Source organism: Kitasatospora sp. NBC_00039 (assembly GCF_045160625.1).
Classification (GTDB): Bacteria; Actinomycetota; Actinomycetes; order Streptomycetales; family Streptomycetaceae; genus Kitasatospora.
Genome location: NZ_CP108289.1, coordinates 56,333 through 110,042, shown reverse-complemented (window position 1 = coordinate 110,042; position 53,710 = coordinate 56,333). Strand labels below are relative to the sequence as shown.

Here is a 53,710-nt window from a genome sequence, read left to right as displayed (position 1 = left end):
CTGGACGGGCCCGCGGGTGCTGCTCGGGTGCGGGCCGTCGTCCGACCGTCGACCGCCAGGTGTCGGCGTGCCGGGCCCGCCGGAGCCGCTGGTGCTGCGCCTGCCCGGGTGGTGGGTGTCGGGGCCGGCCTTCGGCTGGTGGCGCCGGGCCGCCGCCGCGCTGGGTGGCCAGAGATAACTGGGTACCCGATCCGTCCCGACTGAGTAGTCGCGCTCGTGTGTGGTCCGGTTCGGCACGGTGGAATCGGTCCATGGACAACATCCCGGCCGGATCCGCATCGCCACCGCACGACCGCGACGCGTGGAAGTTTCCGCTCGTCGCGACGGTTCTGCTCCCGCTCTGCCAGATCCTCTACTGGTACTTCGTACTGGTTCGCGCGGTTGAGGTCGACCAGTGCATGCCGAGGGGTGCCTGTGGGCGGGACTGGGGTCTGCAGTACGACACTGCCTACGGCCTGATGGGCGCACAGTTGATGCTCGTCGCGGCTGCCTGGGTCCTGCCGCCCCGGATGCGTTGGGCCCCATGGCGCTTCGTCGCATCCGCCGTGAGCGTGATGTGTGGTCTGGCATGCAGTGTGGTGATCCAGAACTTCGACTGAGGGCGCCTTCCAGCGCCTGATCCGTCGGCCGTCGGCGTTCAGCTGAGGTGGCCTCGGGCCCGCGCTGCTCTCCTCGTTCGGGGTCCAGACCATCACGGTGCCGTGTTGCGGGTCTGACCAGGTGTTATGTGGCCGGGAGGGGGCCAGGTGGGCGTGTTGCACCTGCTGCCTGGTCCGCCGGCCTCGACTGCTGCCCGCCGCCCCGGGGCACCCGGGCCGCAGGTGCATCTGCCACTGTGACCGGGGCCGGCAGCCCGGCCGGCAGCTGGCAGGTCGCCCGGTTCGCGCGGGGGCCGTACGCCTTGTCGGCGCGGACCGGCCCCGGAGAGCATGCGGGTACTCTGGGGCGAACCGCTACACGGGCGGATCGACGCTCATCACCCAACCGGGGGGGACCATGGCAGGCCAGGCCACGTGGAGGGCGATCGGACACCAGCGCGGCGCGGCTGGCCTCGCGACCGGGGCGCTCGCGCTGCTGCTCGCGGTCGCCGGCTGTTCGAGCACCGGGACGGGCGCGGCGCCGTCCGCCTCCGCCCCGCCGGTGCGGCCCGCGGAGCCGGCCTCGCCCACGGCCACGGCCTCCCCGACGGTTCCGCTGCCGCCCGTACCGCAGCCGACGTCCCCGGAGGTCGTGCCGTCGGCATTGGCTCCCGAGCAGCCGCCGGAACCGAGCGAGGCGCCCGCCGTAATCTACGAATGCGACGGCCGGTCGCTCTCGTCGCCCCGCTCCTTCGCCCTGGCGTGCGGCAACGGCGCGGCGCAGTTGGACGGGCTGGTCTGGAAGGGCTGGGGCGGGCTGAGCCCCACCGCCACCGGGCGGTTGTGGGAGAAGAACGCGGCCGGCGGCGTTGCCGCGGTCCCCGCCACGGTGACCCTCGGCGGCCTGACCGGCGGCGACTACACGACGATGCGGATCTCCGCACCCAAGGCGGACCGGCCCAACCTGGACCTCACCCTCGGCAAGTCCGGTCCCACGCCGAAGGGCTGACGGCCGGTCGTGCCCCGCCCCGGGCGAACGGTCGCGGCCGGGGTCCTCCTCGTCCCGTAGCTCGTGGAGCTGCGGGGGCCCCTGTAGCCCACGGGCGGCCCCGGGGGCACCTCGAAGCCCCCGCCGTCGGCGCGGGGTCCGTGGTCGAAGGTACCGCCCGCCAGGCGGACCCGCTCGGCCAGGCCGGGCAGGCCGCGGCCGCCGGTGCCCGGCACAGCCGCCGGGTCGGCCGGCGGCGCGGTCGGCGGCGCGCCGTTGGCCAACCGGACGTGGGCGCCGTCCGGCGTGTACGTCACCCGAACGGTGACCGGCGGGTGCTTGGCGGCGTTGGTCAGCCCCTCCTGGACCACCCGGTACGCGGCGTGCTCGGCCGCGCGCGGCATGCCGTCCCCCCTCCCCGGTGACCGTCAGCCGCACGTCCAGGCCGACCGTGGCCGCCTCCTGCACCAGTTGCGGGATGCCGGCGTCGGCGGGGCCGGGGCGGTGCGCTCGTCGGCCTCGTCGCGCAGGATGCCGATCACCTCGCCCAGACGCTCGACCGCGCCCGCCGCGCCCGCCCGGATCTCCTGGGCCGCTTCCCGATGCGGCGGGGCCAGGTCGGGCGCCAGCTTCAGGGTGCCGGCTCGCAGGGCGATCAGGCTCAGGTCGTGGCCGAGGGCGTCGCCCACGCCGCCACCGCCACCGACGGCCGTGACCACCTCATCCAGGCCCCGGTACCCGGCGGAGTGGAAACCGCCACCGGCATGGGCCCCGATCTGTCCAACCGCGTCCACACCATCGCCCTCACCACCGGCTGGCTGCGCCCCGACGACGTCGTGCGCTACCAGATGCTGCTGGTTGACATGCCGCGCTGGGTGGCCACGACGATGGACCTCGGCCTGTACGACGACCCGGACGACCCCGAGTGGCACGGCCAGCCCATCGAGCCCTACAACGACGTCGAGACGTACAAGGCCCCACCGGGAGCGAGTCGCGCCTGGCACCCTCCTGGGGTCAGGAGACGGTCCACTGGCCAGTGCTGGGGGCGAAGCCGCTGTCCAGGGTGAACTGGATCTTCGCTACCTGGGAAGCGGTCGGGATGGCGAACGTGATGTAGCCGAGCGCGGTGTCGCCGGGGGTGATGGTGACGCTGCCGGGGAAGCCGGGACCTGCGGTGGTGTCGGTAGTGATACTGGCGGTGAACTGCTGTCCTTCGCTGTCGACGAGCCGTGCGCCGTTGCTGGGGCTGTCGTCGTAGACCGCCGTTCCCGTGTTGCGAAGCCGGAACTGGACCGCGACCAACTTCGTGCCAGCCTTGGGCGAGGAGAACGCCTCCTTGGCACTGGCGGGGTCGACGACCCTGACGACGGTGACGTCCACCTTCTATTCCTGCTTCACGCCCGAGAGCGCGAGAGTGTCCCCGACGGAGGCGGTCGTCGGGGCGGAGGCGGTGGACGCCGACGAGGTCGTTTGCCCGGGCGAGGCGGAAGGCGTCCCGGACCGCGGTGATGTCACCGAACTGCTCTGTGGCGAGGTGACGACCGACTGCCCGCTCGAACACCCCGCAGCCAGTACAACCAGCGGCAAACCCGCGAGCGCGACCGTACGACGCATCAGATCCTCCAGCCTCGGCAAACCGCTGCACTGATCACCACTATCGCCCCTAACTGCTCCACCCGCACGCCCCCGGCGTGGGCAGTCCCCCGCATCGGCTGGGCCGAGCGCGGCTTCCCGGGCCTCGGCGACCAACCGGCCGGCTGCGGGCTGGTCGCGCAAGGCCGTGCTGACGGCCGCGGCCGTGGCCGTCGCGGCGGGTGCTGCCGTGGCCGTCCCGGCCGGCACCGCCACGGCGGCCCCGCTCAAGCCCGGCCCCGCCAGCCGGCCGGACCCGTCGGGTAAGCCGAGCCTGACCCAGCGGGCCTGGGAGGGCATCCGCTTCGCGGTTGGCGAGAAGCTCGACCAGAGTGACCCCAACTACCGCGCCAAGCTGGGCCTGCAGCAAGTGATGAAGGCCGGCCTGGAGCGGATGAAGACGGACAACACCACCCCGGTCCCCAGCGACGTGCTCACCGCGCTGCGGGCGTACACCGACTACCAGGTGGAGTGGAAGTCCTCCCTGCCGGGCTCGGAGAAGGAACTCGCCGCCAGCAGGAAGAAGCCCGCGAAGGCACAGGCGAAGCTGCAGAGTCCCGAGCTGACCGGCAAGAAGCGGGAGAAGGCCGAGAAGGCCGTGGAGAAGGCCGAGACGCGGAACCGTGAGGTGGAGGCCAGGTATGACAAGGCCCTGAAGGCGAACACGCCCGAGCCGCAGGAGATGGTCCAGAACCTCGAGACGAAGAAGGCCCAGCTGGAGAAGGATCTCCAGGGGGCGACGAAGGGCACGGCCAACTACAAGAAGATCGACAAGAGCCTGACCGCCACCACGCAGCAGCTGGCCGACGCCAAGCGCGTGTTCGGCGGACCTCACGGGCCGGACGGCAAGACCGGCACGACGACCGAGCCCAAGACCCCCGTCACCACCAAACCGACCACCAGCACGGGCAAGTCCCCGACCACCACCACCGCCAAGACCCCCACCAGCACGGGCAGGACCCCCACCAGCACCGGGGTGAAGCCGCCGACCACGACGAGGGCGCCCCTTGGTGTCGGCCGGCAGCCCGCGGTGACCACCGTCGCCCCACCGGTCACCGGCAAGTTCCCGGTCGGCGCCCGGATGCCCCGGCTCGGCGGCGGGGGAATCGGCCTCGCGCCGGTACTCGCCGGCCTGGCCGAGCAGGCGACCAACGAGCACTACGACCGGGAGCACCAGGAGCTGCTGGAGAAGGCGTACAAGGACCCCGCGTTGCGCAAGCGGATCCTGGACGACTACCACCAGATGAAGGGCGCCGACCCGATCGACCACATCAAGCGCGGCTTCGACACCTCGAAGGGCTTCACCCAGGGCGCGTCGCTGGCCATTGGCCCGAAGCTGGAGGCCTATCAGAAGGCCCTGGACGCCAAGGCGAAGGCCCAGGCGAAGGCGGATGCCGCCGACCGGGAGTGGGAGCGCAAGGTCAAGCAGGAGGCCGCCCGTCGGAAGGCCCAGGACGCCGGGAAGCACGACGACGCCCGCGCCAAGGAGGGCAAGAACGACAAGGCCGAGGACACGAGCGGCAAGCACGCCGGGACCGAGGCCAAGGGCGGGAAGGACAAGGCCCCCGCCGGCACCGACAAGCATGGCGAGGCAGTCGGCAAGACCGAGAAGGGCAAGGCTGGCACCGGTTCGGACAAGCGCGCCGAGCCGGGTGGCAAGGACAGGAAGAGCCCGGACGGCGGCAAGGACAAGGCCGAGACGCCGAGGAAGGCCGGAAAGACCAAGGACGACATCGGCACGGACACCGGCACGAATGGCCGCGAGACCTCGGGCGGGGGAAAGAACGTCCACGTGATGCCCGCCGAGGACCACGCGAAGCCGGCCGGCAACCACCACAAGGACGCGGCCAACGACCATCCCCGAGGCGGCAGGAAGGACGAGCCCGGCAGCAAGGACAAGACCGCGGCCAAGAAGACGACACCCACCAAGGGCGCGCAACGCGCCGTGTGACCAGTCGGGTCGGTCGGGCTGACAACAGCACTGCCGGGTGGGGCGGGCGCCGGCGGGCGCCCGCCCCACCCGGCACTCCGACCGCCCTGCTGGGAGGCGCTGCTCGGGGGCCCGTGATGGGCGGGGATCGGGTTTGAGCACGGTGCCGGGGCGCCCGGGGCTAGAAGCAGGGGTCGCGGGCCTCCGATCCGCAGGGGTCCTCGGGGAACGTGGCGTACGGGCTGGGAGAGGAGGACGGCGTGGGGGTCGACCAGGTCGAGGTGGGGCCCGGCCCGGGCCAGGGCAGGTTCGGTCCCGGATCGGTGGTGGCCGGCGGCGTGGACCCGCGTTTCGTCGGGGACGGGGAGGGCGGCGTCGCGGCGGGTGAGGTCCGCGCCGGTGGGGGCGGCGTCGCGGCGGGCGAGGTCCGTGTCGGCGGGGGAGCCGCGGGGCCGGACGAGGCGGGGGACGACCCACCGGCGCTGCCGCTGTCGGCGGAGGCGGTGTTCGGCGGGGATGCGGATGCCGACTGGGGCGAGGAGACGGCGCCGGACGGTGCGGGCGTGGCCGGGGCGGATGGTGCCAGGCCGTCGCGGTGGCCGGGTGCGAAGGCGAGTGTGGCGGCCGCGATCACCAACCCGACCGCGACTGCTGACACCACGACGGAGCGCCGCGACCGGCCGCCCTGCCTCCGGTCATGGCCGTCTTCGGCCGCCCTCCGCCGCGGCCGAAGACCGGCGATGACGGCGGGCCGTGCTCGCCCACGGCCTGCCCGTTCCGGACCGGCCGATCTCTGATCCGAGAGGGCGGTCTCGGTCACGTCGCCCGGCGCGCCGGCATCGCCCCCGGGCCCCGAAGCTGTGACGGGACTCGGAGCCGGTGCGCTCACGGGCGGTGGTGATTCCGCCGCTGGTATGGACTCGCTCAGGTGTGGATCCGTCTCCGGGACGGTCGGCGAAGCACCGGCGGCTTCGGGCGGCGCGCCGTCGGCCGCCGCCGCAGCGACGGGATGACCCGCCTGGTCCGTCTCCGCCGCCCCGGGCAGGGCCGTCGTCGACGCGGGATTGGCGATCGATACGGTCTCCCGCGCCGGCCCGCCGGCTCGCACAGGGAGCGGTTCGGTGGCGACGGCCAGCCGACGACGGGCTTCCAGCCACGCGGCCGCGTCCTGGCCGGAGAGACCGCAGGCGTGGACGAACGCGGTGAGCAGTTCCTCGCGGGGCAGGTCCCTGCGCGCGAGCGCACCGGAGAGCGTGGCCCGGGGCAGGACGTGGCCGGCGGCATTGGCGCGCTTCTCCAGTTCCCGGTAACTCAAGTCGGCCCACTGGCGTAACCGCCGCATCACCGCGACGAATTGCTCGGGACAATCGGCCTCCTCGGGCCGTGGCCGGCCCGCAGCCGCAGGCGCCGCCTCGATCGATTGTGGACGTTGCGTCATAGCGGGCAGCGTAGAGAACACACCCCCACGCCGGGGTGGAATCCAGCCCACCTGCCGTGCCGAGGAGAGCGCCTGAAACGCCCGGGGCTCGCGCCGGTCGTCGCAGTCACACCTCGTCCTCCGCCGGCAGCGTCGGAGTATCGCCCCGCCGCCGGGTGCGGGGCGAATCCCGCAGACCTCGGCGGCTACGATCCCGGACATGGACAGCGCCCCGCCGACCGCCGCCACCGACCAGCCGGCCGACGGCGAGGATCAGGTACGGCTGTGCGCCCGCCCCGGCTGCTCCAACCCGCTGCCGCGGCCCGCACCCGGCCGCCGCTGTACTGCTCCCGCTCGTGCCGCAGCAAGGTCGACCGCGCCAAGGCCAAGCAGCAGCCGCCGTCCCCGCTGCAACCGGCCGCTGCACCGGCCGGTGCAGCGCCCGCTGCAACCGGCCCCGCTGCGACTGCGACTGTCGCACCTGGCCCGACTGCTGCACCCACCGGCCCTGCCCTGGCCGCCGAGCTGGGCGTCTCCCAGCGCACCGTGCAGCGCTGGCTCAAGGGCGAGGGAACCCCGAAGCCGGCCGCCGCGAAGGCCATCGAGGCCAAGGTCCGCACCGCCTGGCAGCCTCGGGTGAAGCAGCGGGTCCGCAAGGCGGCCGAGACGAACGGCTTCATGCTCCACATCTCCGGCACGTTCGGCTACAGCGCGGCCGGCGGCTCCACCGACGACCCGCGCCCGCGCACCATCACCCAGAAGATGCCCGGCTCCGTCGCCCAGCGCCTCTACGCCGCCCGCGACGCCGGAGCCACCCAGGCCCAGCAGGAGCAGATCCTCGCCGAAGCGCTCCGCGACGAGTACTTCAAGGACCGCGGACACCGCGCCCGCAGCCTCGATGTCGAGCTAAACGACGTCGCCTGGATGGACCTGGAGGGCCTCTAGGCTGCCTCTGGCAGCCTCCGCGTCGCCGAAAACGAAAGTCCCGGCCGCCCCGAGCGGCCGGGACTTTCCATTTGAACCACCCCGCGCGTAAATTCACCGACGAAATCCGAAAAGGATCCGGAAGCATGGGTCTACGGGGTCGCGTCCCGGCGGCGGCGGCGGCGGCGGGCTCGGGCGGCCTGCTGCATCTCGGCCTCGGCCAGGTGCTGGCGGCCGGCGGCGAGGTCTCGGCGAACCTGGTCCTCAACAGCCGTGAACACCCCGTAGTAGGTCCGGTCGTACGCCTCGATCAGCTGGTACGTCCACATGCCCGGGACGACATCCCGGCCGAGGAGCTCCCGCTCGACCAGGTCGGCCTGCTCCCCGTGCCCCGCCTCCCGCAGCATCCGCACCGCCGCATCGAGCATCCGGTCGGCGCCGCCGGTCATCTGGTGCACCGCGTACAGGTGGCCGCGGGCCCGCTCGGTGTACTCCAACGCCTTCGACAGCATCCCCAGCGCCTCGACGGTCGCGTCGTCCACACCCGGCGGCCGCCGGTGCTCCTCATCGGGTCCGCTGTCTTGCTGCACCGGCCGCTTCGCCCCGGCCCTGCTCGGCGCTGCGGCCCGCTTCTGGCGTTCGTGCTCGCCCACACCCTGGGCTTGCCCGCTGGTAGGCGCCGGAACCCGGCCTCATGCCCGATCCTGGCACCGGGCTTCGGGGCGGAATCAGCCGGCCTGGGCCTGGGCGGCGTCCGGGCGGCCAGCCTGCTTGAGCTTCATGGTGGCCTTGTGCCGGTTCTCGGTGCCGCCCCAGTACGGGTGGGAGTACAGCTCGGCGCCGACCGCGGTGAACGCGGCGCGCGTCTCCTCGGTTGGATCGGCGGCCAAGTCGGCCTCGGCGGTGTACCAGCGGCGCTGGAGTTCGAGCAGGTCAGCGGGGAAACGGTGTCGGACACCAGCTCATCGTAGGTCGCACGCCCGTGCGGCCGACGGCGCGGCACCCCGGGCGGGGCGAGCACATCTACATCGTGGAGCTGTCGCCGACGGGCCAGCACGCCGACCCCTACGGGCGCCGGTTCAAAGAGATCCACCGGCAGCGGTGTTGGTTCATCAAGGAGATCCGCAGAAACCACGGTGGCCGCGACCACTGAAAGCCCTGAGCCCCTGCTCGGGGGTTTCGTCGTTCTCCGACAGCTCACCGCCGGGGCTGGCCAAGTGATCAGCTCCCTTTGCCAGTCCTGGCGAGTGCACGAGCTGCCCCGCCAGTCTCTCGGCGCCGGCAGCAAGCCGTTAGACCAGCACGGTGGGAAGCCCGGTGGCCACCCGACGGTCTCTCCTATTTCCGGCTGACCCAGCCGGTCGAACGCGGCAGCGGGCCACATGATCAAAAATGCGGACAGGGCAGCCCGTTGCCGCGCACGGGGCGCGGGCACTGCAGGTCGCCTTCGTAACCCGCAAGGACTGTGATCGTTGGCAGGTTATGAACAACGCGAAGCGTGTACTAGCCGTTGTCGCCCTCACGAGTGCAGTCCTGTCCTTCTCCGGCGTCGCACAGGCGCAGGATGACCCGCCGTTTCATGGGCAGCCGGTTAAGGTGCGCGACTCTGTGATTGACCTTCTCGGCGAGGCCTTTGTCACTGTTCTCAATAAGCAGGCCGAGGCTCTGATCGGCGGCCTCCTGCACCAGCAGTGACGCCCAGCGCAGGCTCGCGCAGCTGCCGGGCTTCGGTGGGCCAGTCGTCCCGGGGGCGCGCCGGTCGACGGCGGGTGGCCCGGCCTGGCTGGGCACGGCGAGGGTGTCCATCGGCCTCACCAGATGTTGAAGGGGCGTCGGTCGAAGACGTAGGTCAGCGATCGCCGCCAGCGGTCGTCCGTGTCCAGGGCCTGGCAGTCGAGGTGCAGCACGATGGAGCCTGTTCCCGGGGCCTCCCGGTCCACGTCCAGGCGCAGGGTCTGCTCGCTGCCCGCCGATCTGCACGGCGTCCGGCGTGTCGGCCAGCATCGAGCCGTCCGCGGTCGCGGTGACCGCCTTCAGCGCCGGTCCGGACTTCTGCCGGAGCACGAGCACCGCCTGGAGTCCCCGGCCGGCCGTCCGCTCGATGGAGCCGGAGAGCTCGAACTCGGGACCGCGGGCATCCCGCATGAGTTCGACCTGCTGCTTGGCGGCGCGTGCCTGCCGACCGGCGAACGCGGCGGCCACCACGCTGATGGCGGCCGCCGCGATTCCGATGATCAGTTGTCCGTCCACGGCGACCTCCTTCGGCGGTCCTCGCCCGTTTGCGGACCCGCCGTCAGCTACCGGCGGGGAGGGAGTGATATCCGGGATTATCCTTCCCTTTCTGGGCTCTTGTGCTCCATCTGTGGGTCGGTCCAGAGCGCCTGACGCAACACACGCCGCCCCCCGTGCAGATCTTGAGGTGTCTGCTCGAGATCGGTCGCGCAGGGAGAACGGCGTGCGGTTCACCACGGTATTGAAGTCGCTGGTCGGATGCGAGCAGGCGGTGCCGGAGGCTGCCTGGTTCGACGAGGAAGCCCAGGTCATGGTTGTCGCGGTGCGACCGAGGTCCCGGGTGCGTCGGACACCGCCGCCCGCGAGTTCCTGGAGCTGGCCGCCGCCGTGCAGCGCGGCGCGGCCCGCTACCTGGAGCGCCTGGAACAGGCCCGCCAGGGCGGCGAGGACCCGGGCGCAGGCCGGGCGCTGGAACTGCTGGAGGCCAGCGTCACCGGCGCGACGCAGCGCCTGCTGCGCCAGGCCCACGTGCTGCGCTTCGAGATGGTCTCCGCCCGAGGCCGGGCGCAGCGCGAAGCCGCCGCCGCTGCTGCACTCGCCGACACGGCACCGGCCGCTGTCCCGGCGGCCGCCTCGGTCGAATCGTCGCGCGTCGAAACAACCGGCCCCGCTGATCCGGGTGAATCGTCGCGCGTCGAAACAACCGCGTCGGTTGCTGATGTTGTCCCCGGCCCGCAGCGGGTTGTCCCGGACCGCCGCGAGACGTCCGACACCGCCCGGCCGGCTGTTCCCGAGCCCGCTGCTGCACCGCCCGGGCTGCGGGCCATCGTTTCCCCGCGCGTCGAAACCGCCGGGCCCGCACTCGGCACCGCGCAGACGCTGCGCCCCCTCGCCGAGCCCGTGCGCAGCGCCCCGGCCGCGCCGCACTCCGCAGCGCCGGCTGCTGCCCGGCCGGTGCAGCAGCCAGCCCCGGCCGACCCGGCCCTCGACCCCGGCGACGGTGAGCAGGCTCCGGTCCTTCCCGAGCAGCTGCAGCTGGCGCTCGCCGCGGAGCGCACGTCGGTGTCGCCGCTCGCCCGGGGCCTGGGTGCCCCGAGCAACTCCTGGAGGCTGCCGGACAGCGACCTGGTGGTGGAAGGCTGGGCCGCCGATCCGGAGCTGTTCGCCGTCCGGAACCCGGACCGCCGGCTGGTGGGCTGGGTCGCCAAGGCCGGTGACGCCTGGGGCAGCTACATCGACGGCAGCCTGGTCATCGACGCGGTCGACGGTGCTCCCTGGCTTTCCCGGGACGCGACCTACGCCGTTTCCATGCTCGTGGCCGCACTTGCCCAGCAGAGCGCCTGAGCCCGCCCGCCGGGCCGCGGGGCGCCCATCAAGGTGACGCCGTAGCCCGGCCGCCGGGCCCGCTTGATCGTGATTCCGTGACGCAGGGCCGTGAGGTTGTCCCGCGTTTTCCCTGGTGACAGGGCCGTACCAAGGTTGGCGTCACGAAAGGGCGATCGGCGGCGTCACGATGTCCGCCGCCGCCCCTAGCCTTGATCGCGTGATCCCCGACCAACCGGGCCCGCCCGACGTCCCGCGCTGCCTGGCATGCGACAGAGAACTCACCCCCGCCACCGGCAGGCGCGGCCGCCAGCCGCAGTACTGCAACACCAACTGCCGCAGCGCCGCCTACCGCCGCCGACAGGCCACCGCCACCCCGGCCCCGGTGGATACCGGTCCGGCCCTGCTCCCGGTGCCACCCCAGGCCGCTCCACCGGCACTACGACCGAGCAGCTGCTGCGCCTGGCCGCCGACGTCGACGACGCCGTCCACGACTTCCTCCACACCATCCAGGCCGGCACCGCCACCGAAGCCGACCGGGCCCTCGCGCAACTCCACCAGCTGCTGCCCGACGTCCTCACCCGGATCCTCCAGCAGGCCGAGCTCCACCACCGTCACCCCGCCCCCGCCCCCGCCGCCGCCGGCCCCCAAGCCGAGACGGCCGCCACCCTCGCCACCGATCCGGCAGCCGACACTGCTCCCCGGCCCGGTATTCGTGACGCAGACCGTGACGCCGATCGTGACGCGCCGTCCGTGGTGAACCTTGATGGTCCAGGTCAAAGCATTGGTGACTGCTCCCCGGCGCTGTCAGCCGAGGATCGCTGGCGTGAGCTGATGAGCCGCCAGCGGGAGGCCGAGGTGCCCGCCCGGCCGGTGGAGCGGTACGGGCCGTGGGAGTGGGAGCGCCCGCTCACCGACGGCTGGGCTCGCACCATGTGGCGCGACCCCGACGCCGCCAGCCCGCGCGCCCGCCCCGTTCACGTCCTGCTCCACCACGGCCAGCCGGTCGGCTGGGTCGAGGCCGGCATCCACGACGTCCCCCAGTGGGCCGCGGTCCTCCACGGCGGCCCCGGCGGGCCGGACCGCTTCGTCCGCGAGCCGCGCCACGACCAGGTCGCCCTCCACCCCTCCGCGCTCCAGGCCATCGCCACCCTCCGGGCCGCCCACCGCGACCGTGACCCCAAGGCCCTGCCCGCCGCCTGGCACACGCAGCAGTCCCCGGGCCCGCGCTGACCGGCGCTCAGCTGGTTGCTCCGGAGGTTGCCCCGGAAGTTGCTCCGGAGGTTGCCTCAGAGGTTGCTCCGGAGGTTGCATCGGGATAGCCCCCAGTACACCTTGATGCCGCAGGTCAGAGCCGGGGGACAACCGTTCTCCGGAACGCCGACTACTTCTCTCTGCGGATCTTCGGCACGAGAGCGAAGCAGTACTCAGGGTGTATTGGACAGGTTGTTTGAGAGCCGGTCGGACAGCCAGAACGAGAGCCACCGGCTCGGACAGCGAGATTGAGAGCCACCTCGGTTGAGGGCTGCGACACGCCGCGTTCGGGCTAATGTCCCTGGTTGCTCCGGTTGGCCGCGCGACTCTGTGCGAGTCCTTCCGCTCACCCTGATCGAGACCGGCACCGAGTCCTACCGACTCCAGACCACGGAAGCCGAGCAACGACATGGCCGGTGACCAGCCGCCCAACGGTCGTCCTGCCGGCGCACGCACGGCGACCGACATCCACCGCGCCATCGACGAACTCTCCGCCGGAACACAATCGCCCACACAAAGCCAACAGGGCGCCCTGGCCGCCTACCAGTGGGTCCTCGGCCACGGTCGGGCCCCGGTGACCGGAGCCAACCTGATCGACGCCGTCCCTACCGAGACCCATATCCATGGAGAGGAACGGGCGGCCCTCCGACAGGCCCACGATCTGACCCGTCCCATCAGCGAACGTTCGTATGCTTTCGGTGCCACCCAAGCCCTGGCCTGGATCCTCGGATACACCGACGATCAGCCACAGCCGACGCGCCGGGAGAAGTAGGGGGCGCTCTTCTGTGAATTGCTGGCTGCGCGCGCTCCACCGTTCGAGTGACGTACCGTCACTGTGCTTGCCAACGACATAATGCGAATGGGTTACTGTACGCATCCGAACTGGTGGGTCGCTCATCCCTCTGCGGGGGAGCGGCAGTTGGCCCGCCGTCGGTTCAGGGGCGCCGTCCAGGGGGTGGGTGCCGCCCTTGGGCGCTTCCGCGGAGGGCGGGATCCATCAGCCGGTGCTGCCGCAGCAGCCCCGCTTCCATGTTCCTGGCTGACCGTGTGGCACCGTGGCCCATCAGTTCGGCTGCCATCCTGACCACTACCTCATTCGGCCTGATCGCAAGGACCGTTCGCGTCCCTCGGCGCCGGGAGCGCGAGCCCCCTTTCTCAGCCCCGTCCCCGGCTACCCGTCCACATTCGACGGCTCGGGATTCCGGGCACGGATCCCGCCTCCAGGCTCCAGAAAGAAAGAAGGTCTACAAAGAAGGTCCACGGCGGCGCGTTCGGATCGCTGATGAGTATTGGTGACGCGCCGGCCGCAGAGCAGGATCACCCCACGCGCACGCACATCAATCCTCCCGGGGGCACGTCATGCCCATCAGCCCGAACGAGGGACCCACCGGCGGGGGGACCACAGTGACGATCACCGGAACCAACCTGGCCGGCGCCACCGCCGTGAAGTTCGGCAGCAAGCCGGCCACCATCACCGCCAACACCGCCACGTCCGTCAGCTGCATCTCGCCCTCGGGCACCGGCACGGTCGACGTCACCGTGACCACCGCGGGCGGGACCAGCAACCCGCTGCCGTTCTTCTACATCGGCGCGCCGTTCAAGACTTTCCTGAGCCCCGCGTCCGGTCCCGTCACGGGCGGTAACACCATCACCATCGCCGGCACCGGGCTGTCCACCCCGACGGCCGCCAACTTCGGCGCCAACAGCGCGACGCCGACCGTGATCTCCGACAGCCAACTCAGCGTCACCGTGCCGGCCGCGGTCGCGGCCGGGGAGGTGAGCGTCAGCGTCGACACGGCCGGCGGCACCACCAACGGCTTCTACTACACCTATGTCGGGCTCCCGGTCATCACCAGTCTCACTCCCGACCAGGGGACGGCCTCCGGGGGGACCGACGTCGCGATCGCCGGCAGCAACCTCACCTACACCGACGAGGTCCGCTTCGGCAGCACCCCAGCGTCCTTCGCAGCCGTCTCCGACAACCTGGTCCTCGCCACCGCGCCGCCGGGGACACCCGGCACGACCACCGTCACCGTCCACAGCCCGGGCGGAGACAGCAACGCCCTCACCTACCAGCAGTACCAGCCGTAAACCAGGCCCGACCGGCGACCGCACCAACTCGCCCACGCGCCCCTCTCCGACGGACTGCGCCCCCCCACCGGACTGCCTGGCCTCACGCCTTCCACCCCGTTCCAACCCATCCCCGTAGTACCCAACAGAAGGAAACAGATCATGGCAACCATCACCTCCCTCAGCGCCACCCAGGGCAAGCCCGGGGACACCCTGACCATCAACGGCAGCGGTTTCGGCACCTCCGCCGTGACGGTGAACTTCGGCTCCAAGGCCGTCGCCGCCACCGGCGCCACCACCACCGTCACCACCACCGTCCCGAGCGGCTGCGCCGGCCAGACCAGCGTCAGCGTGACCGTGGGAACCAGCACCAGCAACAGCAAGCCGTTCTTCTACATCGCCACCCCGTCGTGCTCGGCCGTGGCCGCGAACACCGGGCCGCTCACTCCGGCGGCCGTCAACATCACCGGCACCGGCCTCGCGACCGCGACCGCGGTCACCTTCGGCGTCGCCGGCGCCGGCACGATCAACAGCAAGACCGGGGACACCCTGCTGAACGCGACCCCTCCCACCAACACCACGGGCTTCACCACCACCACGCAGTCGGTGGACGTCACCGTCACCAGCCCCGGCGGCACCAGCGTCCCCGCCGGAGCCGCCTCCCAGTTCACCTACTACAACCTCCCCACGGTCACCGGGATATCCCCCACCGACGGAACGGCCGGCCAGACGGGCGTCACCGTCAGCGGCACCAACCTCGTCGACGTCAGCGACGTCATCTTCACGGACACGGTCACCGCCGCCGTGTTCCACGCCACCGCCATCACCGGCCTCAGCGAAACGGACGTTCAGTTCACCACACCCGCCGGCCTCGTCACCGCTTCGAGCTACACCGTCACGGTCGCCACACCGGGCGGCACCAGCACGACGAGCGCCACCTTCGGCCCCGTGACCTGATCACCTCCACGCTGTCGGGGTGTGGCGACCGGCCGGTCGCCACACCCCGACAGTGACGTCGGCAGACGCTGTGCCCCGGCTCCGCCCGGGGCACAGCACATCGTCGACAAGCGAGGTGCCATGGCGCCAACGCTCGGCGAGCTCTCACGACCGTCCTCACAACACCCCGAATTCCGCCCGCCCGTGACGAAACATCACTCGTTGGGGGGCGACTCTGAAACTCACTGCCAATCTTGGGCTCTCAGGCCCCGCACAGCACCCACCATCGGCACAAGGTGGCTCCCGTTCTCGCTGCCCGACCGGCTCTCAATCAACCTGTCGAAAACAACTCAGGGTGTCCTGTACGCCCGGGGCCGGTGGTGTGGAGGGGCTGCGCGCCGGCGGCCAGCGGGCGCCCTGGTGCCGTGGTCGAGCCGGCCGGACGGTCCCGGCCGCCGCCCGGTTCCGTTTGGAGTGCCGTTTGAGGTCCCGTTCGGAGTCCTCTTTGAGGTCCCGTTTCAGGTCCTCTTTCAGGTCCCCTTCCCCACAAGCGGACCGGTGCCGAAGCCCCAGGTCACAGCCGCGGACAAGGGGCCCCGCCGAGCGCCGACAACTTCCCTGTGCGACCCCGGGCGGCAGCGAAGCCGTACCCCGGGAGCCCGTACGGCCCCGGTGACGACCGCGAGCAGGCCGGCCGCTACCGCGGCAGACCCAACTCGTTGAACGGGGCGTGAGCACCCCTCCGCCCGCCCGGCGCGCTCTGGGCCCCGGCGCGGCCCGCGCCCTCGGCCCACAGCGCTCCCCAGGCCGCCAGCCGCCGCCCTGGGGCCGCCCCGTGCCCGTCCCCGACCTCCCGGCCCACCCCGACACCCAGCAGCCCGCCGAACGGGCCGTGGACGCCATCGCCGCGCTGCGCATGGTCCGCGCCCCGGCCGCCGTCCTCGAAGCCGCCCTCCACCTCGCCCAGGCCCTCCTCGACCGACCCGGCGAAGACCCCCGCCTCCTGGAGGCCGCCGAAGGCCTGGCCGCCGTCATCCCCCAACACCTCGCCGCCGCCCGCACCGCACCGCCGGCCCCGCCTACCCGGCTGCGTCCGGCCCCGGTGCCTGACCCGGGTCCGGACCCGACAGTGGCCGGCACCGGCCGCCGAGGGAGGTTGTGATGGCGCAGCGCACGGGACAAAGGTCCGGTTCGGGCCCGGGGGAGAACGGCCCGGGACGGGGGCGGTTCTTGGCCGCCGGTATGGCGGCGGGTCAGGTCCCGGTACTGGACCGGAGTGTGCCGCTGGGGCGTGTGGTGGTTTCCGGTCCGCGCCCCGGCGCGGCGGGTGACGGGGCGCGAACGAGCGGCGACGGCATCGACGCGCCCGCGCCGCTTCGTACGGCGGCGGGCGAGCCGAGCCACGCCACGTCGTACCGCACCGGTGGAACGGCGGCCGAGCGGCCTCGCGGCCGGGTGCGGGGGAAGACGGTGCCCGTCGTCCTGGCACTGCTGTGTGCGGTACTGGTGGGCGCCGGCGTGCACCAGGCGGCTGGAGGCTCTGCCACCGGCCCGGTGCCGGCCGCCGCTTCCGGCGCACCGGCGCTCTCCCCGGACGAGGAGCACGACCCCGGCGACGCGCCCGGGCCGCAGACCCCGCCCGGCCCGGACGTCCCGACCGGTGACCCCGGGCCGGGCGTTGCCCCGGGCGAGCCGGCCCCGAGCACTCCGGCCCCTGCCCCGGCGACGCGAGAGGTGGTTCTGAAGTAGGGGGACACCTTGTGGGAGCTGGCTCGGGACCACCACACCACGGTGCGGGCGCTGCAGGAGCTGAATGGGCTGGGTGACTCGACCCTGATCCACGCCGGCGCCACACTGCGCCTGCCCTCAGCCGCGGCCGAGCCCTCGGCCGCAGGGACGGTTACGGACGCGTCCGGTGGGGCGGTGCCTGCCCGGTATGCCTCCGGGGGCAGCGACATCGGGTCGGCCACCGCCGGGGACACGCCCGGTCAGGCCTTCGGCACCGGGACACCGTCCGGGGCCTGGGCGACGCCCGAGGCGGAGCCCGGGGCTCTGGGCATCCGTCAGCTGCCCGAGGATGAGAAGTCCGCGAGCGCCAAGTCCGGGTCCGGGTCCGGGGCGAAGAAGAACCAGGGCCGTGACGCGAAGGGCGGCAAGGCCAAGGGCAGCGAGACCGATGCAGGCAGGGGCGCCACGGCAGCGGTGGCCTTCGCCCGGGGGCAGATCGGCAAGCCGTACGCGTGGGGCGCCACCGGGCCCGGCTCCTTCGACTGCTCGGGGCTGGTGATGCGCGCATGGCGCGCCGGCGGGGTGGCACTGCCGCGCACCACCTGGGGCATGGCCAAGGCGGGAAGGGCCACCACCCGCGGGGCCCTGGTGCCGGGCGACCTGGTCATCACCAACGGCTGCGGCCACGTCCAGCTCTACATCGGTGACGGCAAGGTCGTTCACGCCCCCGGCACCGGCAAGCACGTCACCATCGCCCCCCTGGCTATTGCCTCCGGGGTCCTCGCCTACCGCCACCTCGACGCGTAGCGCCAGCCGTCCGGCCGCCGCGGACCCCGGCACCGCACATCGGCCTCGCCCCCCCCGGACGTTCGGTGCCTGGTGGGCACTGGCCGGCGCGCGCTCCCGGCCTGGTTTACGTCCGGCTGAACGGGCGGGCGCGAGCATGGCGTAAACCGCCTGGACAGCTGGGCCGTGGTGGTCGACGGCCACTTCCTCGTCCACTCCAGCGACCCAAGCCGCCCGGTGGTCAACCGCACCGCCGAACTGGCCGCTCTGCTCGTACACGACGCCCTGGAGCTGGGTCTCGTCGACGTCGCCGGCCCCCCGCTACCCTGACAGACCATCAAGGCACCGGCGCCCGCGTGGCCTGTCTCAGCGCCGCGATCCGTGTTCGCCAGGAGCCCACCACGGCCGGCAACTTTCCTGTGGGTCAGGAGACGGTCCACTGGCCGGTGCTGGGGGCGAAGCCGCTGTCCAGGGCGAACTGGATCTTCGCGACCTGGGAAGCGGTTGGGATTGCGAACGTGATGTAGCCGAGGGCCGTGTCACCAGGGGCGATGGTGACGCTTCCGGGGAACCCGGGACCTGCGGTGGTGTCGGTGAAGGTGGCGGTGAACTGCTGCCCTTCGCTGTCGACGAGCCGCGCGCCGTTGCTGGGGCTGTCGTCGTACACCGCGGTTCCCGTGTTGCGAAGCCGGAACTGGACCGCGACCAGCTTCGTGCCGGCCTTGGGTGATGAGAACGCCTCCTTGGCAGTGGCGGGGTCGACGATTTTGACGACGGTGACGTCCACCTTCTCCTCCGGCTTCTGGCCCGAGAGCGCGAGAGTGTCCCCGACGGAGGCGGTCGTCGGAGCGGAGGCGGTGGACACCGACGAGGTCGCCTGCCCGGGCGAGGCGGAGGACGTCCCGGACATCGGTGGTGTCACCGAACTACTCTGCGGCGAGGTGACGACCGACTGCTCGCTCGAACACCCCGCAGCTAGCACCACCAGCGGCAAAGCCCACCCGAGTACGACCGTACGACGCATCAGATCCTCCATCCTCGGCAGCCGCTGCACTGACCACCACGATCGCCCCGATCCGCCCCACCCGCACGTCGCCAGCGTGGGCAGTCCCCTACAGACGACATCGCCGCGCTGCGGATGGTCCGCACTCTGGCCGCCGTCCTGGAGTCCACGCTTCACCTCGCCCAGGCGCCCTCTTGGAGCGCCGCGGCGAAGACCCGCTCTCCTGGAGGCCGCCGCCAGCCTCGCCCGGTCATCCCCCAGCAGCTCGCCGCCGCCCACACCCCAGCCGCCGGCACCGGCCCCGCCCGCCGCGCCCCCGACCCGGCTGCGCCCCCACAAGATGCCCGGCGCCGTGGCCCAGAATCTGTACGCCGCCGGGGACGCCGGAGCCGGCCAGGGCGAGCAGGAGCGGATCCTCGCCGAGGGCCTGAGGGAGCACTACTTCAAGGACAACGGCCACCGCACCCGCAACCTCGACGTCGAGCTCAACGACGTCGTCTCCTGGATGGACCTGGAGGGGCTGTAGACGCCCCCGAACACCCTGCCACACCCCTCTGTGTCGCCGAAAACGAAGTCCCGGCCGCCCCCAAGCGGCCGGGAATTTCTATTTGCGCACCGACGAAATTCGGAGAACAGAATGAGTGATCACTTCCACCGTGCCGACGATGACGGCCTGCCGTCCCTGCCGCTGCCCGTCGTCCCCGACCTGCTGAGCGGCCAGCTGATGATCCCGGCCGCCGCCGTCACCCTCCTGCTGCGCGCCATCGCCGCCGGCTGGACCGCCTGCCCCTGCGACGACACCGACTGCCGCTGGACCGCCGCGCGCGGAGTGCCCCTGGTGAAAGGCCCTGGTCATGCCGCAGATGTCGAAGGTCGAGCTGCACGCCGCGATCCGGCGTGACCATCGCGGCGACATGAAGCTGCGTCCGACGCGGAGGCATATGCCGGACCTGGCGACAATCTCGACGACACACTGCTGCATGACATGCCATCTGCACACGCATCTTAGTGCTGCCATCAGCCCTGACGGTGAAATTGTACCGATTTGGTGTCCCTGGAGATCTTCTTCGGGATCCTCAAATTTAGCTCAACTGGGGCCCTTGAGGGCACTCTCCAATTAACCTTTGGCTTATCGGGAGAGCAGTCGGCTCTTCCGAAAAGATCATCGTCTATCGGAATGGGGTATTCCGTGTTCCTCCGTTCAGCGAAGATCATATCCGCACTCGCCCTGGCGATCGGTGCCGTCAGCGCCGGTTCGGTGTCCTCGGCTTCCGCGGCGCCGGTCCCGGATGACGGCTTGTCGTTCATGCTGCAAAACGTGGCCACAGGGAAATGCCTGACTGCCACCAGCGCGGGCGCCGGCTTCGCCGAGGTGCTGATCCTCGGGTGCGACCGCAACAACTCGTCGCAGTGGTGGGGCAACAACGGCGACAAGCTGATGGAAATGAACTACCGGGGCGTCTGCCTGGTCAACCAGAACGGCCAGCCCGGCACCGGGCTCTGTAGCTCGAACAACCCGCACTGGTGGTACGGGGCAAACCCTTCCACCCTCTGGTCCACTTCGGGCAGCTATCTCACCACGGGGGGTTACACCGCCTGGCTGGGCCCCAACCAGGGTGATTTTAGCCAGTGGTACCGGGTTTACTAACCGGTCCATGCCGGGCGGCCGAAGTTCATTTCGGTCGCCCGGTCGCTATTGCTGTTGGCTCGAAACGGTAAGCCTGCGATTACAGTAATCCAGATCCGAAAGTCCGCTACGGCTCCGCAGGTCAGCGGGGAAATCGGTGTCGGGCACCGGCCCACCGTAGGTCGCACGGCCGGAGCGGGTTGCCGGGTGCTGCCCCACGGGCCGGTCCGGGGCGGCTACCGTCAGGAGCACAGGGCCCGGCCCGGCGCCGGGGATGCCGACAGGGAGAGGGGTTGGTGGGGATGAGCGCCCAGCCCGCCGAACGAGGGGGCGGCCGTCTCGGACTGCCGCCGATGGACACGGTGCAGGAACTGCGCGCCGCGCTGCGGGCCGGCCACGGCTTCCCCGGCGACGCCGAGTGCCTGGACGCCGAACTCGCCGAGCAACTGCTGCGCCGGGTGCCGGTTGACCTCCTCGACCAGGTCGAGGAGGTCGGCACGGTGGTCGACCTGGTCGCGGTCGCCGAGATCGTCGCCGCCTACCGCGGCCGCGTGCTGCTCGCCGCCGACCCGGAGACGGCCGCCGCGCTCGACGAAGCCGTTGCCGACCTGTTCGCCCGGCAGGGTGTCGAGTGACCGACCAGCACCAGCAGCCGGACGGCCCCGTGGTTGCGGTGGTCACCGACCGCGCCGCCCAGCGCGCCAAGGAACTCGGCGCCGGCGAGGCCCTGGAGACGCTGCGCGCCGAACTGGAGCAGCACCCGCGGCTCGGCCGGCTGATCCGTACGGTCACCGAGGGCGCCCAGCGGGTCGAGCTGTACTCCACCCGGATCGAGGCGACCCCGCCGAAGGCCGGCCCGCGCTCAACGTCGTGCACGCCTACGCCCCCGCCCCGCCCCGGCCGCCGACCGTACGGATCGCCGCCGTCGTCCCCGAAGACCCACCCCACCCCGCGCCGTAGACCAGTCCGGCCTGGCCGCGCCCGCTACGCTGGTGCCGGTGCCCGCCGGACCCGAGACGCACAATCCGGGCCATCACCGGCGGGCGCCGCGCTGCCGCTGGCCCGAGACAAGGCTGAGACACCCCGGTCCCAGCGCCGTCCCAGCTCGCCCGGTATGCCCGATTTGCTGGGACAGTCCCAGGCCATTTCCCAGGCAGCGACGGTGGCCGGACCTGAGACACAGAGTGGGACAGGCGCAGACTGGAAGAAGGCAGACCAGGAGGCGATTCCGGTGCGGACAGCACAGGTACGGGTAGGGAAGGCCTACCTGGTGCGCGTCCCGGCCCGGCTCCCCTACGACCGGTGCCCGCCGGACACCACCGACCTGGACAGCGTCCTGCTGCACTGGCGGCGTTGGATCCGCGCCGGCGCCGAGTTCGAGCTGACCGTCACCGACCTCCCGGAGCCGGACGGCGAGCACATGGTCGCCGGCGTTCTGGTCGCCGCGCACTCCGGGGTCCGGGTGAGGCTCACCGACGACCAGGCCGTGGAGCTCGGCCTGCCGCCCGGCGTCGGCTACGTCGTCACCGGCACCCTGGCCGACCTGACCGGCGCCCCGGTCGAGCTGATGACCTCAACCCCGATGACCGTTCCCGCCCGCTGGCTCCACCCGCTGGACCCGGACGGCTCGGCCGAGGAGAAGTAGCCGGCGGTCCTACCGCTGGCCTGCGGCGATGCCGGCCTCGGTGGAAGCCTCCATCGTGGTGGCGAGGGCGGGCAGCTCACGCCCCAAGTCGTTCAGGAGCGTGCCGGGCATCGCCGCGGCGAGCGCGCAGACGGCGACCACCGCGATCCGCTCGCCCGTCGACAGCTCCGGCATCTCGTCGGCGACCACACTGCCGGTGACGACACTGGCTCCAAGGTCGTAGCGCAGCTCCTCGTCCAGCTCGCCGTCGCCGCCCGGGACGACCTCCCGACCCGAGGCCCGCTCGACAGCATCGGCGGCCCGCTCCAGCACCACGCGGTGCCCGGCATCCGACTGCCGCCCGGCGAGCTCCCGCACCCACCCGGCCGCCCGCCGGCCCGCCTCCGCCGCCCCGGCGACCAACTCGTTCACCGCCTGCTGCCGCTCCCGCTCCATCTGCTCCCGGTCGTCGTCCTCGGGGTGCTGCGCGGTCACGGGCAGGACGATCACGTCTCTCATGACGGGTGAACTCGCCATCGCCGCCAAGGTCACGCACCTCGGTGGTTTTCGCCCCGCAAGACCGGTGAGTCTCTCCCCCCGCCAACCTCCCCGCCGCAGGCCGGAGCCCGCACGGCTGCGCACCGCACCTGCCGGTTGGTCAGGGGGCGGGGTAGGGCCTGGGGTGGCCCGCGCTCACGCACTGCCGGTTCTGCTGGTCGATCCGGTCCAGCGCGCCGGTGCGGCCCAGAGCCTCCTGCAGCATGACGACGGTGGACACCGCGATCGCGTGCACCTGCTCCTCGAGGGCGAGGTCGGCGACCGCGGCGCCCAGGCCGCTCTCGCCCGAGGCGACGCGGTGTACCGCCGCGGTGACCGCGAACTCCACCTCCAGCGGCGCCAGGGCCGCCACCGCTTCGAGGTTCCCGACCCGCATCGACGGCTCCCCCAGCTCGGTGAACAGCGCGTCGTGGTCGAGGACCAGCCAGGCCAGCACCCACTCCAGCCGGTCGGCGCCCAGGCCCGCGAGACAGCTCTCGACCGCGGCCCGGTCCCGCACGAGGTAGGCCCGCGTCAGATCGGAGGCCCGCCATGTCGCATCAACCAGTTGGTCGTCCACAGTCGTCATACCCCCGGTCTATCCGAGGGGCAGGCGCCGTGACCACCGGCATCAGCCGATTCACACCAACGAGCGGGAAGGGCGCAGCCGCGGTGCGGCGGCCATGACGACACTCGGCGACCGGCCCGCGCAACCGGCGGCTCCGCACGGTGCGCACGGACTGCTGCGCACCGCGTACGGCGGGGCCGGTCCGGCGGTGCGGCTACGATCCCGATCATGGAGACGGGAAACGACGCGCGGGGAATTGAAGTCGCCCCCGGAATCGACGCGCGAGGAATTGACGTTCCGCGCTGCCCGGTGTGCGACACCGAACTGCGCACCGGCGGCCCCGGCCGGCGCCCCGTCTACTGTGGCCGAGCCTGCTCCTCCAAGGCCTACCGCAGTCGGAAGACGGAGTACCAGCAGGACGCCGTCGCCGACGCCCTTGTTTCCTCGCGCGTCGAAACCACCGCCGTCGGCGAGGCCGGCCGCCACGAGCTCCTCGAACTCGCCACCGCCGTCCAGCGCGCCACCGCCCGCTTCCTCGACCGCCTCGACGAAGCCCGCCGCAGCGAGGGCGACGACCCACGCTGCAACGAGGCCCTCGCCCTCCTGGAGACCACCCTCACCGCCGCCACCGGCCGCATCGTGCGCAAGGCCCACGTGCTGCGCTACGAGATGGTCGTCGCCCGCCGCGAAGCCGAACAGGACACTCCCGGCGCGCCCGCATCCAGCCGTGATGATGCCCCGGAAGAAACGACGCGCCTCGAATCAAGCTCCGCCGTGGCTGCGGTTGTCCCATCTCCCGGGAGGGCCGTCCCGGCCCGGCTGGCACCGGCCCCCTCCACCGTGCCTACGGCCAACCTTGACGGCCCTGCAGAGGAAACGACGCGCGTCGAAACAAGAAGTGCGACCGCCGCCCTTGATGGCACGGGCCTTGAATCGACGCGTCGGAACAATGGGCGGCACCGTCCCGCACCAGGCCACCGCGCGGCCGGACACGGCCGCCGTTCCGCACGAGCAGCGCCTGGCCCTCGCCGCCGAGCGCACCTCCACCCCACCGTTCCAGCGCGGCCTCGGAGCCCCGACAACGACCTGAAACGCTCACGAGGGCGCGTTCCTGATCGAGGGCTGGCAGGACCACACCGTGTTCACGGTGCGCCGGCCCGACCGGCGCCTGGCCGGCTGGGTGGAGGCGACCGGCACCGGCGGCTGGACGGCGTTCATCGACGGCCGGGCCGTCGTCGACCCCACCGACGACCTGCCCTGGCTCTCCGGCGACGAGCAGCACGCGGTCACCCTCCTCGCCACAGCGCTGGACCAGCAGCCCGCCTGACCGCAGCCCGCGGTGCGCCGCCGTGCCCCGCACCCGGCCGGCGGCCAGCCCATAACAGCCGGCCTGGCCGCCGCGTGAGCGCCCGTGCGGCGGCCAGGCCGGTGCCGTCAGCGGCGCCCCGGACCGGCAATGGAATCGCCCGGGGCGCTGCCCGCCGATCCTTCCACGGCCCTGCCCGACCGACCAGGGCCGACCGGCAATCAGCTCACCGGCAAGGCCGCCCGGCTGGCGCCGGGCCGCAACCCTGTCCCACATACGGGGCTTACGCGGCATCACCGTGGGTACCGTTCCCGCCGATTGCTCGATCACACGGGAGGGGACCGGATGGGCATCCGGCTGCCGTGTAGGCAGACGGTCTTCCACCCCACAGGTCGCTCTGCCACTATTCCGGGGGAACTGCCGCGAGCCGCCCCGTGCGGTTTCACTGACCGAGGGAGTGCGGGTGCGCAGCATCCAATGCAAGGGGCGCCGACGGGTATGACGGAGCGACGAGCAGCCCGGCCCGACCAGTCGCAGGTCAAGGGCTGGGCGCTGCTCGCTATCGGGATGCTGCTTAGCCTGGTCAGTGCCTGCTGCGGAGTGATGGGCATGTGGCGCTGGCAGTTGATCAAGGACTCCGATCCCGCGCTGGCATACGACCTCTCACCTCTCTGGTGGGACGCTGTCGTGGCCGTCAGCGCACTCGTCGGAGCAAGTGCTGTCGTCCGCACCGGCTACCTGATCGACCAACGCAGACCGCTGCCTTGGCTAACTAGCCGTTGCTCTATCGATCTTGGTGATCGTGAGTTCGAGTCTGCCGACTCGGTCGGGTGATCTTCTGGTCGGCGGGGCATGAAAGTGGGGCCTCCCGCACAGCTCGTGGGTGTCGAATCCAGCCGAGCAACAGGAGGCCCCTGGTGCCGCAGTCTTCCGTCTCCGTGACGTTGCCGTCCAACTCCGCACCCCTGTCGTGTGATTGCCTCGCTCACCGGTTCGGGAATGCCGGGGACCGGCCGCACAGACGTCCGAGGTACCCCTCGGACATGACCGACGCGGAGTGGGCAGTCGTGCGCGACGCGATGCCCGTGCCCGCCTGGCTGGAGGGAAGGGGCGGGCAGCCGGAGGGCTACTGCCACCGGCAACTGGTCGACGCGGTGCGCTACCTGGTTGCGGGCGGCATCGCCTGGAGGGCGGTGCCCGCGGACTTCCCCGCATGGGACCGCGTCTACGCCTTCTTCCGGCGCTGGCGGGACAAGGGCCTGGTCGCGGAGTTCCACGACCGGCTGCGCGACCGGGTCCGCGAGGCGGCTGGCCGTGATCCGGAGCCGACCGCCGGGATCATCGACGCGCAGTCGGTGAAAGGGGCCGCGTCGGTGCCGGCTGCCAGCCGGGGGTTCGACGGCGGGAAGAAGGTGAACGGCCGCAAGAGGCACATCGTGGTGGACACCGTCGGGCTGCTGCTGGCCGTGATGGTCACCGCCGCATCCGTCACCGACCGCGAGGCCGGCCGGACGCTGCTGGAGCGGCTGCGTGAGCGGCACTGGCGCATCTCGCTGGTGTGGGCCGACGGCGGCTACACCGGACGCCTGGTCGACCTCGCCCGCGATGTCCTGCGGATCGCGCTGACAGTGGTCAGACGCACCGACGACGCCGCGGGCTTCGTGGTGCTGCCGAAAAGGTGGCTGGTGGAACGAACGTTCGCATGGCTGATGCACTCACGCCGCCTGGTCCGCGACTACGAGACCCGCACCGACACCTCCGAGGCGATGATCCGGTGGTCGATGAGCATGGTCATGAGCCGCCGGCTCGCCCGGCGAGCACGCTGAACATCCCCGGGTGTTCCTCGGCCAGCCAGCCCCGCGCGGCCAGTCGCTTCGCCTTCGACCGCACTCCCTCCACCTTCGCCGTGACCACCTCCAGACCCAAGGCCGCCGCGAGCTGCCGACAGTCCATCTCCTCCCCGCTCCCCGCCAGGACCTCCACGAGCCGCTGGTAGTCCGGCGCCAGCGCACCCGGATCGAGACCTTCCCTCCAGGCGGGACCACCGATCCAGGCGCCGCCCCGGCGACCCGCGCAGGCCGTTCACCGGCCACCCCGGCCGGCGGCGCCTCCTCGCCCACAGGAGGCCCTGCCAGGACTTCCGCCACCGTCTGACGGGCAATCACGAACCGCTCCCACGCGGCTTCCGCCTCCTGAAGCTCGGCCTGCAGGACCTCCACCCGTTGCCGGGCGGCACGCTCGCGCTCCTCCAGCAGCCCCATCACCGACGGCATCCGGCACCTCCACCGAAGAGACGACACGACACCCCGTCTCTGCCACCGAGGCACCCGCACTATGCCTGACCAGCGGAAACGCACCCGTCACTATCGGTTCGACAACGGCTTCTAAGTTGGGGCACAAGCAACCCGATTCCGATTGGTACTGGTCAGATGGCTTACAGCTCCAACACCGTCCCGGCTCGCTCATCCTCGAACGCGCGGTGGCCGCTGCTCACCACCATGGCGATCCTGACCGTCCCGATTGGACTGGCCTGCACCGTCTACGCGTTCTGGGCCCATGGCCACTACGTCGGCGGACTGGTGTGCGTCCCCACCCCCGCGATACCTGTGTCCGCACAGGTCGCCGCATGGGCTGGCCCTGCCGTCGGCATACTTGCCGCGCTCTTCCTCTCCATACTGCCGTGGGCCGCGGCGCGAGGTCGTAGCACCACGGCGCGGCCTCTCAAGCCGCTGCTGATCATCGCGCTCGTCATCGACCTGCTACTCATCGTGCCGGAGGTGGCCAACCTCCACTCGGTCCTTCCGGACTTCAAGCCGCACAAGGTCACCGCCACCTTCTGCGGCGGCGGCTACAGCTACTGAGATCCGCAAGCCCGCGGGCACCGGATCGAGGTTTTCGCGTTCCGGTCGGCCGGAACGCGGTGGGACACGACGTCCTCTTTACCGAACCCGTGACCAAGGTCCGCGAGTCCGCCCTGAACTCGATCCGCGAGGCGTTCAACCGCCACAGCCTGCCCCTGGATCTTGTCGAACCGCTGGCCCCAGCCATGCCGACGATGGCAGGTGAACTCCTCGCGCACGCCGTCTACATCTTCGGCGCCATACACCATCCGCAGTCCTGGCCGCTGATCGAGCCCTTCCTCCAGCACCCCGACGCGGACGTGCGCGAGGAAGCCCGCCGGGCAGCGACCGAGATCACCGCGTCCCGGCCGGAAGGCCGCATCCACATATTGCTCGCTGGTCAGCCCTCGCCGGTCTTTAGTTGCAGAATCTGCGCCTGGGCGTCGGCCAGCGGCAGGCTGCCGTTGCAGACGGCTGTGTGCAGGGACCGCTCCGCACCGTCGTCCTTCTCGGCGACGGATAGCGGAACTGGCTGCAGATTGGCGGGGTCCATCGGCGCACCGCCGAGCTCGAGGGGGACGATGTGGTCTTCCTCGTAGTGCGCCGGGTTCTGGTCGGCGAGGCCTAGTTGGGCCAGCTGCTGCTGCTTGAGCGTGTTCGTGAAGCTTGTGGACGGGCGGATTGTCGCGGTCCAGCCGGTGACGCAGATCGTCGACCGGATGGTGGCCTGGGTGACCGTCGGATTCAGGGAACCCTTCGGCGCCCCGGTTCCGGCGCCCAGCAGGTGCAGTGAACCCCGGACGATCACGCCGTTGCGAACCGTGTATGAGCCGGCGTAGTCGGAGGAACTCCCATCGGTGCGCACCGCGTGCAGATGTACGTCGACCGTGTCGCCGTGAACGGCGTCGACGCCGATGATGTCTGTCGCGGTGCCGGCGTAACCGGCTACGAAGGTGGCGTAGGAGGTGCCGAGGTTGGATCCTCCCAGGGCCCACGCGGCTTGGTAGTCGTGGGCGTTGATCGCGGCGTAGAACTGTTCGACGACGGCGTCGGGACTGGGTGCGGGCCGCGTTGCTGTCGGGGGTGCGGGGGTGCTTGGCGTGGGTGTTGCCGTCGGGGGTGCGGGGGAGCTCGGTGGTGGCGTTGCGGTCGGGACCTGCGTGGCGCTCGAGGTTGGCGTAGTGCTTGAGGGCGAGGCGGACTTCGGTCCGCCAGAACAGCCTCCCAGGGCCAGCAGCGCCGCTATCCCGAGGCCAGCACAAATCCTGGCAGTCCGCATGGTGCACCTCCGCACGGCAGGGCCCTGCCTTCATGGTGCACCAGGGCACGCCCGCGATTCCATATCCGATGGTGGCGTGATTCCCGAGGCGAGCGGGGTCAGCCGCGCGCGGCGTCCTACCGGTCGATGACCTTGCTCATGACCCGCCGTCTGGCCCGGCCACGTCCCGCGCGAGCGTGAACTGCCCCGGCGCGGACTCGGCCAGCCAGCCGCGGGCCACCAGCCGCTTCGCCTTCGACCGCAACGCCTCCACCTTCGCCGGCACCACCTCCATACCGAACGTGGCGGCCATCTCCTGGCAGGTCAGCGGACCTTGACCGAGCCGCTCGCGGTCGGCCAGGACCCGCAGGATGCGCTGGTAGTCCACCGACAGCACCGACCAGGCCAGCCCCGCGCGCCACATCGGCACCACCGGCTTCGGCTTCGCCACTGCCTTCGTCGGCTCGGGCCGCATCAGCCGCGGATCCAGATGCCGCAGGTCCCGGGAGGCATCCGGGCCGGCGATACCGTCGCCGTCCGGAGACAGCACCTCGCGGACCCGCGAGCGGGCGATGACCCACTCCTTCCAGTCCCGCTCGGCCACGGCCAGCTCGGCCGCGATGCGGTCGGCCTCCTCCCGCAGCTCGTCCACACGACGACGAGCAGTGACCTCGCGCTGTTCCAACAGCCCCCCAACCGACGGCCTCCCCGACCTCCACCGCAGCGACGGCATGACACGTCCTACCCGACCGGCGTCCGGATCGGCGACGCGGACATGGCCGCCCCGCCCCTGACACGGCACACCTTCCACGGCGGCTGGAACTATGTCCTGCACCCCGCCCTCGCCGATAGGGTGCGTTTCTCCTTGGGTGAGCGGATCTCGAACCTTCGTGCGACGAGGTCGAGTTACTGCTCCTGGTAGAGCATCGCGCCTGACCTCGTTGAGGCTGCGGCCCCGGTGCAGAAGGATGACGCCATGGTGGATGACTTCACGACGATCGAACTCAGCCGGTCCGAGCTCCGGGAGGTCGCTGGCTACGCGGTGGCGTGCGCGCGGCCTGCATTGGCGATCTTCGAACGTGAACGCCCTGACGATCGGCGCCCACGAGTCGCGATCGACGCCGCGCAGGCGTTGGCGGATGGGGCCGAGCGGTCCAAGGCGCTACGTGACAGCGCGTGGGCGGCACAACGGGCGGCTCAGGAGGCCCGCGATGCAGGACAGGCCGCGGCGAGCGACGCTGCCCGCGCGGCCCTCGCCGCGGCCGGTGCGGCGTTCCTCCACCCCCTGGCGAAAGCTACTCAGGTCAAGCACATCCTCGGATCGGCGGCTCATGCCGCGCTAGCATTCGAGCTGTCTGCCGGAGACGATCCCGCCGTCGGCGCCGACCACATCGCGCAGTCGCGGCTCCTTGCAAATCCCGTCGTGGCGGACGTTCTGAGGCGCTACCCGGTCGCCCCGCGTGGCGGTGGGCGGGCCGGAGAACTGATCCGTCAGTTGGACGCGTCGCTCCGGTGATCCCCGGCGGGGTGCGTTTTCTCCTTGCGTGAGCGGATCTCGAACCGTCATGCGGCGAGGTCGAGTTGCTCCCGGTAGCGCGTCGCGTGGGTGCGCTGGTACTCACGGTGGACGTGGAATCGCCAGTACTCCTCAAAGCCGCCGTTGGCGATGACCACCCGCAGAAGCAGGAGCGCTTCGCCGCCGGCCAGGCTCCATCTCTCATCGGTCACATCGAGGCGGCCTTTCATAGGTATTCGAGTACGTGCACGAAGTCGACGATGATGTCGACGGCCATGCCGCGGGCGCGGCGCGTTCGGCCGCGTCTTTGGGCAGCCCGTCCGCGGCGATGCTCGGCGCGGGCCCGGGCACCCAGCTGGTCCTGCATCATCTGCCGCAGCAGCTCACGCCCGGGGGCGGTGACGTAATCCTCCAACGCCTCCTGCGTGCAGGACATCATCTCCAGCATCGCGGGAACACGCCGAGCCGCCGTTCCCGTCCGCGTACGGGACCGACGGAACGGGCTGGACCAAAGTCAACGCGTCACCCGAGTGGTGAGAGGGGCTGCCACGTCCCCTCGATGGCCGGAGTCGGCGGAACAGTTCGCCCGGGCTGGCAAGGAGGGCGCCGATCCCCGTCTGTGCCGGGCCGTCGGCACGACCACCAAACGCCCTGTGAATTCGACACCACCTGGAACCGCTGGTCGGACTTGCCCGGTAAGGACCGTACAAGATCAGCGCATTCCTGAAGCGGTCGGCCCGACCCAGCCGTCGGAGCGGAACGTCGCTTGCGCCGGTCGGTGGCTCCAGTCAGTGGGCCTCGTTACCCAGCCGCCGGAGCGGTAGGTGTGGTCAGTCCGATGTGGTCGGGGCGCCGGGACGGTCATCCCCCTGGGCGGTGGTCGCCGTCCACTGCGGGAACTGCGCCATGGGTATCGCGGACGAGGCGGCGGAGTTGGGGCGCAGCGACGCGGCGGGGAGGAACGCGACGCGGCAGCGTCGGCACAGCCAGGTCGCCCCGCCACACTCGCTGGAGCTGCTGCCACTGCTCGTAGGTCCGGGGCCACTGGTCCGCCGTGTCACTTTGACGGCTTCGGTGGTCGGAATGGACGGCGAGTCCGATTCCCAGCAGGACCAGGGCGACGAACAATACGCCAGCGGGATCCGACCTGGTACGCGACGTCGGAGCTGCCGCCGCCGTCGCCGGAGAACAGCGCGCGCAGCCCCAGGAGGCCGAAGAGGCCGGCCAGGACGAAGAGGGTGATCGCGGCCCCGGTCGTGCCCCCTGGCTCTGGTGGCATCGACAGCAGCTCCCGCGTCGGCGGATCGAGGGGCCGGTCGGCGTCCAACAGGGCGTTCCGTACGGCGACGGTTTCGTCCGCCGCAGTGCACGTAGGACAGGTTGCACTATGGGTGTGCTGCGAGGTACTCGGGGGAGTTCAAGCGGGACGCGCACCGCTGCCCGAAGGGCGCCGTCCGCTCCCAGGCGCGAGCAGCCGGGGGGGCTGGCCTGTTACGTCTCGTGCGGGGACGGCGGACGACGTCGTTGATGCCGTGGGGCCGACTCGGTCAGCCGGCCTGGCGCAGCAGATCGCCGGGGTAGTTCCCTGTCCATTGCTCGGTGATGTCGGCGGTGGCGTAGCGGCGGACTGAAGCGTGCCAAGCGAGTTGTCCGCGTAGGTTCAGGGCGATGTTCTCGGAGTAGTCGAGGGCGGCTGTGCGGACGTCGGGGGGCAGCTGCTGGTGCCCGAGTTCTGTGGGGAGGTGTTCGAGGATGCGGCTGACCACTTGGGCGTGTTCGGTGACCTGGTCGGCGACTTGGTCCACTGCTTCCTGCAAGGAGCAGCTTTGTGCCTGCATGGTGAGTGAGACGGCGTTGTAGGGGTAGCCGGTGATGCTTTCCCGCTCGACGGAGAACACGTCGTTGACCAGGGCGATGTGCAGTGATCCTGCCTGGCGGAGAGTGCTCATCGTCTGGCAGTTGCGTACGCTGTCGGGGAGGTAGAGCGGCAGGCGCAGTTCGTCGAGGTCCCACAGCCATGGCATGCCGACCGAGTACATCCGCCACCCGAGGTACTCGGTGAGTTCCGGTATTCGGCCGGCGGCCTTGAGCTTTGCTTCCAGGGCGTAGGAGCGCAAGAACGCCTCGAAGTCGGCGACGAAGGCGCGCTGCCAGCTCGCTGGCCGGCCCGTGCGCGTCTCCTTCCACAGTTCGTGCAGGGCGTCGGCGACCGGGGACTGCGGCGCGGGAACGTCGTGCAGGATCCCGCACAGCTCCTCGATGCACCTCGCACGGGACCCCGGCTGCTCGTCCGAGTCGTCTTCGTCGAGCTGGTCATCGATGCGGAACGTGAGGGCCAGCCACTTCAGCCCCAGTGACAGCATGCTGAGTCCGGCTCGCGGCCATACGTAGGCGCCCGACAGGTCGGCCCCGGTATTGAGCATGCGGGCGCGGGCCTTGGGTGTCGCCGCCAGCCCGCGGAGATCGATCCACTCCCACATGATCTTGGAAGCTTCCTGCATGTGAGGGTTGCGTTCCAGTGGGAATGGAGCATGGAAGTCTGGCATACGGATTTCTGTCACGGCCCGCCCCTGTGTCTTCGTGTCGTGCCTGGGGGCCTGCCAGCTCCCCGGACTGATCAAGATCACCAGCATATGGTGGGCACGCGAACACGGTGCCCAAGTGGGCAGGTCTGTCCCACCCCCGAGCAGGGGGTGGGGAATTTCAAGGCTCTGGCCGGAGTTCCGTGAAATCCCAGGTCAGTGGCATGCATGCAGGATCGTTTCCCTGCGGGATGACCTGCGCGTGGTCCTCCCTTCGATCGAAGATGTGTTGTTTCCCGGAGTCGATGTTGAACTGGAGCGGCTGACAGCCGGGCCAGAGGTCCTGCTGACGGAGCTGGCCGCGTGCCGGAACCTGTCAAAGTGATCAAGGCAGGTGATTCTGCCTAACTTTGGGCCTGCAACTCCTTCGCGGCGGTCTCGTCGTCGGTGGGTCTGTTGATCCAGGCCTGTTCGGGTATCGCGGGCGGCTCGGGGAACTTGCGCACGAAGCGTGCGGGGTGCTGGTTGTAGGCGTCGGCGAGGACCTTGGCCCGAAGGTCGCGCACCAGATCGGCCTCGTCGTGGTGGACGTCGTAGGGCGTGTGGTAGCCGATGCCGCTGTGTCGGTGCTCGAAGTGGTACCAGTCGAAGAAGTCCGCGCACTACTGCCGGGCGTGCGGCAGCGAGCCGAACCGGTCCGGGTAGTCGAACCGGTACTTGATCGTCTTGTACTGGGCCTCCGAGTAAGGATTGTCGTTCGAGATCTTCGGTCTCGAGTGCGACCTGGTGACACCGAGATCGGCCATCAGGACGGCGACCGACTTGGCGGTCTGGATCGCTCCCCGGTCCGAATGGATCGTCAACTGGTCGCGGTCGACGCGCTGTTTGGCGACGGTGTCCTCGATGAAGTACCTCGCGAGTTCCTCGCTCTCGCACGTGGTGACCATCCAGCCCACGGTGTAGCGGGAGTAGATGTCGATCATCGTGTAGAGGGAGTAGAAGACCCGCTTGTGCGGGCCTCGCAGCTTGGTGACGTCCCAGGACCAGACCCGGTTGGGGGCATCGGCCATCAACTCGGGTTTCTTGCGGGGCGGGTGGGTGGCCTGCCGGCGCCGTTCACGGACCTCGCCGCGCTTGCGCAGGATCCGGTACATCGTGGATTCCGAGCACAGGTAGACGCCCTCGTCGAGCAGCGTCGCGTAGACCTCGGCGGGTGCCGTGTCCTTGAACCGCTCGCCGTTGAGCTTGGCCACGGCCTTCTCGCGCTCGGCGGGCGTGAGTGCCTTCGGATGCGGCCGGTGCTCCCGGACCGGCTTCGGTGGGGGCGGGGACTTGCGGTGGTGGCGGTACCAGGTCGCCCGGTTGACGCCCAGCGCCGCGCAGGCCTTCACGCGTCCGACCACGCCCGAGAGCTTCTCCAGGGCCGCGGTCCGGGCGTCCTCGAACACCGTGCCCGCGGTGCCCAGCAGGGCGGCCTGCGGTGTGCCCCGGCGTCCTGCCCTGCTACCAGCCGTCGGTCTCCTCGGCAGCGGCGTTGGCCTCGGCGATGCTGTGCAGGAGCTCGGGGCCGACGGGCTGCCGGTTCTGGGCGGATTTGAAGGAGTATCCGAGCGTGGCCTCGATCGCCCAGTGCGAGGACGGCGAGTTCTGGAGCGCGAACTCAAGGGCCTGCGCGATGTCCTCGCGGCCGAGTGCCTGCAGGAGCGGTTCGGGCCGGTCGGGGGAGCGGCGGCTGGGCACGGCCGTGTCAGGGGCAGCGCCAAGGAGCTTGAACCGGCTGTCGCCCAGCGCCTTGAGGCCGGTGTGCAGGAGCTGGCGATCCTCCGGGTGCAGGTCATACGGCTCCACGAGCGCTTCGAGGTGCGCGGCCACCTCGGTCATGCCGGCCTCTTCGCTGGCTGTCGTGCGGGCATCGAGCCAGGCCTCCACGGCCTCTACCTCGTTCGGGGACAGCGCCAGGTGCCGGTAGGCGTTGTCGATGTTCACCCGCTGGCCGGGGTCGGGGGAGCTGCGGCGCATCCCCAGGAGCACGAGCGCCGCGGCGGCGCGCTGCGCCGCGCCGGCCGAGGCGGCCGCTTGAAGGCGGTCGAAGACGGACTTGCGATGCGGGGGGCGGGCGAGGCGGACGAAGGCGGCGGCGAGGCCGATGCGGTTGATGACGGGCGGGTGGTCGAGCGTGGTGAACAGGCACTGGATCAGGCCCCGTTCGAAGCGGGGGCGGTTGCGGGCGAGGTTGTCGTCGAGGATTTCGGCGGCGAGGGACGGGGCGGTGGGGAAGCGGCCGTTCAGCCGGTGGGGATCGGTGTCGAGCTGCTTGAGCAGCGTGAGGAGACCCCGCTCGAAGCGCTCCGAGGCGAGCAGGAGGTGGCCGGCGGCGAGGAGCCAGGTGTTGCGCCAGTGCGGGTGGTGGGCGATCTGGCGCAATCGGGACATGACCTGGGTGTCGTCGCCTTCGGTGATGGCGCGGGCGGCCATCAGTTCCTGCAGGGTGCGGATGTCGAAGCCGACGCCGCCGTCGCGGGGGGCCAGCAGGACCAGACGTTGGGTGGCGGCCCGGACGAGTTCGGTGGCGTCGCGGTCCGCCTGGGCGGGCTCGAAGCCGCGGGAGACGAACTGGTCGACGGCGAGGTCGTGGAGTTCCGCGGGGCTCATGGCGGCCTCGGCGCCGTCGGCCGTCTCCGAGGCCGCCTGCAGGGTGAGGCCGACGTGTTCGTGGAGCCGGTCGATGTGCGTGCGGTGCTGCGACAGGAACCGGGCGATCGGAATGTCCTTGGCGATCTCCCGTTCGAACATCGTCTGGTAGTACAGGTTGAAGAGAGTGAACCGGTCGGGCGGGAGGGTGGGGAACTTCTCCACGATGAACGACATGACCGTCACCTGGAGCGGGGTCTCCATCAGCCGCAGGGTGACCGGGTCGCGTGACGCCTCAAACATCCGGTCGGCGACCTTGGAGCGCATCTCGTCGTCGCTCGTGAACCGCTTGTCGGTGATCTGCCGCGCGAACGCCGCGGCCTGATCGGCCGGCAGCCGCTGCAGAAGGAGGTGACGGAAGGCCTCGGATGAGAAGCGTTCGTCATAGCCGGTCGGCCTGGTGGTGACCACCACGAGAAGGTCCGCATCACGGTCCTCGGCCGTGGTGAGCAGCTCGTCGATCTTGGCGTAGACGACACGGCGGTCCATTTGGGAGGGGACCTCGTCGAGACCATCGAGGATCAGCGCCCACGGCCACGCGGCCAGCCAGTCGCGCAAAGCCTGTGCCGAGACATCGCGGTCGGTGCGCCTGGAGATCTGGTTGGAGATCCACCGCAGCAGGCTCATCTCGGAGCCGGAAGCCAGCTCCTCGGCGTATTTGGCGAGGTCGATCCGGGTCGGCCAACGCCGATTTCCGGGCACCGGCAGGTCCAGGCGGTCCAGGGCCTCCCGTGTGCCCGCCAGGATCTCCTGGGCGCCCGGCCCGGTGTTCGCATCGGTGAGCATCGCCGTGCGATAAACCTGCGCGATGAGCTGGCTCAGGGTGGACTTGCCCTGGCCCGGGCCGCCCACCAGGACGAGGTTCGGGCGCCTGATGCGATCCGGTTCGCTGGGGCGCAGCACCATGTCGCCGAGTTCGAGCACGTGCCGCACTGCCTGGACGGTGGCACCTTCCGGAGCCTCGATGGCAGCCGGCAGGTCGATGGCGATGTCGTCCAGCCACAGCTTCGCGTCGCCCGGCCCGCCGGACTGGCTCAACCGCACCCACCGGTCGGCCTTGAGGGAATGCAGGAGCTCCTCCCGCAGCGGGTCCCGCACCTCCAGCGAGCCGATCTTCACCAGCTCCGGACTGAGCATCGACATCACGTCGCCGACGGTGAGCAGCCCAGGGAAGGCCCAGCGCACGCCCTGATGCGCGTCCAGCATGGACCGGATCTGGTCGGCGTGCCAGATCATGAACCCCTTGACCGCCAAACCGTTGCGCAGCGTTCCCGCCTTCGCCAGCTGCGCGCTCACGGACAAGCTGACCTTGTCGATCCCGCCGACCATGGCGACCGGGGACAGGTCGACGTTGCTCACGAAGATCAGGTAGTCGGGCAAACGCGTCCGGGTGCGGTTCTCGGCAGCCTCGACCCAGTGATCGATCTCCTTCCGGATCTCCTGCTGCAGCCAGATCGCATTGTCGCGCGGAGTCGGCTTCGGCTTGACGTGGAACTTCGCCTGCAACACGGTGTAGCCCGTCCAGACATCCAACGCCGAGGCAACCCCTTCCGACGTCGCGGACCAGTTGATTGTCCCCTCGAACGTCGCCTCCCGCCCACCGTCCGGGCCGTCACCGAAGACCTGCACACCCGGCCCGAGCTCCCGGCGGGCGAGCGCCACCACCATTTGCTCGAACGCGCGAGGGCCGAGGCGATTCAGATCGTAATCGGGCACACCGCGATCCTGTCAGAGCACGCAGACACCCACAGCTCCCTTCCCCCAGCAGACCCAAGGGCCGGCCCGCCAACTCCTACTGGCGCAGGCAAGCCAGGATCGCCCTGGCCGACTGGAGTGCGTGACGGGGGCCGGTCGGCGCGGGCGCTGCGCCGTCCGCGCTCCTTGTGCGCGAGGTGGGTTGCCTGTTCACGCTTCGATACGTCCCGTCATGGGGCATGATCAAAGCGTGAGTTCGTGGCGGACGGTACGCAAGGACGACTTACTGGCCGAGCTGGCAGCCGCGGGGGTCTTCTTCGGTGCCGACCCGGTCGAGGACCCCGGTGCCGGCGAGCTCGCCGACACCGCGCAGGCGCTCGCGGGGGAGTACCGGGCCAGCACCCTCGGCCACGCCGTCCGTCGGGCCGGAGTCCTCCTCGACCAGGCCGCCGCCGAGCTGCGGGCGGCCGACCGCTTCCGCGGCGCCCTCCTCCCGCAGGTCACCCGTCACCTGTGCCGCGCCCAGGCAATCCTGCCGAAGGCCCGCGGATACCTGGAGACGGCGGCCGATGACGAGCACGCGCCGGCCGCGGCGACCCGGTAAACATTCCAGCCGCCAAGCGGGTACCCCCGACCGGCGTTTCTCCATCGTTCAGATGGCTTAGACCGACCGGCAAATGGATCATTTGAGGCGTCGGGTGGTGGGTCGGCCGTCCCAGCGGTAGCGGCTCGTTGCTCGGCGGATCAGCATGCGGAGCGTGACGAGAGTGGCGGCGAGGTAGAGGTAGAAGTCCACGACGGTGCCGCTCTTCTCTGTGCAGCGCCGGAGCTTGCCATAGTCGTTCATCCACGAGTGGGTGCGCTCGATCACCCAGCGCTTGCCGGCCTGGATCGGGGCCGGCAAGCCCTTGCGTGCGATCTCGGCCGTGAATCCCAACTCTGCTATCGCCCGGGACTTGGCACTGTCGTAGCCGCGGTCGAGGTTGACGTTGACGATGTCCGGCATCGCGCCGACCTGTTCCTTGGCCGCTTCCAGGGTGGGGCCGAGCAGGGGCGAGTCGTGCCGGTTGGCCCCTTCGGAGACGATCCCGAGCGGGACACCGAAGGCATCGGAGGCGACCGAGCGCTTCAGTCCCTGCTTGCCCCGGTCGACCGGAGAGCGGCCCGCTTTGTCGCCGCCGGACGGGGCCTTGGTGATGCAGCCGTCCACCGAGATCTCACCCAGGCCGAGACCGATCATCCGGTCATACGCTTCCAGGGCGAGGGCGAGGGCGTGGACCTTCTCGGATATCCCTTGCTCGGACCACTCTTTGACGCGCCGTCGGATTGTGCGGTCGGAGCATCCGGGGGTGGAGATGCGCTCGTAGCCGGAGCCGTGGACCAGAGCGAGCACGATGTGCTCGAAGACCGTCCGGTCGGCGATCCGGCGGCGGTGGCAGCCCAGCGGATGGTTCGCGACGAACACTTCCCGGGCGGGCAAGAGTGCGGCGAACTGGTCCCAGATGGGTTCGAACAGGCAAGATGGCAGCGCGGGCACGGCCGTCCTTCGTGATCACTGAGCGTAGAGAACTCCATGATCACGTGGACCCGTGCCCGTACTGCATCCACCCCGCACATCGCGCGACAGCGACTGCCTATTGCCGGTCGGTCTTAACGTCCACTCACACCATCCGCGTCCACCGGTTCTGTATCTCTGTCTTGTTCTCGCCCCTTGCGCCACCCGGGTGAACCCACTGGGCGCTGCGACCCGTGTGCCCAAGTGACAGCTGGTGCCACTGATGGCACTCGCGCCTTCTTGGGGAGGGAAGTTGATGAAACGTCATGGTCGGCGCCTGGTCGCCCTGGCCGCATCGATGGCGGCCGCGGTCTCGCTCGTCGTCGCCTCGGGTGGCATGTCGGCGGCTCAGTCGGGCACCGGGGCAGCGGGTCTGCCGGGGATCGGGGGGCCGGGAACGGCGGTGAGCGCCGCGGACCGGCAGGACCTGTCGGTGAAGGCCGAGCCGGGTGGGGTTCAGTGCACGGAGGTGGCCGTGGGGTCGGCGCCTGGGAAGGCGGGTGCGGCGGCCGAGTGCGTGCAGGTCACCGACGGCCCGGCGGGTCGTAGGAGTGTTTCCGAGGCCGTCAGCAGCACGCAGGACGGTGCCGGGGCGTGCTCGATCGGCAGCGCGGGGTACTGGTCGTACGAGCGGTTCGGGTCGTGCCTGAAGGACATGACCACGACCTACACGCTGCGCGACGACAAGGGCACCGCCATCGGTTCGGCCCAGCTCAAGATCAACCTGAGCATGTCGCTGAGCGCCACGAGCTCGATGTGGACCGAACTGGTGACGGTCACCATGGTGTCCTCGACCAGCAACGTGCCGAGCCTCAACATCGCGTTCGACGCCAGCTGTACGGCGCCCTGCCAGATGGGCGCGGCCAAGCCCTGGGCGGGCGCCCGTACGCTGACGCCCGGGACGTCGGCGCAGGGTACGGTCCTGTACTCGGACTCGCCCGCCGTCGGGGCTGTCGACTCCCTGGCGAACGATTACCACATGTACGTCACGCAGGACAACACCATCCCCCTGCAGCCGAACGTCAACTGGACCAATCCGCGCAAGGTCCGCTGCGACAACGCCGTCCACGAGCCGGGCAAGGGCTCGCCCGGATGCGTCTACGCCGACGTCCGGCCCGACCTGTCCTACTCCCTGACGGACTACGGTGCGGCGGCCGCGACCTACGCCTTCGCACTGAACTACCTGCCCAACATGCCCAAGCAGTTCACGCGACTGAAGGGCGACAGCGAGCCGAACCGCAAGCGCACCTGCGGCGCGCAGAGCACGGTGCCGTTCGCCCAGCTGGACCCGGTCGCGTTCCCGGAGGACAGCTGCGACGAGTTCCCCTTCGCCGGGACGTACCAGGGCGGCACGAACGGCGGGCTGTGCGCCGAGATCGTCCCCCAACTCACCAACGGCAACTGGACGTTCCGTGAGACAACCGGACACCCGGTCACGTACAAGGAGTCGTGCGTGCGGGGCCACGTCCCGCTCCCGGTCAACAAGGCGGCCGGCGGGAAGTACGGCAGCTTCGTCCAGACGCAGCGCCTGATCGACACCGAGGCGTTCACCGTCTCCTGGACGACCTGACGTCCACGGGTCCCGGCCCGAACGACGCCGTGGCCGCGCCCGGGGGACAGGCCCCCGGGCGCGGCCACGGCGCCCCGACAACGAACGGCCCAGCAGAAAGAGGATCGCGACGATGACCACGCAGGACCCCTGGTGGGCGCACGACATCATCGTGTGCCTGACCTTCGCCCGCCACCGCGGCCCCGCACACGTCCTCGACGCCTACGGGGCAGCCGCCGAACCGGTCCGGGAGCTGACGCTGCAGCAGGCCCGCACCACCCTCCCGATCGCGGAGGGAGGCGTCGTCCTGCGCACCGGTGTCCTCGGGGACGGGGAGTGGGCGTTCTGCCACGAGAGCGGCGAGCCCGAGGGCTTCAAGGAGGCCGTGCTCTCACGCCTGTCGGCAGGCACCGAGGCCGTCCAGCTGTACAGCGTCAACGGCATGACCACCCTCGAACGCTACCGGGGCGGCGTACGGATCGAGTCCTTCGAGGCGGGCTTCCCGTCGACGCTGCGCAGCGGCCCGGACCACCCGCTGTGGGACGCGGTCCAGGTGCTCCCGGACCGCTCCACGGCCACGCAGGCGGCCGAGGGCGTCCAGGCGTACCTGGGCGTCCGCATCGACGGCGACGTCCTGGAAGGCCCCCTGCCCACCGCGTACCTGCCTCCGGAGCGACGGGCGCCACTCTCCTCCCGCGCCCCCGCAGCCCCGGAGGACGCGTCCTCACAGGGGCTCGGCCGCCTCCTCCCAGGGCTTCCCCCGCACCCCTAACCCGCCGGCGCATGACGCCACCGCTCGGGACGCCACCGGCCTCGACCTCCACCCCGCCAGAATGGGGTCTGTACAGCCAAAGGCTCTGTCCCGTAATCGGTGGTGACGAAGGGTGACGTCGGTCGTTGGCATGATGTGCGTGATGCCAACGAGCTTGTGAGCGTGGTGTTTTCGGGGCTGTCGGCCCTCGTCATCGAGGGGGTGGCGGACGAGGGCGAGGTCATCCGGGTGTCGGCGCGGACGCGGGATGATCCGGTGCCGTGCCCGGTGTGTGGGCGGCCGCCGGGGCGGGTGCACGGGTTCCACGGCCGGGTGGTCGCGGATGTCCCGGTGGATGGGCGGCGGGTCGTCGTCTCGGTGCGGGTCCGACGTCTGGTCTGCCCGGTGCTCGGCTGCCCACGGCAGACGTTCCGCGAGCCTGTTCGCGCAGATGCTCGACGGTCTCGCGCACCAGCCGCTGCCGGGTGCTGATCTTCTCCAGCATGTCCCTCATGGGGTCCTCCCGCCGTCGTCGGCCCGCGCGGCGGGCGGGTCGCGCCAGCTCGCAGTGGCGGTGCGGGTCAGCCGGTGGAGCATGACGTCGGTCATCGACCAGTGGACCACCGCCACCGAGCTGGCGGGCAGCGCCTCGTAGTCCCGCGCCAGGCGGCGGTGCAACATCAACGTGCCTCGGCACTGCCCCGGTCGTACGGGGAGAACCACACGCCGCCGGTCAAAGCGCAGCCGGGGCCGACCGCGGGCGCGTCGATCGCCTCGCTGATGATGACGTCCTTGCGCGCGTTGCAGCCGTTCTTGTCCGCGTCGGTCCAGTGCCGGTAGGCGGTGCGCACGTAGCCGGTGCGGTCCTCGTCCGCGACGGTCAGCGCGTCGATCGCCTCATAGAAGGTGGTGCTCACGACGTCGCCGGCCACCCTGCCGGTGCCGGAGTAGGCAGTCGCGTTCGGAGCGCCGAGCGCGCCGAGGAGGAGTGTTGCCGCTGCTCCGATCACGCCTGCGCGTACGGCCGTCCTGGTTCGCTGGGGGCCCATGCTGGGTCGCCTTCCGCTTGAAGATCACTTGTCGTTGATCTTCGTAGCGGGTAGTCGAAGGCCCGCGCAGCGCATCTGCCCAAGGTTCACTCCGGTGAGGGAAATCGTCCTACCGGGCGGCCGCCCGCCAAGTGGACCTACGACGGACCCCCACTCAAGGTCACCTGACCAGCCCCGACGCCCCAATGCGAACCTACGCGGAGCTGCACTCGTCCGTTGCAGGCTCGGCCAGGATCAGATCGAGGAGACCGGGGAACCGCCGGTCGAATTCGGGGCGGCGGAGCCGGTTGAGCCGGCGTGGTCCCTCGTCGCGCTGCTCGATGAGGCCGGCGGCCCGCAGCACGGCGAAGTGGTGGCTGCGCGTCGCCTTGGTCACCGGAAGGTCGAACGTGCCGCAGGCGCGGGTCCAGTCAGGGGTGCCGGCCAACTCCCTGAGGATGGCGCGTCGCACAGGGTCGCCGACCGCGTCGAGCGCGTCCTGGAGCGACACCTCGGTCGGATTGGCGTGGGTGAGGCTGCGGGTGCGGGCGGACACGGTTAATCCTCTGCAGAGTGTTCGGTGATCGTCATACACTGATATGGTCGATGTGCGTCGAACACATACTTTAGCCGGGCCTTCCGGAAAGCGAGCGTTCTCATGCCTCTGGTTCGCATCGACCTGTCCGCCACCCGGCCGCCCGCCATCCGGCGCGCCATCGCGGACGGCGTGCATCAGGCCCTCGTCGACGCCATCGGCATCCCGGCCGGTGACCGCTTCCAGATCGTCACCCCGCACGATCCCGGAGAGCTGATCTTCGACCCGAACTACCTCGACGTGGCCCGCCGAGACGTCGTCTACGTCCAGATCACCCTGGTGGCAGGTCGCCCCCGGGAGCTCAAGCTCGCCCTGTACCGACAGATCACAGCCAATCTGACCGACGTCGGCGTGCGGCCCGAGGACGTGTTCGTCACGCTCATCGAGAACGCCCTCGACAACTGGTCGGTGGGCAACGGCAGGGCGCAACTGGTCGACCTGGGTGCCGTGGCGGGAGCCCGCGCCGAGCCGTGATTCGTCGCATCACGCCTGTCGTGCACGCCGCGGCCGCACGTAGCCGGGGCCTCACTCTGCCTCGCCAGCGGTGACACGAACGAGGACAACTCCCCTCCGCGCTCCTGCGGCTCCCCAGAAGAAGCCCTCGACCGCGCCTGGCACCTCGCCACCTGACCAACACCCCTCCACGAAATTCTGCGAGCAGCACTAGCTAGAAGTCGTCGGCTCCGTTGCGCAGCTCGGGCGTCCAGTAGCCGGTGGCCCAGGCGGCCGGGTCGACGGCGATGCCTTCGGCGCCGGGTGCCTTGACGGTGGACAGGCCGCTGCTGCCGCTCAGGGCGACGGAGAACGCGGTCACGGGCTCGTTGTTCTCGTGGACGCCGTCGTTGGAGAGTTTCACGAGGGCGTAGGCGGGGGCGCCGGCGGTGAGGACGACGGGGGCGGCGGGCTTGCTCTTGGCCACGGCGGGGACGTTCTCGCGGTGGCTTTCGAGGAACCGGATCTGCGGGTACTCGTTGAGCCGGCAGCTGTGGCCGGTGGTGTTCTTCGCGGTCAGGACGATGTGGGTGTAGGGCGGGCCGCTCTGGAGGGTGGCGCTGATGGCGACGTCCTTGACGGTGCACGGCGGCGCGGACGCCGCCGCCGGGTCGGCGGGTGCCTGTGAGGCGCCGGCCGGCGGCGCGGCGGGCGAGCTCTTCCCGGCAACCGCGCCCTGGGCGGCGCTGGTGTTCTTCCCGGTGCCAGCGCCGGCAGCAGTCCCGGTGCCCTGCGCGGTCCCGGTTCCCGCAGCCTGCGAAGTGCTGGTGCTGGGCGCGGCTCCAGCAGTGTCGGTGTTCTGCGCAGTGCCGGGCGCGGGCCGCGCCGTCGAGAAGGTCGGTGCGGGGCCGCTGGCGGCCGGGCCGGTGGCCTTGGCGTCGGTACCGTTCCCGCCGCAGGCGGTGAGGAGGAGAGCGAGTGCGGCGGTGCCAGTCGCGGTCAGGATGGTGGTGCGGCTGCGGTAGGTACGCATGGAAAGTCCCCCGGGTGTTGTCGTGTGCTGACGCCTGGTCTGGTGTCTGGGCAAGACCTTGGCGCGGGGACTGTCCCGGTCACCAGATCTGGCCGCCGATCCGGGACGCCGGAACGCTCTATGGCCTGTGACCTGGGGGAATGCGCGGGCCTGGAACGGTGGAACGGGATGCGCCGCAGCCGTCGCACGCATCCCGGCCAGAGCCGACGGCGCTGGGCGGGGCGTCCGGGCGGGGGTCGGCCCCCGCCCGAGGGAGCGGTGGTCGGATGTTCTGACTCGTCACCGTCAATACGGGAACCCCCCTCCACGGCCACGACCCGGTCCGCGGCGCACGGGCACGCTTCCCCGGGCACCCGCTGCCGCAGTTCGAACGGGCAAAGGGCCGCGTCCAGAAGTTGAAGCCGGGCAGGGGCCGAAGCGCCGGGCAGTGCCGGGTTCTGCTGCATCAGGGCCGGATCGACAGACCATGTGCTCTCTAAACCTCGGAATGTGACCTTCCGTAAGTCTTTACCTTCGAGGCGTGAACGATCCCGGCGTTCGAAGGATTAGATGCTGTCTATCAACACGCTCCGACCACCGACCCCCAACGGAGCGTCATACCGAGCCCCCTGAATCTGTGCGAGTGAGGACCTCTACACCCATGTACGCCCCCATCCCCGCACCTCCACGGCCCGCCAGCCGGCACTGCCGCCCTACCACCGGCCCCGCCCTCGGGGCCGCCTGCTCCCCGCGGCCGCGCGGCAGCGTCCCGGACCCGGCCGGGGAGGCGTGATGAGCGAGCCGCCCTTCACCGACGCCGCCGGCACCGCCCCGCGAGTCGAACTGCCCATAACGTTCCTGGGCTTCCAGGAACTCCACGCCCAGCCCTACTTCGACTACACGCTCACCGTCCTCGGCGACCCGAACCTCGCCCAACGCCTGGTCGACGAGGTCTTCCTCGCCCTCAGCGACCACTGGGACCAGGTACTGACCCAGCCCAACCCGGCCGCCTACGCCTGGGCGGCGCTGCGCCGCACGGTCGAGGCGCAGCGGGCCCAGGACGAGGAGCACCGCCTCCTGATCGAGCGGGTCGTGTTCTCCATCGTGGTGCACCGGGAGGCCGAGCCGCTGATCGCGGACTTCGGCGCCAGCGTCACCGACCTGGAGGTCGGCATCACGGTGGCGACCGCGATCCTGGAGCTGTCGGGCGCGAAGTTCGACGTCATCATCCTGCGCTACCTCAACGGGTTCACCGTCGCGCGTACGGCCCGGGCGATGGGCATCGACGAGACCACCGTCCGCTCGCTCACCTCCCAGGCCAAGGCCAAGCTCGAAGCCCGCCTCGCCCCGCGCCGCCTTCTGCGCCCCGGCCCCACCAAGCACGACCAGGAGTGATCTCGGTGACCCACGATCTCGACCGCCTGCTCAAGGCCGCCGGCCCCGCTCCCGACGCCCGTCCCCGCTACGACCTCGAAGCCGGCCGCCGGTACATCGCCGAGAAGCAGGCCGCCCGCCAGACGGCCTCGGCCACCGCGCCGTCCTGCGCGTGCGTGCCCAAACCCGCCGCTCCGGCCCGGGCGAGCTCCCCGAAGGACCCGCTGCTCGACGACGCCGGCCGGGACCTGAAGGCCCTGGCCAAGCTCGTGATCAACGAGGCGGACGCCTACGAGTGGCTGGACGCTCTGGTGACCCGGTGGGAGCCGCGCGGCGGCCTGGTCTTCGGCTGCCTGCTCGACCTCACCGGCCAGCCCTACGACGCCCAGTGGTGGTGGCAGTTCGCCGCCGGCGCCGGAGACCTCACCGCCGCCTACTGCCTCTACCTCCACCACATCCGCATGGGCGAGCTGCGCGACGCGGAGCACTGGTTCCACCAGGCCGCCCGCCTGGACGACGGCACCTCGGCGCCCCTGCCGCCCGCCCTGCCGGACCTGCCCGGCTACCCGCACCTGGTGCCCCGCCTGGCCCCGCCGCTGCCCGACACCGCCGACCTCCCGAGCCCGGACCACGCACTGCGCGAGGCCATCGACGGCCTGCCCGGCGGCGACGACGAGATGTGCGGGCCGTTCAGCCTGCCCACCGGCGACATCGCCCACCAACTCCAGGAACTGGCCACCCACTGACCCCCGCTCCGGCCCGCGCCCCTCGACGGCGCGGTCCGGGCCCGCCACCCAGACCCGGGAGACCTCCGTGCCCACCCACGACCCCGCCACGCTCGCCCTGGCCACCTCGGCCGCCGGCTACCTCACCACCATCACCGTCCTCGCCCTCACCGCCATCGCCGCGCCCACCCCGCACCGCCGCCGCGCAGCCCGCGACCTCCTCGCCCTGCTCCTCAACCGCAAGCCCTGAAAGCCCCATGACCTGTCAGTACCGACTGGGATGCTGACCGGCATGGACGACGAGGCGCTGATGCGAGGCCGGGTCTACGGGGCCGACCACGACGACCCCGACCCCGGCCCGCAGCCGGGACACGAGTACCGCGAACTCTGCGCCGGCCCGCTCGACGGGCTGCTCCTGTTCTCTGAACTACAGATCAGGATCGTCTGACTCACGGTAGAGCCAGTCCTACTTCGCCCGGAGTTAACACCAGCCTCTTGAGGCGTTTTCGAAGTGCGAAGTACATCCCTCCTGGTTACTATTATGGTATGGCCGTCAAGGAAATGCGAAACTTAACATTCTGGCTGATGGTTATCGGATTACCCATTGCTCTTGTGTGGATTGTCGTAATGATAGCCGCAAGCCAATATCTCGGCTGGGGTGAGGCATATAACACTATGGTGGGAACTGCTTCACCCGTCGGCTCGAAGGAGGCCGCCTGGGCATGGCTCGTTTCCGTAGGGGGATGGTTTCTCGTGCCGGCTTTTGTGGGTGGGATTGCAGGTGCCATGATCGCCTCTCGAATGGAGCGTCGCCGCTCCCGTAGCGCTGATCAAATCATCGGGACAATTATCCATGGCCAGATAACCGGCCGGATCATCCCCAATGGCACGGGAAACGGCGCGATAGCGGACTCGGAAACCAGTCACGGAAGTAGCGCAGGAACTAGCACGGGAAGCTCTGATGGCACGGCGCCACTTGAGTGATCTAAGGAATGAAGGCGACAAGGCTTTTGTTGATGCCTTCAAAGATAGGTTTCACCAGGGCCATGAGGCACTTGCGGACAAGTGCTGGCTAGAGACGGTTGATCACGTTCTATGGCACTGGGATATTCTAAACACGTTACCCCGCTCTGCCGTCGATAGAGAGGCGGAGAATTTTGCTCGACGTTGCCTGAATGGGCGACTTAAGCTCTATTCTGAATGCTGGCAGAATCATAATTTGGGGTGACGAGTTAGGGGTATTGCGGCATGGCTAGAGTGGCTAACAAGCTGACAACAGAGGAAGTCGCGAGAATGCTTCTCGCGGCACCCGAGGAAAGCATCGATATACCCTCGCAATCTGACGTCGACGCAGCGGTACGCTCGATTGTCCAGGAAATAGACGGACGCATCCATAGGGTGCGAGTCGCGGGTGCAAGTGAATCCTCCACGGCTGTCGTCACGATGCGGGAGCTGCTGGAGAGCGGCGTCCACTTCGGTCACCAGACCCGTCGCTGGAACCCGAAGATGAAGCGCTTCATCATCACCGAGCGCAACGGCATCTACATCATCGACCTCCTGCAGTCGCTGAACTACATCGACCGCGCCTTCGAGTTCATCAAGGAGACCGTTGCCCACGGCGGCAGCGTCCTCTTCGTCGGCACGAAGAAGCAGGCCCAGGAGGCCATCGCCGAGCAGGCCACCCGCGTGGGCATGCCCTACGTGAACCAGCGCTGGCTCGGCGGCATGCTGACCAACTTCTCGACCGTCTACAAGCGTCTGCAGCGCCTCAAGGAGCTCGGCGAGCTGGACTTCTCGGACGTGGCCGGCTCCGGCCTGACCAAGAAGGAGCTCCTGGTCCTCCAGCGCGAGCACGACAAGCTGGAGAAGACCCTCGGCGGTATCCGCGACATGCAGCGCGTTCCCAGCGCTGTCTGGATCGTGGACACCAAGAAGGAGCACATCGCGGTCGGCGAGGCCCGGAAGCTCAACATCCCGGTCGTCGCCATCCTCGACACCAACTGTGACCCCGACGAGGTCGACTACAAGATCCCGGGCAACGACGACGCGATCCGCTCCGTCACCCTGCTGACCCGCGTGATCGCCGACGCCGTCGCCGAGGGCCTCAAGTCCCGCGCCGGTGTCGCCAAGGTCGAACCGGGTGCCGACCAGCCGCTGGCCGACTGGGAGAAGGACATCCTCAAGGGCGCCAAGGCCGAGGAGGCCCCCGCCGCCGTTGAAGCCCCAGCCGACGAGGCCCCCGCCGCCGTTGAAGCCCCAGCCGACGAGGCCCCCGCCGCCGTTGAAGCCCCAGCCGACGAGGCCGAGCAGGCTTGATGGCCTGCTCTTGGCGGCCCAGCTGTGTACGTGCCCGGCAGTGTGGATCGGGCGCAACCGCAGCCGCGTACCCCGGTCGGGGCGCTCGGCCGGTTCAACGGGTGGAGCGGGTGTGGGTACGTCAGGGAGTATCGCCGGCCCAGTCCCAGTAGCGCGGATCGGCGGAACGAGGCTCGTAGTGGGCGCGTCCGCCCGCGCCGTACGAGCCGATCTCGGTGAGCAGCGCGGCGCCATCGGCGAGCTGCTTGGCGTCCCAGCCGGTGACGTCCAGGAGTTCTCTGAACTACCCAACTCCATAGCTCTGTTCAGGAGGGTGGGTGGCTCGTCGCATTAAAGATCGAACAGCGGGTCTTCCTGAGGTTCGGGCTCGGGAGCGAGCAGGGTGCGAAGACGCTTGATGGCCTGCCGCCATTTCGGGCCACCGAATGCCTCGTCCCAGAGATCGGCGAGCTCGGACGCCTCGGCGACCACCCGATCGAGTGCCTCGGCAGCAAGCGGTCGAAGATCGCTAGCGAAGATCGGAAGAGCCTCGTCCGGGCCGTAGCTACTGCTGATTGGTTCACCGCCCGGGCACTGCGCGGCGACGAGAGCGGCAGCAGCGACGGCCTCTGCTCCTTCAGGACTCTCAAGGTAGTCCTGGGTCTCGATGGTCCGGATCAGCGTCGTTCGGACCAGGGCCTCGCGCTCATCCTCTGCGGCCTCATCCAGGGCGTCGGCGAAGTCGGCGGCCATGTCATTCTCGAATGGACCGATACCCCAGGTGCCCATGATGATCTCCTCGCGTCATTGTGCAGCGATCATCGCAGCGACCACCGACAGGGGTGCTATTGGCCCGCACAAGGGGGCGAGCAGGCGGTGTCGGTGCCAACTGGGATGCTGGGGCACCATGGACGACGAGGTGCTGATGCGCGGCCGGGTCTACGGGGCCGACCACGACGCGGACTTCGGCCCGCAGCCCGGCCACGAGTACCGCGAACTGTGCGCAGGGCCTGCTCGACGGTCTCCTCCTGTTCTTGGGACTGGTTCCTCTTCTCGCGGTGAGCCAGAAGGGAGAGTCCGCAGTATCACCCCGGTTCAGTCGAAGTCGAGCGGCCAGCCGCTTGATCGAAAGTCGGGATTCCGAGAAATGCAGGGCTCTCTCTCCGTGTGCGGCGCGCGCTGAGCTGAGCAATCTTCTCGTCCGCTGCTGCTAGGCTGACGGACAAGCCGGCAACGTCGCCGAGCCAGCCTTCGCGTTCGGCTTCAGCGATTCGGTCTGCGAGGTTCTGGCTGATCTCCAGCATTCGAGGAAGCTCTCCGTCGTCCACAATAAGCACCGGGCAGCGGATGCACGCGTGTTCATGGGCACAGTCGGTCCCGTATGCCCGCCCGCAACTTCCGAGAGCTAGCTTCCGGCGTGCGAAACTGCCAAGAAATTCATCCCATTCCTCTGGCGTCACAGCCCTGTACTCATCGTTCGGCCTTAGCTGTCGTCGGCGCGCGATAAAGGAGCGGTGGGCTTCAAGAGTATCCTTCGGGTAGATCGCCGCATAACCCATCGTCGTGTTAATGCTGTCGTGGCCGGCGATTACTTGGGCGATGTGCGGAGGTAGCCCGTTGAGGATGGCATCGGTGATGAAGATGTGCCTTGTGTCCGCAGAGGCCGTGTTCGCATGTCTCCGTGTAGCCATTGGACAGGTTGGCTGCCGACGCCGCGTTTGCAACGTTGAGATCGGCGCGTGTTGCTTTCCAGGGGGGCCGTTGTGACGCAGTTCACTGCGCCGCTGGTCCGTCGGCACTGCTGAATCCCTGGGACTGGTCGAGCCTGAAGGGGGATCCGGGTTTCTCGGGTGTCCAGCCCTTGGCTCGGGCTTTGCGGATCGAGGCGGCGACATCCGAGGGCAGGATGGCTCGAGCGGAGATTCCGAACCAGTTGCTCGGATGCGGCTGGTTCGTCGTGACCACCAACGTGGTGCCTGACGTCCCGTCCTGCTCGACCGCGTAGGCCAGCGGGCGCCAGACCAGGCCGCGGGTGTAGGTCACCCGTCCGCGGACCCTCCATCGGTAGGTGACACCGTCGACGGTGATGCGCCGCGAGCCCCTCCTGACCAGCGCCATGACCTCCGCCTCCCGCCTCTCCCGGCTGAACAGTATTCAATGTCGGGCTTCACGAGCGCCCTCTATGGTGTGGGAGTTATGCGACTGATCGAGATGGAGATAGCCCGGCAGGACTGGGAGGGCATGCAGTGCGGGTGCGGCGGCTCGGCAGAGCACCTGGCCCGGGATCTGCTGCAGCTTGCCGGTAGAGGATCCCGGCAGGAGCCGAGCCATGTCAGCCTCGAAGAGCATGTCTGGTCCCCGGCGGTCCTCTGGGAGCCAGCTCCTGCAGTGACGTCGGTTGCCCTGGCAGCCATTGCGGACGACGTTGCACCAGCAGCGCGCGAGTGGTTCCTCGACCTCCTGCAGCACATGGTGGCAGGCGAGGGCACGGATTTTGCGACCGCCCAACGAGGACTCGATCTTCCGGAACTGTGCAGAGACCTTGCCGTGCAAGGTCTCTGGCTGCTCTATGAGGAGGTGATGTCGAATCGGTCCCTCCGGACTGCTGGTACCGCCTTTGAGATCCTCACGGTGGTGGAGCCCGACAGGGTTCGCCTGCAACGTGTCCGGGAGGTTGCGGCCGACTGGTTGCCCGTGTGCTGCCGGACCGGCCTGTGCGACGACGACTACTGAAGCCGCGTCTTCGACCGCTGCCTCAGCCTGCCTCAACTGCAGGTCCCGATCACCGTGGCCCGCGGCGCGGGAAGGCGGCTCACCCGGCTTGTCCCGGCGGCCGACTCGCGGAGCCGGGCGATCTCCTCGTGCTGGGCAGCGAGTCGGGACAGAGCCTGGGTCCGGAAGTCCGCGAGCTCGTCGATCGCCTGTTCTGACTTGGCCAGCCGTTCCTTGAGTTTGGTGATCTCCGCCCTGAGGCGCTCGATCTGGGCTTCGCGGGGGTCGGGGATATGCCCTGCTTCCTGAAGATTCTGCAGGCGGCGCTCGAACTCCTCCCGGAGATGGACGTAAGGGCGGGTTCCGTAGAAGGCGGTGCGGTCGACGGCGGCCTCGCGGGCGAGGGTCTTGATGTCGCAGGTGCCGCCGGGCTGGATCTCTCCGCGCAGGAGGCGGTCCATGGCAGCCCGGATGCGGTTCTCGTTCTCTGTCCGTTGTGCTGTGGTGATCCTCATGCGGAGTCCTCATCGGCTTGGTCGAGGGTGGCCGCGTCGATCTCGGCGACGACCCGAAGAGCCCGGTCGTAGTCGTTTCGCAGGCGGGCGTGTTCGGTCTTTCGGGTCTTGCCCAGGTCACCGAGGAACGTCCTCGTCCGTTCAGCGTGTTCGACCCAGACGGGCCGGTGGCAGGGGTGGTGGGTGGCCTGCGGGCAGCGGGCGGAGTCACACATCCCAACCAGTGGCCGATCGGCGGTGGGGGTACCGGCGAGTTTGAGGCAGAGCGCGCGGGAGGGGTCGGTGAACCAGCAGAAGTTCGCCGGACCGATGTGCAGGGTCTTGGCACGTTTGGTCAGCAGGTTCAGCACCTCCCGGTCACTGCGCTGGGTCCGGGGCACCGACGCTGCGGCGGGTTCGAGCTTCTCGTCGACGCTGGCGAAGAACTCGGTGAGGCTGCGGGCGCCGGGGCCGGCGGGCAGAATGCCCTGCTGGTAGTTGCGGAACTCGGCCAGGACCAGGTCCAGGTTGCGGTCGCTCTCGTACTTGTTGACCTCGGCCAGCAGCTCGGCCTGGGCCCCGCCGGGGCGCGAACTGTAGCCCTCAGTCGTGGCGACCGCGATGTGCTTGAGATGGATCTTGGTCGCGAGGACACCGCCGGGCCGGTAGGCCATCTCCAGAGCCAGAGTTCGCCTGAGCATCCTCAGATTCGCGGGGCCTGCGGGGATCGGCGCGAGTCCCAGTCGGCGTCCGGCCTGCGAGTTGACCCAGTTCCGGAACCAGCGGTAGCGGACGGTGAAGGCGAACCGGCCGAAGAGCAGGACGCCGTCGTCGGGGTTCTCGTGGAGCCGTTCGGCGAGTTCGATGGCGCGATAGACCGGCTCGATGACGACCCATTCGTCGTCGGTCCCGCCGAGCGGCTGGCCTTTGACGACCTTGCTGGCGATTCGGTAGCGGGTGAGCCCGGGGACGGGTTCCTCGGGTGGAAGGCGGCAGCCGATCCGCAGTTCCATCAGCTCGCTCGCCCGCATTCCTGAGGCAGCGGCCAGCACGATCATCGCAGCTGTGCGGACGATGCCGACCAGGGCGACGGCCTGGAGACGGTGGAGGGGTGGGGTCCAGGGCAGCACGGACGAGGAATCCGCCGCGGTGATCTCGGCGGCGTCCCGGCCGAAGACCTCCGCAACTCCGACCGCGGCGACGGCGTGCTCCAATGGGTCGCGCAAGGCGGGCATCCACCGGGGCCAGAACTGGGTCACTCCGGCCTGACGGGCCAGCACTCCCGTGGCCACCGGCAAGAGCGGGTCCTGGGGAGACCAGCCGTCGGCGAGGCGGTCGGCGATGTGGTGGTCGGCCAACATCGGCAGCGGCGTGCATGTTCGCTCGTACTCAGAAAGCAAGGTGGTGAACTCGCCCACCGGAGCGCGGCCGGCTTTGCGCAGTCCTGGCGCCTTCAAGGAGGAGAGGCGGTCGGCCTGCCGGATCTGCTGGGCAAGTCCGACGGCGTGAGGGCCAAGGGAGGAGACCAAGAAGAGGGCAGCGGCGAGCATCGGCTGCATGACGGCGGCCTCGATGGGCTGGGTCTTGTTCTCGGTCCGGCCGCTGGGCATTTCGGCGATGGCGGAGGCGGTTGCCCCGCCCCAGGGCCGCAGGTCCGCGGGAACCCGGTCGGCGGTGAACAGCTCGCGGTAGTTGACCAGGTCGACGACGATCTGCGCGGCCGAGCGCCGAGTCCCCGGACTCTGTTCACCGACGACCGCGCCGTGCTCATCAAGCACATAGCGCCGGTGGGCCATGTAGGCGTCGCAGACGCGGGTGTCGATCTGCGCGAGGCTCGTCACCCTGTGCCTGGACAGCCACTGGCAGAACCGGGTGAGCTCGTCCAGCCGGCCCGCGCAGCTGGTCAGGTGCAGGGTGGTGCGATGCGCCCGGGGCAGCGGAGCGACGGCCGGGTGCCGCGGGGCGAGCATGGCCAGGACCAGCTCCTTGGCGACCAGACGCCACCGCGGGTCGGTGATGGCTGTGAAGACGAAGCGGCGGATGGAGAGTGACATCTGGACGGGCAGGCCGACGACGTCGGTGAAGTCCCAGACATCGTCCTCGAAGCGCGGACGGCGGGTTCCCTCGGGAAGCATGAGGCCGGCTTCGCGGCAGACGTCGACACCGGCGAAGACCGCGGACCGACCGTCGAATGCTGAGGCGG

General features: G+C 70.1%; 65 protein-coding genes and 3 pseudogenes (1 of these 68 only partly in view). 38 read left to right on the top strand and 30 right to left on the bottom strand.

Going from position 1 to position 53,710, the window contains the following annotated elements:
• Positions 1–251 precede the first annotated feature (251 nt).
• Together OG286_RS00640 and OG286_RS00635 are read left to right on the top strand one after the other, a co-directional pair.
• Positions 252–599: a hypothetical protein gene (locus OG286_RS00640; protein ID WP_396325670.1), complete on the top strand. Its 348-nt coding sequence runs from the start codon at positions 252–254 to the stop codon at positions 597–599.
• Positions 600–996: 397 nt separating this feature from the next.
• Positions 997–1,587 (top strand): hypothetical protein, encoded by a 591-nt coding sequence (locus OG286_RS00635; RefSeq protein ID WP_396325669.1) that lies wholly within the window; start codon positions 997–999, stop codon positions 1,585–1,587.
• Positions 1,588–1,994: 407 nt separating this feature from the next.
• Here the strand turns inward: OG286_RS00635 and OG286_RS00630 are convergent, their stop codons facing one another.
• On the bottom strand, positions 1,995–2,255 hold the full coding sequence (locus OG286_RS00630; protein ID WP_396325668.1) for a histidine kinase: 261 nt from the start codon (positions 2,253–2,255) through the stop codon (positions 1,995–1,997).
• Here OG286_RS00630 and OG286_RS00625 point away from each other — a divergent pair.
• Positions 2,235–2,633: a hypothetical protein gene (locus OG286_RS00625; protein ID WP_396325667.1), complete on the top strand. Its 399-nt coding sequence runs from the start codon at positions 2,235–2,237 to the stop codon at positions 2,631–2,633. The two genes, OG286_RS00630 and OG286_RS00625, sit on opposite strands and share 21 nt — an antisense overlap.
• Here the strand turns inward: OG286_RS00625 and OG286_RS00620 are convergent.
• Positions 2,581–2,946 carry a DUF4352 domain-containing protein gene (locus tag OG286_RS00620; protein ID WP_396325666.1) on the bottom strand — a complete coding sequence of 122 codons (366 nt, stop codon included), beginning with the start codon at positions 2,944–2,946 and terminating at the stop codon, positions 2,581–2,583. The genes OG286_RS00625 and OG286_RS00620 overlap by 53 nt on opposite strands.
• Between OG286_RS00620 and OG286_RS00615 the strand changes: the two genes are divergently transcribed.
• Together OG286_RS00615 and OG286_RS00610 are read left to right on the top strand one after the other, a co-directional pair.
• Positions 2,936–3,214 carry a hypothetical protein gene (locus OG286_RS00615; protein ID WP_396325665.1) on the top strand — a complete coding sequence of 93 codons (279 nt, stop codon included), beginning with the start codon at positions 2,936–2,938 and terminating at the stop codon, positions 3,212–3,214. The genes OG286_RS00620 and OG286_RS00615 overlap by 11 nt on opposite strands.
• A 132-nt stretch (positions 3,215–3,346) precedes the next feature.
• Positions 3,347–5,149 carry a hypothetical protein gene (locus tag OG286_RS00610; protein WP_405364589.1) on the top strand — a complete coding sequence of 601 codons (1,803 nt, stop codon included), beginning with the start codon at positions 3,347–3,349 and terminating at the stop codon, positions 5,147–5,149.
• A 160-nt stretch (positions 5,150–5,309) separates the two neighbouring features.
• Here OG286_RS00610 and OG286_RS00605 read toward each other — a convergent pair whose 3' ends face one another.
• Positions 5,310–6,566 carry a helix-turn-helix domain-containing protein gene (locus OG286_RS00605; RefSeq protein ID WP_405364587.1) on the bottom strand — a complete coding sequence of 419 codons (1,257 nt, stop codon included), beginning with the start codon at positions 6,564–6,566 and terminating at the stop codon, positions 5,310–5,312.
• A gap of 264 nt (positions 6,567–6,830) precedes the next feature.
• Here OG286_RS00605 and tpg point away from each other — a divergent pair, with 264 nt between their 5' ends.
• Positions 6,831–7,490, top strand: a complete 660-nt coding sequence (gene tpg, locus OG286_RS00600) for a telomere-protecting terminal protein Tpg (RefSeq protein WP_405364585.1) — start codon at positions 6,831–6,833, stop codon at positions 7,488–7,490.
• A gap of 131 nt (positions 7,491–7,621) precedes the next feature.
• Here tpg and OG286_RS00595 read toward each other — a convergent pair whose 3' ends face one another.
• The 3 genes from OG286_RS00595 to OG286_RS00585 form a co-directional block, all read right to left on the bottom strand.
• Positions 7,622–8,059 carry a hypothetical protein gene (locus OG286_RS00595; RefSeq protein WP_405364583.1) on the bottom strand — a complete coding sequence of 146 codons (438 nt, stop codon included), beginning with the start codon at positions 8,057–8,059 and terminating at the stop codon, positions 7,622–7,624.
• Positions 8,060–8,197: 138 nt separating this feature from the next.
• On the bottom strand, positions 8,198–8,359 hold the full coding sequence (locus tag OG286_RS00590) for a hypothetical protein (RefSeq protein ID WP_396325663.1): 162 nt from the start codon (positions 8,357–8,359) through the stop codon (positions 8,198–8,200).
• A 613-nt stretch (positions 8,360–8,972) separates the two neighbouring features.
• Complete coding sequence (locus OG286_RS00585; protein WP_396325661.1) at positions 8,973–9,719, bottom strand: hypothetical protein; 747 nt, start codon at positions 9,717–9,719, stop codon at positions 8,973–8,975.
• Positions 9,720–9,959: 240 nt separating this feature from the next.
• Here OG286_RS00585 and OG286_RS00580 point away from each other — a divergent pair, with 240 nt between their 5' ends.
• The 9 genes from OG286_RS00580 to OG286_RS00540 all read left to right on the top strand — a co-directional run bounded on the left by OG286_RS00580 (position 9,960) and on the right by OG286_RS00540 (position 18,128).
• The gene (locus OG286_RS00580; protein ID WP_396325660.1) at positions 9,960–11,045 is read left to right on the top strand and encodes a hypothetical protein; all 1,086 of its coding nucleotides are present in this window, start codon (positions 9,960–9,962) and stop codon (positions 11,043–11,045) included.
• 246 nt (positions 11,046–11,291) lie between these two features.
• Positions 11,292–12,257, top strand: a complete 966-nt coding sequence (locus OG286_RS00575) for a hypothetical protein (RefSeq protein WP_396325659.1) — start codon at positions 11,292–11,294, stop codon at positions 12,255–12,257.
• 430 nt (positions 12,258–12,687) lie between these two features.
• Positions 12,688–13,050, top strand: coding sequence for a hypothetical protein (locus OG286_RS00570; protein ID WP_396325658.1), 363 nt, complete (start codon positions 12,688–12,690; stop codon positions 13,048–13,050).
• A 587-nt stretch (positions 13,051–13,637) separates the two neighbouring features.
• Complete coding sequence (locus OG286_RS00565; RefSeq protein WP_396325657.1) at positions 13,638–14,369, top strand: IPT/TIG domain-containing protein; 732 nt, start codon at positions 13,638–13,640, stop codon at positions 14,367–14,369.
• A gap of 141 nt (positions 14,370–14,510) precedes the next feature.
• On the top strand, positions 14,511–15,305 hold the full coding sequence (locus tag OG286_RS00560) for an IPT/TIG domain-containing protein (RefSeq protein WP_396325656.1): 795 nt from the start codon (positions 14,511–14,513) through the stop codon (positions 15,303–15,305).
• Between the two features lie 709 nt (positions 15,306–16,014).
• A complete protein-coding gene (locus OG286_RS00555; protein WP_396325655.1) occupies positions 16,015–16,446 on the top strand; it encodes a hypothetical protein in 432 nt (143 codons plus the stop codon).
• A 131-nt stretch (positions 16,447–16,577) separates the two neighbouring features.
• A complete protein-coding gene (locus OG286_RS00550) occupies positions 16,578–17,033 on the top strand; it encodes a hypothetical protein (protein WP_396325654.1) in 456 nt (151 codons plus the stop codon).
• Positions 17,034–17,042: 9 nt separating this feature from the next.
• Positions 17,043–17,819, top strand: coding sequence for a C40 family peptidase (locus OG286_RS00545; RefSeq protein ID WP_396325653.1), 777 nt, complete (start codon positions 17,043–17,045; stop codon positions 17,817–17,819).
• Between the two features lie 165 nt (positions 17,820–17,984).
• A complete protein-coding gene (locus tag OG286_RS00540) occupies positions 17,985–18,128 on the top strand; it encodes a hypothetical protein (RefSeq protein WP_396325652.1) in 144 nt (47 codons plus the stop codon).
• A gap of 94 nt (positions 18,129–18,222) precedes the next feature.
• On the opposite strand, the gene OG286_RS00535 is transcribed toward OG286_RS00540, so the two are convergent.
• Entirely contained in the window at positions 18,223–18,720 is a 498-nt protein-coding gene (locus OG286_RS00535) for a DUF4352 domain-containing protein (protein ID WP_405364581.1), read from the bottom strand.
• A gap of 433 nt (positions 18,721–19,153) precedes the next feature.
• Here OG286_RS00535 and OG286_RS00530 point away from each other — a divergent pair, with 433 nt between their 5' ends.
• The 5 genes from OG286_RS00530 to OG286_RS00510 all read left to right on the top strand — a co-directional run bounded on the left by OG286_RS00530 (position 19,154) and on the right by OG286_RS00510 (position 22,073).
• Entirely contained in the window at positions 19,154–19,327 is a 174-nt protein-coding gene (locus OG286_RS00530; protein WP_396325650.1) for a hypothetical protein, read from the top strand.
• A gap of 111 nt (positions 19,328–19,438) precedes the next feature.
• Positions 19,439–19,702 carry a hypothetical protein gene (locus OG286_RS00525; protein ID WP_396325649.1) on the top strand — a complete coding sequence of 88 codons (264 nt, stop codon included), beginning with the start codon at positions 19,439–19,441 and terminating at the stop codon, positions 19,700–19,702.
• Positions 19,703–19,978: 276 nt separating this feature from the next.
• Positions 19,979–20,449: a ricin-type beta-trefoil lectin domain protein gene (locus OG286_RS00520; RefSeq protein WP_396325648.1), complete on the top strand. Its 471-nt coding sequence runs from the start codon at positions 19,979–19,981 to the stop codon at positions 20,447–20,449.
• 281 nt (positions 20,450–20,730) lie between these two features.
• The gene (locus OG286_RS00515) at positions 20,731–21,063 is read left to right on the top strand and encodes a hypothetical protein (RefSeq protein ID WP_396325647.1); all 333 of its coding nucleotides are present in this window, start codon (positions 20,731–20,733) and stop codon (positions 21,061–21,063) included.
• 596 nt (positions 21,064–21,659) lie between these two features.
• The gene (locus tag OG286_RS00510; RefSeq protein ID WP_396325646.1) at positions 21,660–22,073 is read left to right on the top strand and encodes a hypothetical protein; all 414 of its coding nucleotides are present in this window, start codon (positions 21,660–21,662) and stop codon (positions 22,071–22,073) included.
• A gap of 9 nt (positions 22,074–22,082) precedes the next feature.
• Here the strand turns inward: OG286_RS00510 and OG286_RS00505 are convergent, their stop codons facing one another.
• The 3 genes from OG286_RS00505 to OG286_RS00495 form a co-directional block, all read right to left on the bottom strand.
• A complete protein-coding gene (locus OG286_RS00505; RefSeq protein WP_405364579.1) occupies positions 22,083–22,589 on the bottom strand; it encodes a hypothetical protein in 507 nt (168 codons plus the stop codon).
• Positions 22,590–22,710: 121 nt separating this feature from the next.
• Positions 22,711–23,178, bottom strand: a complete 468-nt coding sequence (locus tag OG286_RS00500; RefSeq protein WP_396325644.1) for a hypothetical protein — start codon at positions 23,176–23,178, stop codon at positions 22,711–22,713.
• A 51-nt stretch (positions 23,179–23,229) separates the two neighbouring features.
• Positions 23,230–23,811, bottom strand: a complete 582-nt coding sequence (locus OG286_RS00495) for a hypothetical protein (protein WP_405364577.1) — start codon at positions 23,809–23,811, stop codon at positions 23,230–23,232.
• A 295-nt stretch (positions 23,812–24,106) separates the two neighbouring features.
• Here OG286_RS00495 and OG286_RS00490 point away from each other — a divergent pair, with 295 nt between their 5' ends.
• The 4 genes from OG286_RS00490 to OG286_RS00475 all read left to right on the top strand — a co-directional run bounded on the left by OG286_RS00490 (position 24,107) and on the right by OG286_RS00475 (position 26,289).
• Positions 24,107–24,247 (top strand): hypothetical protein, encoded by a 141-nt coding sequence (locus OG286_RS00490; RefSeq protein WP_405364575.1) that lies wholly within the window; start codon positions 24,107–24,109, stop codon positions 24,245–24,247.
• A gap of 48 nt (positions 24,248–24,295) precedes the next feature.
• Positions 24,296–24,484, top strand: a complete 189-nt coding sequence (locus OG286_RS00485) for a hypothetical protein (RefSeq protein WP_396325642.1) — start codon at positions 24,296–24,298, stop codon at positions 24,482–24,484.
• A gap of 477 nt (positions 24,485–24,961) precedes the next feature.
• Positions 24,962–25,297, top strand: a complete 336-nt coding sequence (locus OG286_RS00480) for a hypothetical protein (protein ID WP_405364573.1) — start codon at positions 24,962–24,964, stop codon at positions 25,295–25,297.
• Between the two features lie 209 nt (positions 25,298–25,506).
• Positions 25,507–26,289 carry an IS5 family transposase gene (locus OG286_RS00475; RefSeq protein ID WP_396326183.1) on the top strand — a complete coding sequence of 261 codons (783 nt, stop codon included), beginning with the start codon at positions 25,507–25,509 and terminating at the stop codon, positions 26,287–26,289.
• On the opposite strand, the pseudogene OG286_RS00470 reads toward OG286_RS00475, so the two are convergent.
• Positions 26,255–26,736: pseudogene (locus tag OG286_RS00470) on the bottom strand (hypothetical protein). The gene OG286_RS00475 and the pseudogene OG286_RS00470 overlap by 35 nt on opposite strands.
• A 156-nt stretch (positions 26,737–26,892) precedes the next feature.
• On the opposite strand from OG286_RS00470, the gene OG286_RS00465 reads away from it, so the two are divergent.
• On the top strand, positions 26,893–27,324 hold the full coding sequence (locus tag OG286_RS00465; RefSeq protein ID WP_396326186.1) for a hypothetical protein: 432 nt from the start codon (positions 26,893–26,895) through the stop codon (positions 27,322–27,324).
• On the opposite strand, the gene OG286_RS00460 is transcribed toward OG286_RS00465, so the two are convergent.
• The 3 genes from OG286_RS00460 to OG286_RS00450 all read right to left on the bottom strand — a co-directional run bounded on the left by OG286_RS00460 (position 27,318) and on the right by OG286_RS00450 (position 29,294).
• On the bottom strand, positions 27,318–27,689 hold the full coding sequence (locus OG286_RS00460; protein ID WP_396326184.1) for a hypothetical protein: 372 nt from the start codon (positions 27,687–27,689) through the stop codon (positions 27,318–27,320). The genes OG286_RS00465 and OG286_RS00460 overlap by 7 nt on opposite strands.
• Before the next feature lie 14 nt (positions 27,690–27,703).
• The gene (locus tag OG286_RS00455; RefSeq protein WP_405364571.1) at positions 27,704–28,582 is read right to left on the bottom strand and encodes a hypothetical protein; all 879 of its coding nucleotides are present in this window, start codon (positions 28,580–28,582) and stop codon (positions 27,704–27,706) included.
• A 136-nt stretch (positions 28,583–28,718) separates the two neighbouring features.
• Entirely contained in the window at positions 28,719–29,294 is a 576-nt protein-coding gene (locus OG286_RS00450) for a hypothetical protein (protein WP_405364569.1), read from the bottom strand.
• Between the two features lie 243 nt (positions 29,295–29,537).
• Between OG286_RS00450 and OG286_RS00445 the strand changes: the two genes are divergently transcribed.
• Positions 29,538–30,077, top strand: a complete 540-nt coding sequence (locus OG286_RS00445) for a putative immunity protein (protein WP_396326022.1) — start codon at positions 29,538–29,540, stop codon at positions 30,075–30,077.
• Positions 30,078–30,124: 47 nt separating this feature from the next.
• On the opposite strand, the gene OG286_RS00440 is transcribed toward OG286_RS00445, so the two are convergent.
• The 5 genes and pseudogenes from OG286_RS00440 to OG286_RS00420 form a co-directional block, all read right to left on the bottom strand.
• Positions 30,125–30,289 (bottom strand): hypothetical protein, encoded by a 165-nt coding sequence (locus OG286_RS00440; protein WP_396326023.1) that lies wholly within the window; start codon positions 30,287–30,289, stop codon positions 30,125–30,127.
• 14 nt (positions 30,290–30,303) lie between these two features.
• On the bottom strand, positions 30,304–30,525 hold the full coding sequence (locus OG286_RS00435; RefSeq protein ID WP_396326024.1) for a hypothetical protein: 222 nt from the start codon (positions 30,523–30,525) through the stop codon (positions 30,304–30,306).
• Between the two features lie 1,099 nt (positions 30,526–31,624).
• Positions 31,625–32,638, bottom strand: coding sequence for a terpene synthase family protein (locus OG286_RS00430; protein ID WP_396326025.1), 1,014 nt, complete (start codon positions 32,636–32,638; stop codon positions 31,625–31,627).
• Between the two features lie 365 nt (positions 32,639–33,003).
• A pseudogene (locus OG286_RS00425) lies at positions 33,004–34,047 on the bottom strand (IS3 family transposase).
• A gap of 55 nt (positions 34,048–34,102) precedes the next feature.
• Positions 34,103–37,006: an NACHT domain-containing protein gene (locus OG286_RS00420; protein WP_396326026.1), complete on the bottom strand. Its 2,904-nt coding sequence runs from the start codon at positions 37,004–37,006 to the stop codon at positions 34,103–34,105.
• A 229-nt stretch (positions 37,007–37,235) separates the two neighbouring features.
• Between OG286_RS00420 and OG286_RS00415 the strand changes: the two genes are divergently transcribed.
• The gene (locus OG286_RS00415) at positions 37,236–37,589 is read left to right on the top strand and encodes a hypothetical protein (RefSeq protein WP_405364567.1); all 354 of its coding nucleotides are present in this window, start codon (positions 37,236–37,238) and stop codon (positions 37,587–37,589) included.
• Positions 37,590–37,667: 78 nt separating this feature from the next.
• Here the strand turns inward: OG286_RS00415 and OG286_RS00410 are convergent, their stop codons facing one another.
• Together OG286_RS00410 and OG286_RS00405 are read right to left on the bottom strand one after the other, a co-directional pair.
• On the bottom strand, positions 37,668–38,522 hold the full coding sequence (locus OG286_RS00410) for an IS5 family transposase (protein WP_396326028.1): 855 nt from the start codon (positions 38,520–38,522) through the stop codon (positions 37,668–37,670).
• A gap of 474 nt (positions 38,523–38,996) precedes the next feature.
• Complete coding sequence (locus tag OG286_RS00405; RefSeq protein ID WP_063352310.1) at positions 38,997–39,197, bottom strand: hypothetical protein; 201 nt, start codon at positions 39,195–39,197, stop codon at positions 38,997–38,999.
• On the opposite strand from OG286_RS00405, the gene OG286_RS00400 reads away from it, so the two are divergent.
• The 3 genes and pseudogenes from OG286_RS00400 to OG286_RS00390 form a co-directional block, all read left to right on the top strand.
• A complete protein-coding gene (locus OG286_RS00400; RefSeq protein WP_266272448.1) occupies positions 39,196–40,110 on the top strand; it encodes a hypothetical protein in 915 nt (304 codons plus the stop codon). The genes OG286_RS00405 and OG286_RS00400 overlap by 2 nt on opposite strands.
• A 112-nt stretch (positions 40,111–40,222) precedes the next feature.
• A complete protein-coding gene (locus OG286_RS00395) occupies positions 40,223–40,861 on the top strand; it encodes a DUF6461 domain-containing protein (protein ID WP_396326029.1) in 639 nt (212 codons plus the stop codon).
• 165 nt (positions 40,862–41,026) lie between these two features.
• A pseudogene (locus OG286_RS00390) lies at positions 41,027–41,284 on the top strand (transposase family protein); the annotation flags it as partial.
• A 66-nt stretch (positions 41,285–41,350) separates the two neighbouring features.
• Here the strand turns inward: OG286_RS00390 and OG286_RS00385 are convergent.
• From OG286_RS00385 to OG286_RS00375, 3 genes are all read right to left on the bottom strand, one after another.
• A complete protein-coding gene (locus OG286_RS00385; RefSeq protein ID WP_396326030.1) occupies positions 41,351–41,521 on the bottom strand; it encodes a hypothetical protein in 171 nt (56 codons plus the stop codon).
• Complete coding sequence (locus OG286_RS00380; protein WP_396326031.1) at positions 41,521–41,889, bottom strand: hypothetical protein; 369 nt, start codon at positions 41,887–41,889, stop codon at positions 41,521–41,523. The genes OG286_RS00385 and OG286_RS00380 overlap by 1 nt, the downstream gene beginning before the upstream one ends.
• Before the next feature lie 193 nt (positions 41,890–42,082).
• Positions 42,083–42,424 carry an ArsR/SmtB family transcription factor gene (locus OG286_RS00375; RefSeq protein ID WP_396326032.1) on the bottom strand — a complete coding sequence of 114 codons (342 nt, stop codon included), beginning with the start codon at positions 42,422–42,424 and terminating at the stop codon, positions 42,083–42,085.
• 102 nt (positions 42,425–42,526) lie between these two features.
• On the opposite strand from OG286_RS00375, the gene OG286_RS00370 reads away from it, so the two are divergent.
• On the top strand, positions 42,527–42,937 hold the full coding sequence (locus OG286_RS00370) for a tautomerase family protein (RefSeq protein WP_396326033.1): 411 nt from the start codon (positions 42,527–42,529) through the stop codon (positions 42,935–42,937).
• A 193-nt stretch (positions 42,938–43,130) separates the two neighbouring features.
• On the opposite strand, the gene OG286_RS00365 is transcribed toward OG286_RS00370, so the two are convergent.
• Complete coding sequence (locus OG286_RS00365; protein WP_396326034.1) at positions 43,131–43,928, bottom strand: DUF4232 domain-containing protein; 798 nt, start codon at positions 43,926–43,928, stop codon at positions 43,131–43,133.
• A gap of 771 nt (positions 43,929–44,699) precedes the next feature.
• On the opposite strand from OG286_RS00365, the gene OG286_RS00360 reads away from it, so the two are divergent.
• The 6 genes from OG286_RS00360 (at position 44,700) to rpsB (ending at position 48,322) form a co-directional block, all read left to right on the top strand.
• Positions 44,700–45,302: an RNA polymerase sigma factor gene (locus OG286_RS00360; protein ID WP_396326035.1), complete on the top strand. Its 603-nt coding sequence runs from the start codon at positions 44,700–44,702 to the stop codon at positions 45,300–45,302.
• A 5-nt stretch (positions 45,303–45,307) separates the two neighbouring features.
• Positions 45,308–46,027 carry a hypothetical protein gene (locus OG286_RS00355; protein ID WP_396326036.1) on the top strand — a complete coding sequence of 240 codons (720 nt, stop codon included), beginning with the start codon at positions 45,308–45,310 and terminating at the stop codon, positions 46,025–46,027.
• A gap of 67 nt (positions 46,028–46,094) precedes the next feature.
• Complete coding sequence (locus tag OG286_RS00350; protein WP_396326037.1) at positions 46,095–46,256, top strand: hypothetical protein; 162 nt, start codon at positions 46,095–46,097, stop codon at positions 46,254–46,256.
• 42 nt (positions 46,257–46,298) lie between these two features.
• Positions 46,299–46,454 carry a hypothetical protein gene (locus OG286_RS00345; protein WP_405366095.1) on the top strand — a complete coding sequence of 52 codons (156 nt, stop codon included), beginning with the start codon at positions 46,299–46,301 and terminating at the stop codon, positions 46,452–46,454.
• 98 nt (positions 46,455–46,552) lie between these two features.
• Complete coding sequence (locus OG286_RS00340) at positions 46,553–46,990, top strand: DUF6313 family protein (RefSeq protein ID WP_396326038.1); 438 nt, start codon at positions 46,553–46,555, stop codon at positions 46,988–46,990.
• A gap of 459 nt (positions 46,991–47,449) precedes the next feature.
• Positions 47,450–48,322, top strand: a complete 873-nt coding sequence (gene rpsB / locus OG286_RS00335) for a 30S ribosomal protein S2 (protein WP_405364565.1) — start codon at positions 47,450–47,452, stop codon at positions 48,320–48,322.
• Positions 48,323–48,652: 330 nt separating this feature from the next.
• Here the strand turns inward: rpsB and OG286_RS00330 are convergent, their stop codons facing one another.
• From OG286_RS00330 to OG286_RS00320, 3 genes are all read right to left on the bottom strand, one after another.
• A complete protein-coding gene (locus OG286_RS00330; RefSeq protein ID WP_396326042.1) occupies positions 48,653–49,090 on the bottom strand; it encodes a DUF4259 domain-containing protein in 438 nt (145 codons plus the stop codon).
• Between the two features lie 296 nt (positions 49,091–49,386).
• Complete coding sequence (locus OG286_RS00325; RefSeq protein ID WP_396326043.1) at positions 49,387–49,992, bottom strand: integrase; 606 nt, start codon at positions 49,990–49,992, stop codon at positions 49,387–49,389.
• A gap of 82 nt (positions 49,993–50,074) precedes the next feature.
• The gene (locus OG286_RS00320) at positions 50,075–50,419 is read right to left on the bottom strand and encodes a hypothetical protein (protein ID WP_396326044.1); all 345 of its coding nucleotides are present in this window, start codon (positions 50,417–50,419) and stop codon (positions 50,075–50,077) included.
• Between the two features lie 78 nt (positions 50,420–50,497).
• Between OG286_RS00320 and OG286_RS00315 the strand changes: the two genes are divergently transcribed.
• A complete protein-coding gene (locus OG286_RS00315) occupies positions 50,498–51,034 on the top strand; it encodes a hypothetical protein (protein ID WP_396326045.1) in 537 nt (178 codons plus the stop codon).
• A gap of 32 nt (positions 51,035–51,066) precedes the next feature.
• Here the strand turns inward: OG286_RS00315 and OG286_RS00310 are convergent, their stop codons facing one another.
• Positions 51,067–51,474 carry a hypothetical protein gene (locus OG286_RS00310; RefSeq protein ID WP_405364563.1) on the bottom strand — a complete coding sequence of 136 codons (408 nt, stop codon included), beginning with the start codon at positions 51,472–51,474 and terminating at the stop codon, positions 51,067–51,069.
• A 50-nt stretch (positions 51,475–51,524) separates the two neighbouring features.
• Positions 51,525–53,710 carry the 3' portion of a site-specific integrase gene (locus OG286_RS00305; RefSeq protein ID WP_396326047.1) on the bottom strand. The gene runs 16 nt beyond the window's last position, so 2,186 of the gene's 2,202 nt are visible here — the last part of the coding sequence; the start codon falls outside the window, past its right edge; it ends in the stop codon at positions 51,525–51,527.

What these genes read in the sequence shown, in the direction of transcription:
- OG286_RS00640 (WP_396325670.1), top strand. Translation starts at nt 252, where the DNA reads ATGGACAACATCCCGGCCGGATCCGCATCGCCACCGCACGACCGCGAC.
- OG286_RS00635 (WP_396325669.1), top strand. Translation starts at nt 997, where the DNA reads ATGGCAGGCCAGGCCACGTGGAGGGCGATCGGACACCAGCGCGGCGCG.
- OG286_RS00605 (WP_405364587.1), bottom strand. Translation starts at nt 6,566, where the DNA reads ATGACGCAACGTCCACAATCGATCGAGGCGGCGCCTGCGGCTGCGGGC.
- OG286_RS00580 (WP_396325660.1), top strand. Translation starts at nt 9,960, where the DNA reads ATGCGAGCAGGCGGTGCCGGAGGCTGCCTGGTTCGACGAGGAAGCCCA.
- OG286_RS00575 (WP_396325659.1), top strand. Translation starts at nt 11,292, where the DNA reads ATGCGACAGAGAACTCACCCCCGCCACCGGCAGGCGCGGCCGCCAGCC.
- OG286_RS00570 (WP_396325658.1), top strand. Translation starts at nt 12,688, where the DNA reads ATGGCCGGTGACCAGCCGCCCAACGGTCGTCCTGCCGGCGCACGCACG.
- OG286_RS00565 (WP_396325657.1), top strand. Translation starts at nt 13,638, where the DNA reads ATGCCCATCAGCCCGAACGAGGGACCCACCGGCGGGGGGACCACAGTG.
- OG286_RS00560 (WP_396325656.1), top strand. Translation starts at nt 14,511, where the DNA reads ATGGCAACCATCACCTCCCTCAGCGCCACCCAGGGCAAGCCCGGGGAC.
- OG286_RS00525 (WP_396325649.1), top strand. Translation starts at nt 19,439, where the DNA reads ATGAGTGATCACTTCCACCGTGCCGACGATGACGGCCTGCCGTCCCTG.
- OG286_RS00520 (WP_396325648.1), top strand. Translation starts at nt 19,979, where the DNA reads ATGGGGTATTCCGTGTTCCTCCGTTCAGCGAAGATCATATCCGCACTC.
- OG286_RS00515 (WP_396325647.1), top strand. Translation starts at nt 20,731, where the DNA reads ATGAGCGCCCAGCCCGCCGAACGAGGGGGCGGCCGTCTCGGACTGCCG.
- OG286_RS00505 (WP_405364579.1), bottom strand. Translation starts at nt 22,589, where the DNA reads ATGGCGAGTTCACCCGTCATGAGAGACGTGATCGTCCTGCCCGTGACC.
- OG286_RS00500 (WP_396325644.1), bottom strand. Translation starts at nt 23,178, where the DNA reads ATGACGACTGTGGACGACCAACTGGTTGATGCGACATGGCGGGCCTCC.
- OG286_RS00490 (WP_405364575.1), top strand. Translation starts at nt 24,107, where the DNA reads ATGGGCGGCACCGTCCCGCACCAGGCCACCGCGCGGCCGGACACGGCC.
- OG286_RS00480 (WP_405364573.1), top strand. Translation starts at nt 24,962, where the DNA reads ATGACGGAGCGACGAGCAGCCCGGCCCGACCAGTCGCAGGTCAAGGGC.
- OG286_RS00475 (WP_396326183.1), top strand. Translation starts at nt 25,507, where the DNA reads ATGACCGACGCGGAGTGGGCAGTCGTGCGCGACGCGATGCCCGTGCCC.
- OG286_RS00465 (WP_396326186.1), top strand. Translation starts at nt 26,893, where the DNA reads ATGGCTTACAGCTCCAACACCGTCCCGGCTCGCTCATCCTCGAACGCG.
- OG286_RS00455 (WP_405364571.1), bottom strand. Translation starts at nt 28,582, where the DNA reads ATGCGGACTGCCAGGATTTGTGCTGGCCTCGGGATAGCGGCGCTGCTG.
- OG286_RS00450 (WP_405364569.1), bottom strand. Translation starts at nt 29,294, where the DNA reads ATGCCGTCGCTGCGGTGGAGGTCGGGGAGGCCGTCGGTTGGGGGGCTG.
- OG286_RS00445 (WP_396326022.1), top strand. Translation starts at nt 29,538, where the DNA reads ATGGTGGATGACTTCACGACGATCGAACTCAGCCGGTCCGAGCTCCGG.
- OG286_RS00435 (WP_396326024.1), bottom strand. Translation starts at nt 30,525, where the DNA reads ATGCTGGAGATGATGTCCTGCACGCAGGAGGCGTTGGAGGATTACGTC.
- OG286_RS00400 (WP_266272448.1), top strand. Translation starts at nt 39,196, where the DNA reads ATGACCACGACCTACACGCTGCGCGACGACAAGGGCACCGCCATCGGT.
- OG286_RS00405 (WP_063352310.1), bottom strand. Translation starts at nt 39,197, where the DNA reads ATGTCCTTCAGGCACGACCCGAACCGCTCGTACGACCAGTACCCCGCG.
- OG286_RS00395 (WP_396326029.1), top strand. Translation starts at nt 40,223, where the DNA reads ATGACCACGCAGGACCCCTGGTGGGCGCACGACATCATCGTGTGCCTG.
- OG286_RS00385 (WP_396326030.1), bottom strand. Translation starts at nt 41,521, where the DNA reads ATGTTGCACCGCCGCCTGGCGCGGGACTACGAGGCGCTGCCCGCCAGC.
- OG286_RS00380 (WP_396326031.1), bottom strand. Translation starts at nt 41,889, where the DNA reads ATGGGCCCCCAGCGAACCAGGACGGCCGTACGCGCAGGCGTGATCGGA.
- OG286_RS00370 (WP_396326033.1), top strand. Translation starts at nt 42,527, where the DNA reads ATGCCTCTGGTTCGCATCGACCTGTCCGCCACCCGGCCGCCCGCCATC.
- OG286_RS00365 (WP_396326034.1), bottom strand. Translation starts at nt 43,928, where the DNA reads ATGCGTACCTACCGCAGCCGCACCACCATCCTGACCGCGACTGGCACC.
- OG286_RS00360 (WP_396326035.1), top strand. Translation starts at nt 44,700, where the DNA reads ATGAGCGAGCCGCCCTTCACCGACGCCGCCGGCACCGCCCCGCGAGTC.
- OG286_RS00345 (WP_405366095.1), top strand. Translation starts at nt 46,299, where the DNA reads ATGGACGACGAGGCGCTGATGCGAGGCCGGGTCTACGGGGCCGACCAC.
- OG286_RS00340 (WP_396326038.1), top strand. Translation starts at nt 46,553, where the DNA reads ATGGCCGTCAAGGAAATGCGAAACTTAACATTCTGGCTGATGGTTATC.
- rpsB (WP_405364565.1), top strand. Translation starts at nt 47,450, where the DNA reads ATGCGGGAGCTGCTGGAGAGCGGCGTCCACTTCGGTCACCAGACCCGT.
- OG286_RS00330 (WP_396326042.1), bottom strand. Translation starts at nt 49,090, where the DNA reads ATGGGCACCTGGGGTATCGGTCCATTCGAGAATGACATGGCCGCCGAC.
- OG286_RS00325 (WP_396326043.1), bottom strand. Translation starts at nt 49,992, where the DNA reads ATGGCTACACGGAGACATGCGAACACGGCCTCTGCGGACACAAGGCAC.
- OG286_RS00320 (WP_396326044.1), bottom strand. Translation starts at nt 50,419, where the DNA reads ATGGCGCTGGTCAGGAGGGGCTCGCGGCGCATCACCGTCGACGGTGTC.
- OG286_RS00315 (WP_396326045.1), top strand. Translation starts at nt 50,498, where the DNA reads ATGCGACTGATCGAGATGGAGATAGCCCGGCAGGACTGGGAGGGCATG.
- OG286_RS00310 (WP_405364563.1), bottom strand. Translation starts at nt 51,474, where the DNA reads ATGGACCGCCTCCTGCGCGGAGAGATCCAGCCCGGCGGCACCTGCGAC.